This window comes from Marinobacter shunpengi (genome assembly GCF_045449715.1).
GTDB lineage: Bacteria > Pseudomonadota > Gammaproteobacteria > Pseudomonadales > Oleiphilaceae > Marinobacter.
Genome location: NZ_JBJJLA010000021.1, coordinates 56486 through 112808, shown reverse-complemented (window position 1 = coordinate 112808; position 56323 = coordinate 56486). Strand labels below are relative to the sequence as shown.

The window sequence follows — 56323 nt, the reverse complement described above, 5'->3', positions numbered from 1 at the left end:
CACTCACGGATCGTCACCCTGTCTGCCCCACTATTGTTTGCCCGGCTATTGGTTGTCCAACTACACGGGCCGTGGGGTGTTTTTATTATTGGCTATACCGGATATTTCCGATATCTGTGACGGCTGTTTTTTTGAACACAGCAAGACGCGATCCGGACGGATTCCTGAATCACGTCCGGAAGCTCCATGGCATTAAAGATGGAACCTGACTGGGTTGTCAAGTTTGGTTCCTGAAATACTGTTTATGCGACCTTTGGGGAAAGTCAGGCACCCAGTGACAGGTGCGTCGCCAGGAATTCCAGGGTACGTCCGTGGGCCAGTGCCGCGGCTTTCTGGTGGTAGGACGGTCGTCCCCAGCAGTTGAAGCCATGGTCGGCGCCGGGGTAGACATGGAACTGTGCCTGGTCGTTATGGGCAAGGGCCTGGCGGATGCTGTCCACGGCCTCGGTAGGAATCATTGGGTCCTCGGCGCCGAAGTGGAACAGGATGGGCTGGCGGACGTCGGTGGCCAGGCCCAGGTGATTGTGGGTACCGCCGCCATAGTAACTGACTGCGGCGTCCGGTTTGCCGGTGGCGGCGGCCCGGTAGGCCAGTTGGCCACCGAAGCAGAAGCCCATCACGCCCACCTTGCCGGTGACCTGCTCCAGGTTGCGCAGGTGCGCCACGGTGGCAGCCATGTCGGCGCCGTTCTTTTCGGCATCCGTTGCCTTGACCAGCGAGAACGCCTTTTCACTGCCCTGCTTGTCGTAGGGCAGGTCTACCCGTCTTTCCTGCCGCCAGAATACGTCCGGGGCCAGCACCACGAATCCGTCCAGGGCGTATTGCTCGGCCAGGGTGCGGATGTGGGCGTTCACGCCCCAGATTTCCTGTATCAGGACCAGGCCGGGGCCTTCGCCGGTGGGTGGCAGGGCCAGGTAGGCGTCGAAGGTGTCGCCATCGCTATTGGTGACGTTAATCCACTGTGTGCTCATCGGCTGCCTCCGTCGGGATGATCAGGTGACCGCCGGGAATGCACGGGCAGTCCCGGCGGTCGCGGGCGGTTTACTTGTAGATCCGGTTGAGCTTCTTCATGCCGCCGATCCAGCGGTCGTAGTTCTCCGCCTTGTTACGGAAGTAGCCCAGCACATTCTCATGGGGCAGCACCAGGAAGGTTTCTTCCTCGATGGCTTTCAGGCAGGCATCCGCCACCGGCTCCGGCTCCAGCATGCCGTCCATGCTGGCGACGCCTTCTTCGTGGCCCTTGGTCATGGCGGAGCGTACTGCCTGAGGGCACAGCACCGATACCTTGATGCCGTCATCGGCGTAGGTGAAGGCCAGCCACTCGGCCAGGGCCACGGCGGCGTGCTTGGTCACCGAATAGGGCGCGGAACCTACCTGGGACAGCAGCCCGGCGGCGGAAGCGGTGTTGAGGAAGTAGCCGTGGCCCCGTTCTTTCATGCGTGGTGCCAGGTGGCGGGCGGCGTAGACGTGGGCCATCACGTTGATATCCCAGATCTTCTGCCAGTCCTCGTTGGCGGCTTCCGGGCCGCCCTTGACCATGATGCCGGCGTTCGAGCAGAACAGGTCGATGGGGCCGTGTTCGTTTTCCACGTCCTCGATCAGGGAGCGGATCTCGTCCTCGGAGGCTACGTTGACCTGACGGGCGACGCCGTTGATTTCGGCGGCCGTGGCTTCGGCGCCCTGCTGATCCAGGTCGGCGCAGACCACGAGTTTGGCGCCGGCCTGGGCCAGGCGAATGGCGAGGGCCTTGCCAATGCCACCGGCGGCACCAGTGACGACGACGATACGATTCTGGATATCCATGTGCTTCTCCTTGTTGTTGGCCCGATAGGTGTGTCTGGAAGGGACGGCAGGTTTATCGGGGCAGGCTTTTTCGTTATGGGAGAAAGATCGTAACACTTCAGGACGTGCAATGGTTATACACCTGCGCCCGACGGATGGAGGGCGCAGGTTTCAGCAGCGGCGGGAAGAGGAGGGGGGCGCTATCCGGCCAGGGCGACGTCGTCCTTGGCCTCATTGGTGTGCCGGGATACCGGAGCCGCCGGCGCTGCAGGTCTGGCGGCTGCGTCGGCCCTGGCCATCTGCTGGTCGATATACAGCATCAGGTCACGGGCGGTGGAGACATTCTTCAGCGCCACCGTGGCACTGCCCCTTCCGTGCACGGTGACAGTGCCGTAACCGAGTAGGTAGCCCAGCCAGGACTGGTACAGAGACAGGCATTCGGCGTCCTTGAACTGGATCCGCGAGGTGTATCGGTGGAGAATCCCGGTGCGGTGCTCAATGCCGTTCTTCTCCACATCCACCCGGGTGGTCAGCAGCCAGGCGATGCGACCGGTCATAACCACGATGCCGAAGCCGATCACCAGCCACACGGCGATATCAATGACAATGGTCCACTCAAAAGGTGGCTGCCGGCTCATGACATGCTGGATCTTGGCCAGGGTCTGGCCGGGTGTTACGCCGAAATGGTTGAGCAGGTAGAGGCCCAGGGCGATGGGAATGAGGGGCGTCAGCAGAACGCTCCAGTGTCCGCGAATATTCATTGGCTTCTTCCTTGAGGCTGAAGTCTTTGTGTTATTGATGGCACAGCGTAGCGCGCCGGGGAGAAGGCCTCCCTGGCAACTCACAACCTGATTATTCTATACCCAAATGTTGCTACATTAAATATTGGCAGGGTTTGGCTGCGTAACCAATCGTAACCGTCAGTCCGGTCCTGTGAAGTGAACGAGAGTGAATTCGGGAAGTGACAGGCAAAAAAAAGCCGGACATCCAATGGAGTCCGGCAACAATCACTAAAACCATTCACAATGGCACAATGCATCTCGTGAGGCTTCATAGTGGCAGCTTTGTGTGACAGTAATATGTCAGGCCCCGGGAAAATTGACCCATCTCCGAGGACCCGTTCTGTTGGTCCCTGTTCTGATGGTCAATGGTGACCGGCCTCCAGGGCCAGGGTATGGAACGCCCTGGTATAGAGAGGCTGTTCCTCCGTATCCCGCGTACCCAGGTGGATATGCTTGTGGATACCCCGCCTGCCAAGCCTGACCGGGGCGATGGGTAGCTGCCCGGCATACTCCGCCACCAGCCACTGGGGCAGGGTGGCGACACCCCGGTTGGCGGCCACCATCTGCAGCATCATTTCCGTGGCTTCCACCGTCTTGTGCTGGCGCGGGCTGCACTCGGCCGGTAGCAGGAACTGCTGGTAGATATCCAGCCGCTCGGTGTCCACCGGGTAGGTGTACAGCACCTGGTCCGATAGCTGCGACGGTTCCACATGGTTGAGCCGCGACAGGGGATTGTCCCGGCTTACCACCAGCACCTGCTCATAGGGAAACACCGCCTCGAAGCCGATACCGGCCTTGCGGATCGGGTCCGGGGTGACCAGCATATCGATGTCGTGATTGAACAGGGCCGCAACGCCACCGAACTGGAATTCCTGCTTTACGTCCACATCCACCCCCGGCCACCGGGCCAGGAAGGGTTCCACCACCTTCAGCAGCCACTGGTAGCAGGGGTGGCACTCCATCCCGATGCGCAGGGTGCCCTTTTCCCCTGACGCATACTGCTCCAGCACCTCATCCATCCGTTCCAGTTGCGGCAGCACCCGCCGGGCCTCCCGCAACAGGTAGTGGCCGGCCTGGGTCAGTTGGAGGCGGCGACCGTCCCGGGTCCACAGGGGCGTGCCCACCTGGCGTTCCAGCTTCTTGATGGTGTGGCTCAGGGCCGACTGGGTCAGGTGCAGGCTGTCCGCGGCGGCGGTGAGGGAGCCCTGGCGTTCGATCTCCCGGAGGATGCGCAGGTGGATGCGTTCAATCATTGGTTAATCCATGAATTCTAGTCATTGATGGATGAAATCATACCATTATTCGTCATGGGTGTTTTTGGTTAGGCTGGCCACCAATCATCGGGAGGAACACGCATGGCACTGATACATAACCTTGGATTTCCGCGCATCGGCGCGAAACGTGAACTGAAATTCGCCCTTGAGGGCTACTGGAAAGGCCAGGCCTCGGCAGAGGATCTGCTGGATGTGGCCAGCCGGCTGCGTGCCACCAACTGGCGCCTGCAGAAAAACCTGGACCTGCTGCCGGTGGGGGACTTCTCCCTCTACGACCAGGTGCTGGACATGAGCTTTACCCTGGGCCATATCCCCGAGCGGGTGGCGGCGCTGGATGGCGCCCGACTGGATAACTATTTCCGCGTGGCCCGTGGTCGCTCCGCCCAGGATTGTGGCTGCGGCGTGCATGCCGGCGAGATGACCAAGTGGTTCGACACCAACTACCACTACATCGTACCGGAGGTGACGGCGGATACCGACTTCGCCCTGAACCCGGAGCGCCTGCTGGGGCAACTGGAAGAGGCCCGGGCGCAGGGCGTCAATGCCAAGCCGGTGATCATCGGCCCGGTGACCTACCTGTGGCTGAGTAAGGAAAAGGACGACTCCCACCGCCTGGACCTGTTGCCAAAACTGCTGCCGGTGTACAGCCAGTTGCTGGAAACGCTGGCGGAGGCCGGTGCCGAGTGGGTACAGATTGACGAACCGGTGCTGGTCACGGAACTGGACAGCGACTGGAAGCAGGCCCTGGAGAGCGCCTACCACATCCTCAAGGCCAACCGCCCCAAACTGCTGCTGGCCACCTACTTCGGTACCCTGAAGGAAAACCTGCACCAGGCCTGCAACCTGCCGGTGGCGGGGCTGCATGTGGATGCGGTACGTGGCCGGGAGGAGGTGGCCCAGGTGGTGGACTGGCTGCCCACCCACAAGGTGCTGTCGGTAGGCGCCATCAACGGTCGCAACATCTGGAAGACCGATCTGAACGCCACTCTCGACTGGCTGGAACCGATCGCGGAGAAGCTGGGCGACCGGCTGTGGATCGCGCCATCCTGCTCATTGCTGCATGTGCCGGTGGACCTGGACAGTGAGGTCAGCATGGATGGCGAGATCCGCGACTGGCTGGCCTTTGCTACCCAGAAGCTGGATGAACTGGTGGTGCTGGGCCAGGCCCTCAACCAGGGTCGTGAATCGGTGGCCGGGGCGCTGGCCGACAACCAGGCGTCCGTGGACCGTCGCAATCGCTCCACCCGGGTCCATAACCCGGCGGTGAAGGACGCGGTCAGCCGGATTACGCCGGAACTGGGGCAGCGCCGCAGCCCCTATGCGGAGCGTGCACGAAAGCAGTCCGAATACCTGAAACTGCCCCTGTACCCGACCACCACCATCGGCTCCTTCCCCCAGACCCAGGACATCCGCAGGGACCGCCTGGCCTTCAAAAAGGGTGAAATTGATGCCGTTGAGTATGAAGCCCGCATGAAGGCGGAGATTGAACGGGCCGTGCGGGAACAGGAAGCCCTGGGCCTGGACGTGCTGGTCCACGGCGAGGCCGAGCGCAACGACATGGTGGAGTACTTCGGCGAACAGCTGGAGGGCTATGTGTTCAGCCGGTTTGGCTGGGTACAGTCCTACGGCTCCCGCTGCGTGAAACCGCCGATCCTGTTTGGCGATATCAGCCGCCCGAAGGCCATGACCGTGGAATGGATCCGATACGCCCAGTCCCTCACCGACAAACCCATGAAAGGCATGCTGACCGGCCCGGTGACCATCCTCAACTGGTCCTTTGTCCGTGATGACCAGCCCCGTAGCGAGAGCTGCCGGCAACTGGCCCTGGCGATACGCCAGGAGGTGCTGGACCTGGAAGCCGCCGGCGTGAACATCATCCAGATCGACGAGGCCGCCCTGCGGGAGGGCCTGCCGCTGAGGTGTTCGGAGTGGGAAAACTACCTGGACTGGGCGGTGGGCGCCTTCCGGATCAGCGCCAACGGCGTGAAGGACGAAACCCAGATCCACACCCATATGTGCTATTCGGAGTTCAACGACATCATCGAATCCATTGCGAGGATGGATGCCGATGTCATCACCATCGAAACGTCCCGGTCCGATATGGAACTGCTGGATGTGTTCGAGCGGTTCGAGTACCCCAACGAGATTGGCCCTGGAGTCTATGACATCCACTCGCCGAACATCCCGGCGGAGGATTACATCATCACCCTGATGACCAGGGCCGCCGAGCGCATCCCCCGTGACCGGCTCTGGATCAACCCGGATTGTGGCCTGAAGACCCGCCAGTGGGAGGAAGTGGTGCCGGCCCTGACCAACGTGGTGTCGGCGGCCCGCAGACTGCGATCCGCTGCCCACTGATCCATTCTCCACGTCTGCCGCTGGTGGTTCCCGCCACCAGCGGCTTTTCCTGCCTGTCCCGCTCGCCCATCAGCCCGTTGTCTGGCATTCTGATCCGCGCGCCTGTGCACCAAACTGGAAACCATCACCCGAAATTGCCCCGGAATCATGCAAAAAGTGTGTGATGGCCTAATCTGACGGTTTGTGATTGTGCAGTATGCACAGCTCTTCGTGCGGCCGGGGGCATGCCAAACCTGTCTGGGGTGCTATGGCATAAACATTGCGAACCGCCGTGTACATGTTCACGACAGGAGATGGCAATGACCTCACAACCCTCACCCCAGGAGCAGGACTACCCGCTTAGCCCCGTTCCCCTGGACCAGCGCAAGAGCCTGTGGTCCATGGGCTTTGTCCTGCTTGGCTTTACCTTCTTTACCGCCACCATGTGGGCGGGCGGCAGCGTTGGTGTGGCTTTCGACTTTCCCACCATGCTGCTGGTACTCGGCGCCGGTAACCTGCTGCTGGGCATCTACGCAGCCATCCTTGGCTACATCGCCGCCCGCAGCGGTCTCAACACCGCACTGATGAGCCGCTTCACCTTTGGCGAAATCGGCAGCAAGCTGTCGGATGTGATCCTCGGGTTTACCCAGATTGGCTGGTACGCCTGGGGTACGGCGACCATGGCGATCCTGCTGGTGAAACTGACCGGCCTGCCGGAGGACTGGGCCAAGCCGCTGATGGTGGTGTTCGGGTTCGGCTTCTGTGTCACCGCCTTTATCGGCTACCGGGGTCTGGAATGGCTCTCGCGTTTTGCGGTACCCGCCATGATCGTACTGGTGGCGGTGAGCATGACTATCGCCGGGTCCGATGCAGGTGGTCTGGCCGGGCTGATGTCCATTACCCCGAGTGAGGACATGACCGTGGCCGCTGCCATCACCCTGGTGTTCGGCACCTTTGTCAGCGGCGGTACCCAGGCCACCAACTGGACCCGGTTTGCCCGCTCCGGCAAGACCGCCGTCATTGCCACGCTGTTGGCGTTCTTCCTGGGCAATGGCCTGATGACCCTGATCGGCGCGTTCGGTGCACTGGTTTACCAGCAGGCGGACATCGTCGACATCATGGTGGCCCAGGGGCTGGCCACACTGGGCATCCTGATGCTGTTCCTGAACCTGTGGACCACCCAGGACAACACCGTCTACAACTTTGCCGTGGCCGGCTGCAACCTGTTGCGCACCCGCCGCCGCAAGCTGGTCACTGTCGGTGGCGCGGCCATCGGTACCGTGCTGGCGGTGCTGGGCATGTACGAGTGGCTGATTCCCTTCCTGGTGTTGCTGGGCACCTTCATTCCGCCCATTGGCGGCGTTATCATGGCGAGCTACTTCGTGGGCTACAGGCGTGAGTACCCGTCACTGGATCAGGTATCCCTCCCGGCCTTCAACGTGCCTGGCCTGGCCGCCTATGCCATTGGTTCGGCGGCGGCTTACACCTCACCCTGGATTGCCCCCATCGTGGGGGTGGTGGTGGCAGCGGGCAGCTATGCCATCCTGCTGCTGGCCACCGACTCGGTCCGGCAGCGCCGCACCCAGACGTCCGGCGCTGCCTGAGCCATGCTCCGCTGCCAGGACATTCCGACACTGCCCGGTCTTGAGGCCATTCGGCTGCGGGGCGGGCAGGCCGGGGCGGAGAACGTCATTCGCTGGCCCTATGTGGCGGAGAACCGTTCCTTCCGTGACTGGGTGGATGGCGGCGAGCTGGTGTTCGTCACCGGTATCAGCCGCCATCGCAGCCCCGAGAATCTGGCGGAATGTCTCTACGAAGGCAGGCAGTGCGGCATCGCCGGCATGGTGGTACTCACCGGGGAGGCCTATATCGGTCAGTTCCCGGCGATACTGAGCCGGCTGGCGGACGAGTTGTCGATCCCGGTGTTCGAGCAGCCCTATTCCTTGCCCATGGTCCGGGTGACCGAAGCTGTCAGTCGGGCCATTGTCTCCCTGGAGCAACCGGCGTCAGCCGATACCCTGGCCGGTGCCATTGCCGCCCGGATCGGTAGCGACCAGCTGGACCTGCTTCTGGACCGCTACCTGCCAGCAACGGACAACGGCCTGCCCGGGGCCGGCGACCTGCTGGATGCCTGGCTGACCCACGGTGGTAACCAGCAGGCCATGGCCCAGACACTGGGTTGCCACCGCAACACCATACGCAACCGCATGCACGGGCTGACGGGCGGCCTGACCCATGCGGAATTCCGAACCTTACTGCTGGCCCATTTGCTGACGTGGCCGGACAGCTCCACAACATCCTGAACCGGAGAGGTTATGCAAGAACCCCTGAATGCCATCGTGAATGCCCGTCTGCCGGGCCGCGAGGGCCTGCACCAGATCGCCATCAACAACGATGTCTTTGGTGAAATCACCCCCCAGACCGCCTTGATGGAAGCCTCCGGCCAGGCGCTGGATGCCCGGGGCAACCTGTTGGTGGCGCCGTTTGTGGAACCCCATATCCACCTGGATGCCGCCATGACCGCGGGCGAGCCCCGCTGGAACCAGAGCGGCACCCTGTTCGAGGGCATCGAATGCTGGGCCGAGCGCAAGGCCATGCTCACCGAAGAAGACGTTATCAACCGGGCCGAGCAGACCCTGAAGCTGTTCGCCGACCATGGCATCCAGTACGTGCGCACCCACGTGGATGTCACCGACCCACAACTGACCGCCCTCAAGGCCATGCTGACGGTGCGCGAGCGCATGGCGGACCTGGTGGACCTGCAGATCGTCGCCTTCCCCCAGGAGGGTATCTGGTCGTTCCGCAACGGCCGGGAACTGATGGAGGAAGCCGTGCGGATGGGCGCCGATGTGGTGGGTGGCATCCCGCACTTCGAGCATACCCGGGACTATGGTGTGGAATCGGTACGCTGGCTGGTGGAGCTGGCCCACAGGCACGACCGCCTGGTGGATGTGCACTGCGATGAGATCGACGACCCCCAGTCCCGGTTCCTGGAGGTACTGGCCGCGGAAGCGCTACGGCTGGATTACGGCTCCCGCGTCACCGCCAGCCACACCTGCGCCATGGGTTCCTACGATGACGCCTATTGCAGCCGGCTGTTCCGGCTACTGAAAAAGTCGGGGCTGCGCTTCCTGTCCATGCCCACGGAAAGCCTGCACCTGCAGGGCCGGTTCGACACCTACCCGAAACGCCGGGGCATCACCCGGGTGCCGGAACTGCTGGATGCCGGTCTGACAGTCGCCTTTGGACAGGACTCGATCCGCGATCCCTGGTACCCGCTGGGCAACGGCAACCTGCTACGGACCCTGGATGTGGGGCTGCATGCCTGCCACATGCTGGGAATGGAGCGTATCGATCACTGCCTGGAAATGATCACCGACAACGGCGCGGCGGCGCTGGACCTGTCGCAATACGGCATTGAAAGTGGTCTGCCTGCCCGCTGCGTGGTATTGCAGGGGCAGTCGCCCTACGAGGTACTGGTGGGTCAGCAGCCGGTGCTGGCCTCGGTACGTGATGGTCGGGTGGTGGTGCTTCGCGGGGATAGTCAGGGCCAGGTGTGATAGTGACCTTTCACTTTGCCTGCGAACAAAAAAGCCCCGCATCATGGCGGGGCAAAGGAGGTCACCTCAATCGGTCGATGCTGAAAGGGCTTTCTAGAAGCGGGTGTTGATACCAATGGTCGCCGCGCTGGGGTTGCCGCCCCGGACGGTATTGACCACATCGCCATGGGCATAATCGGCGGTACGGTAACGGGCGTTCTCATCGTTGAAGGTCTTGCTGAAGCCGGTGTAGAGCTGGATCTGTCGGGTCAGGCCGTAAGCCAGGATGATGCTGCCCTGATCAGCGCCGTCGTTGCCCAGATCCGTCTCGTCGGCGTGCATCCACTGTAGCGTCGCGGACAGCCTGGGGAGCACATCATAGGTGGCAAAGGCGCCGTAGCCCTCCCGGTCCAGCGGCGTGTAATCGTCGGCCTTGATGTTCTCGTAGATGCCCCCGACCTCGGCTTTGCCAAACTCGTACTTGGCACCGGCCCGGTAACCTTCGATCCGGCTTCCCGCATAAAGGGAGGTGTAATTCACGTAGGCGGCGCCCATGTCGAAGCCGCCTTTCTTCCAGGAAACGCTGGCGCTGTACATGTCGTTGTCGTTGTCGTCCAGCACGCCCTCGGTGCCGGCAATCGGCGTGTCGTTGTTGGAGCCGTAGCTGCCACGGTTCTGGTCAAACCCATACTGCAGACGGAGTTTTACGCCCCCGATCCTGTGGTCCCACATGATCGAGTTGCCGCCACGAAGGTCCAGGCGACCACCGGCTGTAGAGCTGGCCCCGAGGATGGCGTGGGGGTCGGCGACGGTGGTGGTGAGCTTGGTGAACTGGAGCCCGGTGAGTTTGAAGGGCGTACTCAGAAGGCCGGCACGGAATCGGCCATAGGGTGTCTTGAAACCACCAAAGGTGTCCCGGTTGGCAAACGTGTCCCCTTCGCTGACGCCGGGGTTGAAGTTCTGCTCCACCTGGTACAGCAGTGCGTAGGGTGAGCCGCCCAGTTCAAAGTCATGGGCGCCGCGGAAGCCGATCACCGTGGTGTTGGCGGACAGCCCGAAATCACCGGAGGACAGGCCCCGCCCGGCATTCTCCATGGACCTGGATACGTCGGATTCGCCGTAGTCCACGGACAGGCGCAGGTTGCCGTAGATTTCCACGGGGCGCACCGCCTCAACAATCTCCGTTACCGCTGACTCGAATGATGCGTCGTCGGATGAGGGGGCTTCATTGGCCTGGTTGTTCCGTTGCGCCTCCAGTTCCTCGATCCGGGATTGTAGTTCCTGGGTCTGCTGCCTCAGTTGCTGGAGGTCATCGGGAGTCTGGGCATGGGCGTTGCCGAGTATCAATCCGCTGCACGCGAGGGTCAGCAGGCTCAGTGCGGGTCTGGTCACAGGTAGCTTCATGGTTACTCCGTTGTGCTTGTTGTTGATGTCGTGGCGTTCTTTTCCGGGCAAAAGATGCCCGACCGGGGCCAGGCCACGTCTGGCCCCGGGGTACTTGTTGTTGGGTTGGGAAGAGCGGGTTATTGCTTGCCGGTCAGCTCCTTAAGCATCCCCTTGGCAATGGTGTTGCGCTGGATCTCGCTGGTGCCGGTGACGATGCGGAACATGCGCAGGGCGCGGAAGATAAACTCCACCTTGCTACCTTTCATCAGGCCCACACCGCCATGGATCTGGAGCGCCCGGTCGGCGATCTGGAAGGCGCGCTCGGAGGCGAACAGCTTGCACATGGCGGAGGCCTCCCGGGTGTCCTCGCTCCGGTCGAGCCGTGAGGCAACATCCAGCATCATGCTGCGGGCCGCATGCAGTTCCGTGGCCATATCCGCCAGCATGTGCTGGATGGCCTGGAAGCTGGCAATGGGTGTGCCGAACTGCTCCCGGCCGCTGGCATAGGTGGCCGCTTCCATCAGGGCCTGTCTTGCCAGACCCAGCATGGTGGGACAGTGCAGCAGGCGGTTGACGTTGATGCGGGACATGCCCAGCAGGAAGCCGCGACCCAGCCCGCCGACAACGTGACTGGCCGGTACCCGCACGTTCTCAAGGATAATGTCGGCATGGCTGCGCTGGCCGGAGATCGGCAGGTAGTCGCTGTTGAGGGACACGCCCGGCATGCTGAAGTCCACCAGGAAGGCGGTCACGCCCTTGGCGCCCGCGTCCGGATCGGTGACCGCCATCAGGATGGCGAAATCCGAATAGGGCGCGCCGGAGATATAGCGTTTGTGGCCGTTGAGGATGTAGTCATCGCCATCCTTCACCGCCTGGGTGGCCAGCCGGCTGGCGTCGGAGCCCGCGTTGGGTTCGGTGAGGGCAAAGCAGCAGGTACGTTCGGCCCGGATCACCGGCAGGAAGTGGGACTCCAGTTGCGCTTCACTGGCAAACTGGAACAGGTGCCCCACCCGGGGCGGCCCCCCCAGTTCCCCCAGTACATGGCCGCCGAGTACGGCGCCCGCCGACACGATGTCTTCCTTCAGGAGACACTGGTCGTAGATGGTCAGGCCCCGGCCGCCGAGTTTCTCCGGTAGTTGCGCGCCATAAAGCCCCGCTTCGCGGGAGTCTTTCCAGATCTGGCGCAACAGATCCATGGGTACCTCGGATTCGTGGGTAATGCCATGTTCCCGTTCCAGGGGTTTCAGGTAGTCCTCGATAAACGCCAGGGCTTCGCGGCGTACCTGTTCGCCGTTTTCGCTTCCGGTAAACGTCATAAACATGGGATGCCTCCGTGATTAGCCGACCTGACGGTCCTGTTGCTGCCAGTACTTCTCCCGCACCATGCGGCGGGCGACCTTGCCGTTGGGGTTCTTGGGCAGCTCTTCGGTAAAGCGGATGATCCGGGGCTTCTTGAATCGGGCCAGGCGATCAGCGCAGAAGGTGCCCAGCTCGTCTTCCGAGACGGAAACCCCCGGTTTGGCGACCACCAGGGCCATGATGCTCTCGCCCCATTCCTTGTCGGGCACGCCCACCACGCAGCATTCGGAGACTGCCGGGTGGTCGAACAGCACGGACTCCACCTCTGCCGGGTACACGTTGAAGCCGCCGGAAATGATCATGTCCTTCTTGCGGTCGATAATGTAGAAGAAGCCTTCCTCGTCCACGGTGGCCACATCGCCGGTGTGGTACCAGCCATCCTTCAGCACTTCCTCCGTCAGGTCCGGCGCCCGCCAGTAGCCCTTCATGACGTCGGGTCCGCGTACCAGGATTTCCCCCGGCTCGCCTTTGGCCACCGGATTGCCGTCGTCGTCGGCGATGATCACGTCGGACTCACCGAACGCCCGGCCACAGGACGCCAGCAGTTCCGGCTTGTCGGCGAGGCCACGGACATGGTCCGAGGTGAGCAGGGTGGTGATGGTTGAGGTGGTCTCACCGGCGCCATAGCCCTGCATGAATATGGGGCCGAAGGCGTCCATGGCCTCGCGCAGGCGGGCCGGTGCCATGGGGGCGGCGCCGTAGGTGATGCGGTTGAGGCTCGACAGGTCGTACTTGCCGCCCTGGTAGGCGTCCAGCAGGCGGTAGATCATGGTGGGCACGGCAAAGAACCGGGTGATCTTCTCCCGCTCGATGGTCGCCAGTAGTGAGTCGATATCAAACCGGTCGATCAGGTAGTTGCAGCCGCCGTTGAACAGTACCGGCATGACCTGCATGCCACTGGCATGGGTGACCGGCCCCACGTGGGCGACTTTCTCAATCCCATTGCTGCGGGCTTCCGGCAGCATCAGGGATTTGCGCAACAGGGCCATGCGGTTGCCGAAGGTCTGTACTGCGGCCTTGAGGCGTCCGGAGGAGCCGGAGGTGTAATGGAGCACTGCCGGGGCGTCCGGGGCCAGCTCGATATCCGGAGAAACCGCCGAGCCTTTGGCCAGCAGACCCTCATAGTGCTCGTCGCCGGATTGACCGATAACGACGATGTGTTCGATGGCGGGCAGGGAGTCCTGCTGGTCGAGAATGGCTTCGGCATGCTCGGGGCCCACAATCAGGACACGGGCGTCGGCGTCCTCGAGCACATGGGTAGCTTCTTCCAGGGACAGGCGGGCGTTCAGGGGCGCCTTGACCAGACCGGCCTTGTAGAGGGCCACCTCGATCTCCACCAGTTCCTTGCGGTTGACGGAGTACATGGCAACCCGGTCACCGGGCTCGAGCCCGAGTCCCAGCAGGGCATTGGCCAGCCGGCTTGAGCGTTGGTCCAGCTCGGAATAGGTGATCGAGCCACGGGAATCGGCAACGGCAGGCGCGTCCGACCAATAGCGGGCGCTGCGACTGACAAATCGACCGAGATTCATTGTTGTCTCCTTGGTTTCGGCGTTTCACTGAGTCGTGCCCAGATGATGCCGATCGCAGGAGATCAAGAAAAATATTATTTTTGTTGATCAGATATCATAAAAAATGATTTAAAACCCCGGTTCGGACTCTAACCGCGAGTCAGAACCTCAATGGCCCGGGCATCGGTGGCAAAGATGTTATCGGGACCGATCAGCTGCTCCAGGCCTGATCGCGCCAGCGCCTCCCGCACTGGCAGTTTGGGGCCGGACAGGCAGAGTTGGATGCCCCGGGACTCCAGCATGGACCAGATATCCCGGAGGGTATCGAGGCCGGTGGCGTCGATCTGGTTCAGCGACGACGCGGAGATCAGCACCTGCCGCAGGTCCGGGTCGGCGCCCACCCGTTTACGGATATAGCGCTCCAGCATGGGGGCGGTCAGGTAGGTGAGGGAAGCGTCCATGCGCACTCCCAGAACGCCCTCGGCGATCGGTGGTAGCCGGTAGAGCCTGCGGTCCCGGAAGCTGCCGGTGTCGTGCACGCCCAGCTCGATGATTCGCGGCGCGGCATGGTGGTGGAGGAACGCCAGCAGCGAGGCCCCCAGCCCCGCCAGTATTCCCCAGTACAGGTTGGGCACTGTGGCCAGGGTGACCACCAGGGTCACCAGCGCCACGGCACCATCCTTGGGGTTGTCCCGGCACAGCCTGAGCAGTGAGCGGATATCAATCAGCCGCAACACCGGCACGATGATGATGGCGGCCAGCACCGCCGTGGGCAGGTGGTAGAGCATGCCGGTGAAGCCGAACAGGGCCACCATCACCACCAGTGAGGCGGCGATCGTGGACCAGGCGGTGCGGGCGCCGCTGTAGGCGTTCAGGGCCGTGCGGGAGAAGGACCCACTGACCGGGAAGGCACCGCTCAGCCCGCTGACCATCTTGGCCAGCCCCTGGCCGATCAGTTCCTGGTTCCGGTCCCAGGGTTCGCCGGTCATCCGGGACATGGTGCGGCAACTGGACATGGCTTCGGTAAAGCTGATCAGCGCAATGATGGCGGCCGGCACCAGCAGGGCCAGATGCTGGTCCATGGTCAGCGTGAAGGGAAGTGAGAGATCCGGCAGGCCGCCGCCGATATAGCCTATCACGGCGCCCCCCAGCGCATCGAACCCCGCCAACAGACTTACTGCGATACCGATCAGGCAGGCAATCATGACCGCAGGCAGCCGGGGTGACAGACGTTTGAACAGCTCAAGGAACACCATGGTGCCCAGGCCAAAGCCCGCGGTTGCCAGCAGTGCCGGGGTGTTGGACTGCCACTGGTGCTCAAGCCGGGCGATCCAGCCGCCATCGCCCGCCCCGAATCCCAGCAGGGCGGGAAGCTGGGACACGATAATGATGATGGCGGCGGCGTTGATAAACCCCTGCACCACGGGGTTCGACACCAGGTTGGCGATCACTCCCATCCGGAAGGCCCCCATGGCCAGTTGCATCAGCCCGGAATAGATCGCCAGCCACACCGCCATGGCCACCCACTGGGCGGATCCGGCTTCGGCCAGAGGCTGCAGAGCCGCGAAGGTCAGCAGGCTGGTCAGCGCCACTGGCCCTACTGCCAACAGGGACGACGAACCGAACAGGGCACCGACAATCCCCGGTAGCAGAGCGGCATAGAGCCCGGTAACCGGCGGCATGCCGGCAAGCTGGGCGTAGGCCAGGGCCTGGGGGATCAGCACCAGGCCCACGGTGATACCGGCAATGGCATCGGCCCGGAGCTGCTGTCGCGATGGCCTGCCCCAGCCCAGGAAAGGCAGCAGCCGGTTTAATCGCGCGAGGATCGGTGACGTCCAGTTCATGTCAGCTCCGGTGTCGTGGCGTCGGGTTGGGGGCGTGGCGATCATTTTCTGGTGAACGACCGGTTGACACCCGCCCAAAAAAATTACGAATATAGAAAACGATTTCGGAGATTGTAATCATGTCGGAGCCCAAAAACCAACTGCGAACCCTCTCCAGGGGGCTGGACGTTCTTGAGCGTATCGAGGCGGCCCGGGAACCGCTGTCACTGACGGAACTGGCCCGTGAAATGGGGGAGTCTACTCCCATTGTGTTCAGGATTCTGCAGACCCTGGAAGAGCGGAAATACGTCTATCGCCGGGACAGTGACAAGCGCTATAGCCTGGCGGGGCGCGCATCCACACGTGAAACCGTGCTGCGGCTGATGACGCTCCTGCGGGGCGTTGGGGGCAGTGGTTCCCGGGGGGCATCGCTGAGTGAGCTGGCCACGAAGACCGGCTTTGAACCGGCGGTGATCGAAGGACTGCTGGAGCCGCTGATGGAACGGGCCATTGTCGAGATCAATCGTCTCGGCATGGAGCGCTGGCGGATGTCGGCCAAGGTGCTGGAGTTTGTCCGTCCGCTGCTGGCGGAAAATGACCTGACCACCCAGTTGATTCCGGTGATGGAGCGCCTGGGGGTGGAAACCGGTGAAACCGTCTCGCTGTTCAAGCGCATTGGCGACGAACACGTGCTGACCGCCGTCCAGCCGAGCCGCAAGCCCATTCGCTACGTGATGGAGGTGGGTGAACGTTTTCCCCTGCACCTGGGCGCCGCTGGCAAGGCGGAGCTGGCCTTTGTGTCGTCCGAACAGCGGGCACGGGTTTTCCACCGCCTGGGCCAGAGTGATTCCGGTTTCGATGAGGATCGGATCCACCGGCTGGATGCCGAGCTGGATCAGGTTCGCAAACAGCGTTACGCCACCTCGGTCGGCGAGCGGGCCGAAGGCGCCGCCGCCGTGGCCTCGCCGGTGCGGGATGCCGCTGGCGCCGTCTGTGGTGTGCTGAGCGTGATGATGCCGTCGTTCCGGGTCAGTGAGGAAGAGCTGCACCGGATCGGCGATGTGCTGGTCCGCACCCTGCAATCCGTTTTCATTCCGGCCACCGGGGAGCAGTTCTGGCAAGGTTCCGCCCCGCTGGCTCAACAAGAACCCTCAGGAGAAGTACCATCGTGACCCGTCCAAGCCCTGCGGCAGACTCCGGTTTTGAATCCCGGGATGCCGAACCGGAAACCATCCGCAAGCACCAGGCCTGCCTGCAATCCATGCCCTTCGAAGACGACGCCGATTTCGAGGACGCCTGGCGGGGGCTGGTTGCCAGGCCCCACCTGGATGCCGTCGAACGGGACAATGGCAAGATCGCCTGGGATTTCCGTGCCTACGAGTTCCAGCAGACGGAGCAGGCACCGCTGACCGTTCATCCCAGCCTCTGGCGCCTGGCACGGCTCAACAACATTGCCGGTCTGTTCAGGGTCACCGACCGCATCTACCAGATTCGCGGCTTCGACCTGTCCAACATGAACATTATTGAGGGCGACACCGGGCTCATCGTTATGGACCCGCTGGTGTCGACGGAAGTGGCGAGTGCCGGGATGGACCTGTATTTCCAGCATCGCCCCCGCAAGCCGGTGGTGTCAGTGATCTACACCCACTGCCATGTGGACCATTTTGGTGGCGTGAAAGGCGTGGTGGATGAGGCCGATGTCAAAGCTGGCAAAGTGTCCATCCTGGCGCCGGACGGTTTCATGGAAGAGGCGGTGAGCGAGAATATCATGGCCGGACCGGCCATGGGCCGACGGGCGCAATACATGTATGGCGGACTGCTGCCCAAGGGCCCGAAGGGCCAGGTGGATGCTGGCCTGGGCAAGGCCACCTCCCGGGGAACCGTCACACTGATAGCCCCCACCGACCTGGTCAGCAAATCCATCGAAACCCGGGTGATCGACGGACTGGAAATGGAGCTCCAGCTGACGCCCGGAACCGAGGCACCGGCGGAGATGAACCTGTACTTCCCGTCGCTGCGGGCGCTGTGTGTGGCCGAGAATGCCTGCCGCTGCCAGCACAATATCCTCACCATCCGCGGGGCGCAGGTGAGGGATCCCAAGATCTGGTCCTACTACCTGGGGGAGACCCTGGCCCGCTATGGCGACCGCTCCGATGTGCTGTTCGCCCAGCACCACTGGCCCACCTGGGGGCAGGACAATATCCGCACCTTCCTGGAAGACCAGCGGGACATGTACGCGTTCCTCAACGACGAGACCCTGCGCCTGCTCAACCACGGCCTGACGCCGCTGGACATCGCCGACCACCTGCGCAAGCTGCCCGATCCGGTGGCGCAACGGTGGTACAGCCGGGACTACTACGGCTCTGTCAGCCATAACGTGCGGGCGGTCTACCAGCGCTACATGGGCTTCTATGACGCCAACCCCGCTAACCTGAATCCATTGCCCACCGTGGAGTCCGCCCGCCGTCATGTGGACTGGATGGGTGGTGCCGAACGGGTGCTGGAAAGGGCGCAGGCGTCGTTCGATAAAGGGGATTTCCGCTGGGTGGCGGAGATCGTCAACAAGGTGGTATTCGCCGACCCGGACAACCAGGCCGCCCGGCAATTGCAGGCGGATGCGCTGGAACAGCTCGGTTACCAGTGTGAGAATACCACCTGGCGTAATGCCTACCTGACCGGGGCCATGGAGCTCCGCAACGGCGTCCGTGAGACCCGCAGTGCAGGTGGTGTGCCCCATGACCTGATCAAGGCCATCACCCCGTCCCAGTTTTTCGATGTGCTGGCGGTGCGCCTGGATGCCGGCAAGGTGGCGGGCCAGGAGGTGGCCATCAACTGGCGTTTCTCCGATACCGGCACCTGCTACGCGCTGACGCTCCGCAATGGGGTGCTGACCCACCGGCAGGATGACCGGTTCGAGCAGCCGGATGTGGAAGTGACCACGATACAGACGTTGCTGCCGCTGATCGGCAGCAAACCCGGCGCGGTGCAGGAGGCCCTGCAGAGCGGGGATATCAGGGTGCAGGGTGATGGCAGCCGGCTGATGCTGCTGTTGTCGTCCCTGGATCGTTTCTCGGGGCGCTTCAATATTGTCACCCCGGCCAAGTTGCCCGAATGAGGGCGGCCCGGCGGGCCTGAACGGGTTCGCCGGGCGCCGTTAACGTGGATGCAAGCCATGAACTTCAAACATCTCCGGTCCCTGGTGACGGTATGGGAGGAGGGCAGTTTCTCCGCCGCCGCCGAGAAGCTGAACATCGTCCAGCCGGCCCTGAGCCAGCACATTCTGGCCCTTGAACAGGAGTTCGAGGCGGAACTGTTCAAGCGCAGCCGTCGGGGTGTGGAAATCACCCCCACCGGCAAGCGCCTGCTCAGTCACGCCCTGCTGATCCTGAAGAACGCGGAGATCGCCAGGAACGACATCAAGGCCTCCCTCAACAACGAGCCGGCGGGGGAGGTGTCCGTGGCCCTGCCCTTCACCATGGCCCATTACCTCGCCCCGCGACTGATCTTCGCCATCGAGCAGGCCTACCCCCGGGTGCACATCCAGATTGTCGAGGGCCTGAGTTCGGTGACGGGCAACGTGATCGATACCGGCACGGTCGAGATCGGTGTGGTGCCCAACGCGGCGGAACTGGAGAACGCCGAGGCTATCCCCGTGTTGCAGGAGTATTTCTGCCTGTTCGGGCAGCGTAGCCGGCCGGAGTGCTCCGACGATCCCATTGCGCTGGCGGAAGCGGTCCAGGCGCCGCTGGTGCTCGGTGACCGGCAGCTCAGCATGCGCCGCGTGCTCGACGATCAGGTGCTGGCTATCGGCGCGTCCCTGAACCTGCGCATGAGCCAGAACTCGCCCCGCACCCTGCGGGGGCTGATTGATTTCGGCATGGCCTGCACCATTTCCAACGTGATCCACGCGGGAGGTCGCCATGGTCTGTCCCGGGAGTACTTTGCCCGCCGGATCGTGGAACCGGAGGTCACCCGCACGGTGTCCCTGGCCTGGCCGAAGCACCGACCACTATCACGACCGGCGGAATGCGTCCGGGATGTGTTGTTGGGGATCATGCACGACGCAGTACGTATGGGGGATTGGGAAGGCGAGCTGATCGGCCCGGAGTCCTGAGAGTCTGGTATCACGAAATCAGATCACTGGCATTCTGAAATAGTATTTTATTTTATCCTGTTGCGCCGATATCGTTTGCCTGACTCCAACAATAAAGCAATCCAGAGGTATTTCGTCATGAATGTCCTGACCCTGGGCGGGCTGCCCGCCCGCTTCCTGATGGCCCTGACGGCCACCCTCGCACTGAGCCTGTTTCCGGCTTTATCCTCTGCGGAGGAATGGCCCACCAAGCCCCTGACACTGATGGTGGGCTTTGGCGCTGGCGGCGGTGCGGATACCCTGAGCCGCCTGGTCGCCAAAAAGATGGAAGAAGAGCTTGGCCAGCCGGTGGTGGTCCGCAATATGGCCGGTGGCGGCGGCGTGGTCATGGCCACCAGCCTGAAGAACGAAGACCCCGACGGGTATACCTTCGGGCTGGCGGCGAATTCCTCGTTTGACGCCATGCCCTGGTTTGGCGACCTTGCATACACCACCGCTGATTTTGACTACCTCACTACCGTCACCCAGCTGCAGAGCGCCCTGGTGGCCAGCGGTGACGCGCCGTTCTCCTCCTGGGACGAGATGATTGCCTATGGCAAGGAGAATGGCCTGACCTACGCCTCGATTTCTCCCATCACCCGGTTGTTCATTAACGAGGTGGCGAAAAAGGAAGATATCGATATCCGTATTATTCCCATGCGCGGTGGCCTGGAAATCATGAACAGCCTGATTGGCGGCCATGTGGATATCGCCTGGAGTGCGGGGGTACATCAGGCCTTCCTGAACGATGGCAAGATCCAGGTCATCGCCGCCCTCAACGAGGAGCGGCTGACGGCCTCACCGGAGGTGCCCACCATCCGGGAAATCGGCTACGACAACTCCTACACCTCCTACTTCATGTTTGCCGCGCCCAAGGGCATTCCGGAGCCGGTTTTCCGCAAACTGACCACGGCCCTGCAGGCGGCTGCGTCATCAGAGGAAGTGGCCGAGCTTGCCGAGAAACGCATGGGCTTCCCCAATGTGGTCCTTGAGCCGGAGGAACTTGAAGGTTTCATCCAGGCTAATGCCGACAAATACCGGAAACAGTTCCAGTAGACCTGCTGGAACCCGCTCATCAGCATTCACGGGGTTCAATCGCCATGACAGTGCGCAACGTTGATCTGTGGGCCGGTGTGGTGATCACCCTGGCGGGCCTGATCGCCACCTTCTACCTGATACCGGTCCATGTGTCCGGGGGCTTTGGTTTCGGCCTGTCCCCGCGCTTTTTCCCCTACATCTGTTCCGTGGCCATCACGGTGCTGGGGGCGATCCTGGTGCTGTCCCGTGTCCTTGGGAAGGGCGATGCCAGCTCGCGGTCTCCCCTGAGCCTGAAATCCTCAGGCCGCCTGCTCCTGCTGACGGTCCTGTTGGGTGGCGGGCTGCTGGCGATGACGGTCTGGGGTTACCTGCCGGGATCCATGCTGATGATGGCTGCCTTCATGATCGCCATGGGAGAGCGACGGCCACACTGGATCATTCCAACCGCCGTGTGCTGGCCGCTGTTCCTGTGGCTGCTGTTCGAAAAACTCCTTGAGACACCGCTGCCGGGTTAATCCATTATGATTAATGACATTCTGCTGGGGCTGTCCGACGCGCTGACAGTCACGAACTTCCTGTACATTGCCGCCGGTGTCCTGATTGGGCAGATATTTGCAGCAGCACCGGGAGTGGGAGCGCTCACCGCGGTCACCATCGCTATTCCCTTTACCTTCTACCTGAGCCCGGTGACGGCCATCGGTTTCCTGGTGGGGATCAACAAGGGCGGTACCCTCGGCGGTGCCGTCTCCTCCATCCTGATGAACACGCCGGGTTCGCCCGAGGCCACCGCCACGGCCTTTGACGGTTACCCCATGGCGAAAAAGGGCAGGGCGCTGAAGGCCTTGCGAACCGCCCACGTTTCCTCGGTAACCGGGGACGCCCTCAGTGACATGGTCCTGTTCCTGGTGGCGGCGCCCCTGTCGATCGTGGCCCTACAGATGGGACCGGCTGAAATGGCTGCGGTTATCCTGGTGGCGCTGGTGGTGGTTGGTGGTCTTGTCGGTGACTCCATCGTCAAGGGGCTGATTGCGGCCTTCCTGGGGGTGTTGTTCAGCCTGGTGGGAACCGATCCGGAAACCGCCGGCGGCCGTCTGACTTTCGGTGTCCCGGAACTGATGGATGGCCTGTCCATCAGCGCTGTTGGCATCGGGGTGCTGGCGCTGGGGGAGATCTTCCGACAGATGGTATTCCACCGGGATGATGTTCACGGTGACACCCAGGTGGCGGGCCTGGGCAGTCGGGAGGCCAATCGATTTGGCTGGCAGGACTATCGTCATGTGGCGCCCACCATCCTGCGGTCCTCGGCCATCGGCACCATCATCGGGGCGATTCCGGGACTGGGGTCCTCAGCAGCCGCCTTTCTGGGCTATGCCTCCGCGAAACGGGCCGCCAAGGATCCGGAGTCCTTCGGCAAGGGCGATATCCGGGGCGTGGCGGCAACCGAGGCGGCCAATACCGCCGTAGTCGGTGCCAACTTCATCCCGCTGCTGTCCCTGGGTATTCCGGGGAACGTGGCGGCGGCCCTTATCCTCGGCGCCTTCATCATCCACGGCATCTCACCGGGCCCACAGTTATTCTCCGAGCAGCCCAGGCTGGTGTATGCGCTGTTTGGCGCCATGATGGTGGGTACCTTCTGGAACCTGGTCATCGGCCTGTTCAGCATGAAGCTGTTCTCGAAGGTGGTGCAGCTGCCCCTGGTGCTGGTACTGCCCTGCGTGGTGCTGTTGTGTGTCACCGGCATCCTGGTGGCCACCAACCTGTTCAGCGCCTGGCTGCTGGTGGGCTTCGCGGTCCTGGGCTTTCTGATGCGTATCCTGGACTTCTCGTTCGTGACCTTCATCATCGGCTTCGTGCTGGGGCCGATGTTCGAACTGAACGTACGCCAGACGGTGCTGCTGGCCGACGGCAACGTCACCTTCCTGCTGGGCCGGCCGATTGCCTGCGGCTTTATCCTGCTGGCCCTCTTTATTGCCTGGCGTCTGGCCAGGCGCAGGCAATCCGGGGCCAGTCAGCTATCGGTTTAGGGTACGGTGGCATACTAGCTTTCGCCACTGCCGTTCATTTCCACGGATTGCGCGTGAATCATGGGGGGATCGGAAGATTCGGGGGCCTGCATGAGCGCCATACGTTTCCGCACCAGGGCATCGAATGCCTCAATGGCGTCGTCGGGCACCTGGGCAGCGGTGGGAATATCGGCGGTCATCGGATCGACCGGGCGCCCGTCGACGCGGAACTCGAAATGCAGGTGGGGCCCCGTGGAGCGCCCGGTGTTCCCGGACCGCGCGATCTCCTGGCCACGCTTGATCCGTTGCCCCTTGTTGACCAGTACCCGGCTCAGGTGCAGGTAGCGTGTGGATAGCGACCCATTGTGACGGATATCGACGTACTTGCCGGCGTAGGGATGGTCGCCGACGCGGGTGACCACGCCGTCACCGGTGCTTAGGACCGTCGTGCCGACCGGCGTGGCAAGATCGACCCCGTTGTGGGGCGATACCCTGCCCGTAATGGGGTGCAGGCGGCCGGGATCGAACGGGGAGCTCACCCGGTAGTGCCTGGACGTGGGCCAGCGCCGGAAGGCCGGCAGGATGCTTTCGCCCCTGTCATCGTAGTAGTTTCCGTCGGTATAGAGGAAGGCATTGGTCTCGTGTCCACCGGCTGACAGCGTGACCGCCTCGATGCGGTAACGTCCGGTTCTCTGATCTCCGGTCATTTCATTGGCGATCAGCACCGAGAACGGATCGCCCTTCCGGATTTCCCGCCGGAAGTCGATCTTCTTCTTCAGCAACCGGCCAAGTTCGTCCACCTGTCGTTCACTCATTCCCGCTTCCATGCCGGAGTAGTAGAAGCTCCGCTGAATGGTTCCCGACCGTACCTCATGTGACCAGTAGGTCTCGGCTTCGATCTGCCGGTGGGCAAATTCCCCGTCCGGTTGACGGTCAAAGACCACCTCCCGGGCCGGGTCCAGGTGCAGCGTCAGTTTCTCCAGGTTCTCGTTTTCATCAAACTCGAACGTCAACTCTTTGCCGGGATGAAGGGTCTCAAGCGACAGGAACTCCGCATCGGCCACCAGCAGCTTGTGCAGGTCACTGGCCGGTATCTCCCTGTCATCAAAGATGTCGCTCAGGGTGTCGCCGTCCCGGATGCGGTAGGTTTCGATGGGGTCGGGCTCGGGTACCTTCACCAGGGGGATGATTGGCAGAGCTTCTTCCGGGGCTTCCTGGGTTGTGGCAGGGGGCGGGTCGGAAATCTCCGCCTGCTTGCCGAACAGGGCGGCTGCGTGCTCCGGCAGTCCGGATACACCAACCCCCAGGATCAGTACGCCCAGTAGGAGAAGGATCTTCTGATGTGCTGAAAGAGAGAGTTTTTTTGCCATGCTTTTAATGCTGTCGTGGTGTACTTGCTGCCGTTTCCATTACCCTGCGTGGACGAAACCGCAGGAGACCGGATATCCCGAAGAGTATCGCGGCGGTGCAGACGATGGTCGGCCCGGTCGGGCTGTCCAGGGCGTAGGAAGCACGCAGGCCGACCGAAGCCGCCGTGCATCCTATCACAGCCGCCAGGGTGGCCATGACTTCCGGGGTGCGGCTGAAGGGGCGGGCGGTCGCCGCCGGCAGTATCAGCATGGAGGCAATCAGCAGCACGCCCACCACCTTGATTGCCACGGCGACCACAATAGCCAGGGACAGGGTCAGGATCAATTGTTCGCGTTTCGGCGAGATACCGCTGGCGTGGGCCAGATCCGGGTTCAGGGTGGCGGTCAGCAGCGCGGACCAGCGCATCCCGATCAGTGCCAGCACCAGCCCGGCTCCGCCCCAGATTACCGCCAGGTCGACCTTGCCCACCGACAGGATATCCCCGAACAGATAGGCCATGAGATCTATCCGGATGCCGGAAAGAAAGGATACCGCCACCAGCCCGAAGGCGAGGGCGGAATGAGCCATGACACCCAGCAACGTATCCATGGCGTAGCCACGGCCGCTCAGCAGGGTCACGATCAGTGCCATCAACAGGGACACCACCAGCACGCCGGCGAAAATGGGCGTGGACAGGGTCAGCGACAGGGCCACACCCAGCACCGCCGCGTGGGCCGTGGCGTCACCGAAGTAGGCCATTCGCCGCCACACGATAAAGCAGCCGAGTGGTGCGGCGGCAATGGCAACGCCGATGCCGGCCAGGGTCGCCCTGACCATGAAGTCATCGAGCATTCAGGGCTTCCTTGTACTCCGGGGTGATGGGATAGACCGGCGCCCTGGCCGCGGGCTCTTGCGGCTCGTCGATGCCGAACAGTGACCGGTATTCAGGCATGGCGGCGACTTCCTCAGGGGCCCCCTGGCACACAATGGTTCTATTCAGGCAGATCACCCGGCTGGCCGATTGCATGACCAGTTTCAGTTCGTGGCTGACCAGCACGATCGTGCAATCCATCTCCTGCCGAATCCATTCGATCTGACGATAGAAATCCCGGGTGCCCCCGTAGTCGAGGCCTTGCGAGGCTTCATCCAGCAGTAACAGGTCCGGCTTTTCCAGTATGGCCCTGGCAAGCAGCACCCGCTGGAACTGGCCACCGGACAGCTCCTGCAGTTGCCTGGCGCCCAGCGCTGGAACGCCCGCCCGTTCCAGCGCCCGCTCAAGGTCCCGGCGGTGGTGGCGAACCGGCAGCCGGAGGAAGCGGTGGACGGTCATCGGCATGGTTTCATCGATGTGGAGCCGTTGCGGCACGTAGCTGACGACAAGCCCGTCGCGGCGGGAGATGACGCCGGCGGAGGGCGGCAGCGCGCCAATCAGGGTGCGCAGGAGCGTTGTCTTGCCGGAACCGTTCGGGCCCAGCAAGGCAAGGATCTCGCCCCGCCGGATATCCAGGTCGATATCCCGCAGCAGGGCAGGCCCGCCAAAGCCAATCGCCATGTTCCTGGTGGTGATCAGTGTCATTGTCGTCTACCTGGCACGTTTAATATGTTATAACATAACATTAACGGACAACCAAACGAAGAGGCAAGACGAGAATGAGGAAGACCCAATGGTTTACCCGCGCGCTGGTGGCCCTGTCGCTCCCGTTGAGCGCAGAGGCAGAGGTACCGAAGGTGGCGGTGGACATCACGCCGCTGCACTCACTGGTGGCCCAGGTGATGGCGGGCGCCGGCGAACCGAACCTGCTTGTCCGGCCGGGGGCATCCCCGCACGGGTATTCCCTGAGTCCTTCGGAGGCCGAGGCGCTTCAGGAAGCGGACCTGGTGTTCTGGATTGGCGACGACCTGACACCCTGGATGGAGAAATCCCTGGAAAACCTCGCCTCGAACGCGCAGGTCATCGAAATGCTGGATATCTCCGGCACCACCACCTACCCGTTCCGCGAAGGAGCCACCTTCGAGGGGCACGACCACGGCCATGCTGGTGAAGCCGATGGCAAAGAAAACCATCATAAGGAGGATCACCACAACCACGGGCACGATCACCACCATGAGGGTGTCGACCCCCATGCCTGGCTGGACCCGGCCAACGCCCGGCGGTGGCTGGATGTCATAGCAAAGGCCCTCTCGGAAGAAGATCCGCAAAACGCAGCGCTGTACGCCGGCAATGCCAATGAGGGGAAAAGAATCATCGACGACATCTCCCTCCGCGTGGAAGCGACGGTGGATGAGATGGGTGACCGGGAGTTCATCGTGTTCCACGATGCCTACCAGTACTTCGAAAAACGATTCGGCATCGCGGCGGCGGGCGCCATTTCCATTGGCGATGCCTCCGATCCGGGCCCGGCACGCATCCGGGAGATCCGTGAACGGGTGGCGGAGCTCAACGTTCAATGTGTCTTCACCGAACCCCAGTACAACCCGGATATGGTCAGAACCGTGTTTGAGGGTACTGGTGTCAACACGTCTGCGGTGATGGACCCGTTGGGGGCGGATCTGACGCCAGGTCCCACACTCTATCCGGAGTTGATCAGGGGGCTTGCCGGGTCCCTGCGGTCCTGCTTCGGACTGGAAGGCTGAAGGTTTTCTCCGGCATCCTGCAGCCGGTCACTCAGAGAGGCCGGACACCGACCCGGTTTCTCATGTGGCACGGGGTCCGCGTCGTGCGCCAGTTTGGTGCTGTTTTCCTGACGTGATACTGGCAACATAAATAAAGTCTTTTTAAATCAATGCTATAGAATTCCTGAACACTTGGCCAGTTTTTTGCTCGCCCATGAAGGTGTGATTCATTCACCCAATAAAACGACGACAATCAAACCGTTCAGGAGATGTATCCATGAGCCTTAAACGCAGCCTGGCGCTTGCTGCCGCCATTACCCTGTCTGCCCCCGCCATGGCACAGGACCCCATGAAAGTGGGCTTTGTCTATGTGGGTCCCATTGGTGACCACGGCTGGAGCTACCAGCACGACCTGGGGCGTCTTGCCGTTGAAGAGCATTTCGGTGACAAGGTAGACACCACCTACGTGGAGAATGTCAGCGAGGGAGCCGATGCCGAACGCACCATCCGCCGTCTGGCCCAGGCGGGCAACGACGTGATCTTTACCACCTCCTTCGGTTTCATGAACCCCACCGCGAGGGTGGCGGAGCAGTTTCCGGACGTGACCTTCCTGCATGCCACCGGCTATAAACAGGCCGAGAATCTGGGCACCTACCTGTCAGTAACCTATGAAGGCCGTTACGTGACCGGTACTGCGGCGGGCCTGGTTACCGAAACCGATACCCTGGGCTATATCGCGTCCTTCCCGATTCCGGAAGTGATCCGTGACATCAACGCCGTTTACCTGGGCGCCAAGGAAGTGAACCCGGACATCGAACTCAAAGTGGTCTGGGCCAACACCTGGTTCGATCCGGCCAAGGAAGCCGACGCCGCCAACGCACTGATGGACCAGGGTGCCGACGTGATCGTCCAGCACACCGACAGCCCGGCACCGCTGCTCGCAGCCGAAAAGCGGGATAACTGGGGGGTGGGCCAGGCGTCCGACATGCGCAAGTTCGGTGGCGACGCCCACCTGCTGTCCGTGGTCAATGACTGGGCGCCTTACTACATCGACACTATTCAGTCCGTTATGGATGGTACCTGGGAACCGAAGGACTACTGGGGCGGTATTTCCGAGGATGTCATTCAGATTGTCGGCATCAGCGACCGTCTGACCGACGAGCAGCGGGCGAAGGTGGACGAGGTGATTGCCGCCATCGACAGTGGCGAATTCCACCCGTTCACCGGCCCCCTCAAGGACCAGTCCGGCAAGCTGCGCGTACCGGAAGGTGAGCGCATGACCCACGAGGAACTGGCCAGCATGGACTGGTACGTGGAAGGCATGACCGCCAACCTGCCGGAGTAAGTCTCTCCGGTTCTGATCGACCATGATAAAAGCCGGCGGGTGATCTCACCTGCCGGCTTTTTCGTGCTCAGGCGTCGGCCAGTAATTCGGCAACGCTCTCCCGTACCTGGCGGGTCAGCTCGGCCTCATCCAGGTCGCCCATCCGACCATCCTTCACGATCTGCCGTCCCTGTACAAAGCTGTCCCGCACCGTCACCGGTTCACCACACATCAGCGGTGCCATCAGTGGTGAATGGACGCCGGCGAAACGGGGCTGGTCGATGTCGTACAGCACCAGGTCCGCCGCCTTGCCAACGGCCAGGGTTCCGGTATCGCCAAGGCCCAGCAGGTCCGCGCCGCCACGGCTACCCCAGTCCAGCACCTGTTCCAGGGTGGTGACGTCCGGGCCATGCACGGCACGGTGGATCAGCCAGGTGAGGTTGAGTTCCTGCAGCATGGAGCCGGACTCGGCGGAGGCCGAGCCATCCACAGCCAGTGAGACAGGCACCCCGGCTTTCTGCATATAGATGACGGGCGCGATACCGCTACCCAGCCGGCAGTTGGACGTGGGGCAGTGGGCAATGCCGGTGCCGCAGGCGGCAAGACGCTCAATAGCGTGCAGATCGCTGTGCACCAGATGGGCATACCAGACGTCCGGCCCCAGCCAGTCGCAGGATTCCGCGTAGTCGATGGCGCTCAGACCATACTTCTCCCGGGCCTGGATCTCATCGAACTCCACCTCCAGCAGGTGCGAGTGCATCTTCAGGCCATGCTCCCGGGCCCATTGTGCCTGCGCCTTCAGGCCGTCGGGTGTGCTGGAATGGATCAGGCTGGTGGGGGCCACCACCAGTTTCTTCATGGCGTCGGGGCCATCCTGATGATGCTTGCGGCGGGTGGCATCCAGGCGGTCGATCACCTGCTCAATGGTCTCCGGCTCGATACGGTGCTCGATCATGCCCTCGTGGGAGCCGGTTTCCGTGGCACTGCCGCGACACAGCACCAGTCGTATCCCCAGCTCATCGGCAGCCTGCCAGACCGCTTCCTCCAGCTCCGGGCTGGTGGTGGCGTGGTACAGGTAGTGGTGGTCGGCGCAGGTGGTGGCACCGGAACGGATCAGTTCGTACAGGCCCAGGCGGGCGGCGTGGTACATCAGTTCCGGCGTCACCTTGGGCCAGAAGCGGTAGGGCACGCTGCTGAGCCATTCGCCGAGGCCCTGGTTCAGACCTGCCGGCACGCCCTTCATGATGGACTGGGCCAGGTGGTGATGGGTGTTCACCAGCCCCGGCCAGATAACACAACCGGAGGCGTCGATAACGGTTTCCGGCTGCTCTGGTGTGGAGGTCAGGTCCCGGCCCAACTCGGCAATGCGGCCATCGCGGATACGGATGTCCCGGGCACCGGGGGCCTCATCGGAATGTACCGCGACGGCATTCTGGATCAGATAGTTCACTGGTTGCTCCTTTGCGAACGAAAGAGCAATGTCCCGAAGCCTTACCGGGATCCGGCAGGCCTCTGACCGCTTCTACTCTCTGTGTATCGTATGACACTGGCTGTGTATGGAATGACACTGGGTAGATAGCGCAATGCAAGATCGCTTCCATTATTTGACCAACTGGTCAGATCAATGATTTTCCCGCCCGATGGGTTTCAACGTGGCACCTTCATAGTGCATGTGTGACAGATTATGCACCGTCATGGTTCCGGGGCAGGGCGGATGCATACCGGCACCGTGGTCAAGTGACTGATTGTTGGATGGGTTTTCCCGGGGAGGCGGTGGCATGGATGCTGCTTCCCACTGTTCAGCGGGTCATGGCCAGGTGGCTGACCTGCCCAGTCTGAGTAGAAGCAGTCAGTCGCCAGCCTTCCGGTTGTCGTCGGGTCATTGCTCAGTCGTCGACCGGAGATGCGAGAACGGTAGGCGGCGACAGCAGGACCCACTGCGTTTGCGCCTGCCCCTCGTCTCCTCCGGTGCGTTTATCCCAATCAGACGATAGCCCCGGGAGGCACCGATGACCAACACTGCAGAAAAGTACGCGCTGAAAGAGCTCAACCTGGAAACCACCTTCGGTGGCATGGGCAGGGAGATCGACCGGGACGTGCCCGTGATCGACCTGACCGACTTCGACCAGCGCCGGGAGGAGATCACCGACCAGCTCTGGGACGCCGCCACGGAAGTGGGTTTCTTCCAGCTGTCCAACCACGGCCTGGAACTGTCCCTGATCAAACAGGCTTTCGGCTTGTCAGAGAAGTTCTTCGCCCTGCCGGAATCCGAGAAACAGCGCTTCCTCCTGAAGAAGGGCCTGAATGCCGGCTGGGAGTACAAGTCCCAGGTGCGCCCGTCCACCGGCACGGCGGACGACAAGGAGTCCTACCAGATCACCCTGCCGCACATGGACGACCTCTGGCCGAACCAGACCGTGGTGCCGGAGTTCCATCGGGTGATGCTGGACTTCGAACACCGGGCCTGGCAACTGGGCATGAAGGTATTGTCGTGCTTCGCCGACCGCCTGGGTTTTGAACGGGATTTCTTCACCCGTGCCCACGACCGCACCCGCGAGGACTACCAGAGCACCCTGCGGCTGCTGCACTACCTGCCGCTGCCGGAGGATCACCAGCCGGACGAATCCATCTGGCGGGCCGGTGCCCACACCGACTTCGACTGCCTGACCATGGTGTTCCAGCAGGAAGGCCAGGGCGGCCTTCAGGTCAGCCCCGGCAAGGACGCGGAAGGCAAAGGTGATAACCGTGAGTGGTTCAGCGTCACCCCGAAGGAAGACCGCATCACCTGCAACATCGGCGACATGCTGATGCGCTGGAGCGACGACCGTCTCAAGTCCACCCTGCACCGGGTGCGTATGCCCAGGCCGGGTGAGTACAACGGCCCCCGCTACAGCCTGGCGTTTTTCTGCCAGGCCAACAAGGAAGAGATCATCCAGGGCCGGGAGCAGAAATACCCGCCCATCTCCGCCCGGGACTACCTGCTGCAGCGGATCCAGGCGAACTTTGATGCCGCCGAAAAGGCGGCGGCTGCCAGGGAGTAATACCTCCTGTCCCGGGGCTTCTGCCGGAAGCCCCGGGTTCCAACGCAATCAGCCAGGACCTTCAGGTCGTCTACGGTTCACTATACATCCCATACGTGTCACGGGGTTGAGCGGTCTGTCTTGCTGGCCCTGTTGCTTTCCATTAACTTGATGCCATTAATACAACAGAAGAAAAACGTCGCGGATCAGGATTCACGCATTGGAAGCTCTTCTTATCGTTGTAGTTGCCGGCATCATGCTTTTGGTGCCGGTGGGATCATTGCTGGGGTTTCTCGCCTTTCGTGCCAGCGGTCGGCAGACCTCCCGGATAGCGGAACTTGATAAGGAGTTGGCGCAGCTACGCCATGAACTTGCCTACCTGAAAGCGGAGCCCCCGATCGACGATCCAGAAGAAGAGCCGTCCCTCGATCTGGACCTGGAACCGGTTCCGGAACCGATGAGCCGCCAGCCTGATCCGATTCCCCGGCCTGTCACCTCATCCGAACCCGAGGAACCTCCCCGGGACGACTCACCAAAGGTGCCAGAACCCACACCGGTGGTGTCCTTGGAAAACCGCCTACTGGCTGCCCTGAAAGAGAACTGGATGGTCTGGCTGGGGGCCCTCAGTGTCAGCCTTGCCGGCATCTTCATGGTTAGCCACTCCATCACGTCGGGATTGATCGGCCCTGTCCAGCAGTTCCTGCTGGCGCTGTTGGTGGGCCTGGCCCTGCATGCCGGAGCGGAGTTCCTGCGCCGCCGCCATATGGGCACGGACCAGGTGTTTGCGGCGCTCGCGGGCGGGGGCAGCGTTACGTTGTATGCGGCCCTGCTGGCAGGGGTTCACCTTTTCGAATTGCTTGGACCGGCGACCGCCCTGGTAGCCCTGGCGGTGGTTTCGCTCATCACCATGCTGCTGGCTCTGGTGCATGGGCCGCTGTTGGCGGTGATGGGGCTCAGTGGTGCCTATGTGGTACCGATTCTGGTCGGAGGCGAGGACGGTGGCGGAGCCTTCCTGCTCGGCTACAGCTTTGTGATCACCCTCAGTTCCCTGTTGCTGATGCGCTATGTGTTCCGTCTCTGGCTGTGGTACGCCACTGTGTCAGGCGCTCTGCTGTGGTGGCTGCTGGTGATTGGCTTTTTCTCCAGCGATCTGTCAGCGGCCTGCTACCTCTCGGCGTTGTTTGTCCTGTTCTCGATACTGCCGGGTGCCCCCCGGGTTCCGGTTCGCCAATGTGCCATCGCGCTGATGATGCTGTTGCTTGCCTGGGCGGCGTCGATCACGTTGCAGCCGCTGGCGGATCCAACGTTCGCCGGATGGCTGATACTGATCCCCATTGCGGTGGTGACGCCCATGAGCCGGGGCCTGCTCTGGTTCCTGCCCTGGGCGGCGGTGTTGGCCACGTTTGCCGGCTGGCTGGGGTACGCAGGACGCGGTCACTCACTCGAGGTGCTGACACCCCTGGACACGGCTCACCACGGTGCCTTCCTGGCCTACCTGGGCATGGTGGCCGTGGCGACGACCCTGCCGGCCTTCTGGCGGTGGCAGCAGCAGGTGGACCTCCGGCGCTGGGCCTCGCTGGTGCTGGTATCACCGGTTGTGTGGCTGGTGCTGGGATGGCTGCTGACCAACGGCGGGGCGCCATCCGTCCCCTGGGCGATCTTCACGTTGCTGGCCGGGGGCGTCTACGGCGGGCTGGCCTGGTTTATGGACCGGAACGAGCGGTATCGGGCCGGCCTCGTCTGGGCATTGCTGGCCGCCCATGCCTGCTACTCCCTGGCGGTGGTCATGTGGTTGCAGGAGGCGTCGCTGACCCTGGCGCTGGCGGCGCAGTTCGTCAGCCTCGTGCTGCTCGCCAGACGTTACCAGGCCCCGGAGCTGTACCTGTTGCTGAAAGCCATATTGGCGGTTGTGGTGGCACGCCTGACCTTCAATCCCTGGCTGGACAACTATGAGGCCAGCGTTCACTGGACACTCCTGACCTATGGCGGCGTCGCCCTCAGCAGTGCCATCGCCACGTGGCTGACGTCCCGGGATAGTCGTATCCGGCTGTGGCTGGAGGGTGCGACCCTGCATTTCGTGGTGTTGTTCCTGGGCGCGGTTCTGCGTTACTGGCTGTACGACGGAGAGATCTTTATTCAAAGTTACGGGCTCACCGAGGCGGCCATCAATACCGCCCTGTGGGGCGCCCTGAGCGTGGTGTACGTGGTCCGGGCGCAGGCCAGTGTCTCCATGGCCTGGTTCTACCGACTGCTGGCGCGGATTCTACTGGTGCTGGCGGGACTGAGCTACCTGACGGTGATCACGGTGAACAACCCCTGGTGGCAAATGGACCTTATCGGCGATACACCGGTCTTCAACCTGCTGTTGCTGGCCTACGGCGCGCCGGTGCTGTTGGCCCTGGCGCATGCCCGTTTCTCCGATCTTGTGCCAAAACTCTGGGCGCAGTGCGGGGCCGCCGCCGCGTTCCTGCTGTTCACGGCCCTGGAAATCCGGCAACTGTGGCAGGGAAGCGAGATCGCGTATTGGTACGGCGTGTCCGAAGGCGAGCTATACACCTACTCCATCGTGGGCATGGGGTACGCCATCGCGGCGATCCTCTGGTCGATCCGCCGCAACAGCGAGTGGCTTCACAAGGGTGGCATGGCGCTGCTTGGTGTGGTGATCGCCAAGATCTTCCTGGTGGATATGTCGGGTTTGCAGGGGCTGTGGCGTGTTGCTGCCTTTATGGGGCTGGGGCTGGCGTTGCTGGGTCTGGCATGGATGTATCGGCGGACGCGTAAAACCGAGGGGCCGGCAGCGGCGGGCGAATAGTCCGTCTCAAGCACCACTCTCAATCGCCACACTCGACCGCATCACCGCCTTGTCCCGGCCCGGCGGCGCCCCGAACAGCTTGCGATAATCCCGGCTGAACTGTGAGGGGCTTTCATAGCCGACCTGGTAGCCAACGCTCGCCACTTCCTGCTCGCTTAACAGCAACCGCCGGGCCTCCTGCAGGCGCACCAGCTTCTGGAACTGCACCGGCGTTAACCGGGTGATGCTCTTGAAATGCCGGTGGAAAGACGCCGGACTCATGCTCGCCATCGCCGCCAGTTCGGCCACCCGGAAGGGCTGTTGGTAGTTCGCCTGCATCCAGGCCGTTACCCGGCCAATGCGGGCGGTGTCGCTGTCCTTCAGGCCGATCTGCTGCAGGGCCGGCCCCAGCGGCGAGCGCAGGACACGCCAGCAGATTTCCCGACGTACCAGGGGCTCCAGCACCTCGCGATCATCCGGCTGGTCGAGTAGCTGGAGCAGGCGAGTGACAGGATCGTACAGCTCATCCGGCATTGCGGCCGTCACCATCGCCGGCTGTCTGGGGCCCCGGTATGCCATCTCCGGATGGGTCACCAGCAGCTCGGAAATCATGGCCGGATCAATCGCCAGACTCAGTGCCAGATACGGCCTGTCGGGGGCTGCCTCTACAATGCGGGAGTTGACCGGCACATTCACGGACGCCAGCAGGCACTCACCCCGTCGGTAATGAAACGTCGATTCCCCAACCGCCGTTACCTTGGCCCCCTGCAGGACAATGCAGAACGAGGTCTGGTAAAGGGCCCGGATGGTGCCGCTGGGTTCCAGCGCGCGGGTCAGGCGAAGACCGTCGATGGCATTCTCCTGGCCATGGGTCAGCCATTGCTGCGCAACCAGATCACGGAGCTGGTTCAGGGCAGGATTGTCCGGTTGCATCGGAACGACATTGGGCTGGGCGGTCATGGCGGTCTCCTGTTCTGATTGGATCATAGGTTTTCCGTTGCTACAGGTCAGCACGCCCTTCAGCAGGTTGAGAGGATTGTGCAATCCCCTGAGAGTTTTCGCCAGCCCGGTTCTGAAGGCATCACCTAGTATGGATCAACGGTCCTGCTACGGCAGCTTGTTCCACAACCATGAGGTGATCGACGATGACGACAACGCCCAACCTGCCCCAATCCTCCAATGAGTCGCCCCTGCGCCTGCGCACCTTGGGCGACTCGGGCCTGTTTGTATCGGAACTGTGCCTGGGCACCATGACCTTCGGCGGCGGTGACGACATGTGGGGGCTGATCGGCCAGCTCCAGCAGGAACAGGCCGATGAACTGGTGAAGACCGCCCTGGAGGCGGGAATCAACTTTATCGATACCGCCAACGTCTATGGTGGTGGTGCCAGTGAGCGCATCGTAGGCCAGTCCCTGAAGAATCTGGATGTCCGCCGCGAAGACGTGGTGCTGGCCACCAAGGTGCTCGGCCCCATGGGCGAGGGCCCCAATGCCCGCGGCGCCTCCCGTGGCCATATCATGAGCGAACTGAAGGCCAGCCTGCAGCGCCTGCAAACCGACTATATCGACCTGTACCAGATCCACGGTTTCGACCCGGCCACGCCGATCGAGGAAACCCTGGAGGCACTGAACACCCTGGTGCAACACGGCCATGTCCGCTACGTCGGCCTGTCCAACTGGGCCGCCTGGCAGGTGATGAAGGCCGTGGGCATTACCCGGGCCCGCCACCTGTGCCCGATCCTCTCATTACAGGCCTACTACACCCTGGTGGGTCGGGACCTGGAGCGGGAGGTGATCCCCATGCTGGAATCCGAGAACATCGGCCTGATGGTCTGGAGCCCGCTGGCGGGTGGTTACCTGTCCGGCAAGTATGAAGGACCGGATGTGTCGGAAGAAAACCGCCGCGCCAGGTTCGATTTCCCACCTGTTGACCGGGAGCGGGGCAGTGCAGTGATCACCACCATGCGGGAGATCGCCGCCGGCAAGCAGGTGGACGGCCAGCCGGTCAGCGTGGCGCAAATCGCCCTGGCCTGGCTGCTGCACCAGAACGCCGTCACCAGTGTCATCATCGGCGCCAAGCGGGCTGACCAGTTGCAGGATAATATCCGGGCCGCACAGGTTCGCTTCTCGGAAGACGAACTGACGGCCCTGGATGAGGTCAGCCGCCTGCCGGCGGAGTACCCCGGCTGGATGCTGGAGCGCCAGGGGGCGTATCGGGCGCATATGAAGGGCTGATTTAGGCGTGCCCTGACGCTACAGTCAGCGAGAGGGCACGCCGGCTACCCGATCCCCGGCATAGCGATGTACCCTGGCAGTGCCTTGATACGGTCGATCCACGCCCGGATCGCCGGGTAGGGTTCAAGGGACACCCCCCCTTCCCAGCCAACGGCGATGTAGGGGAACACGGCGCAGTCGGCGATGGTCGGACGGCCCAGGGCCAGCCAGGCGTGTTCACTCAGGTGCTGGTCGATCAGGGGCAGAATCTGGTCACTGACCTCCAGTGCGCGGGCCTTGTCCCGTGGGTAGCCAAACTTGTCCACCAGCCGGGCGATGTTCGGGCCGTTGTGGATTTCATTGGCGGCGGTGGACAGCCATTGCATGATCTCGCCCTGATGGGCGGCCGCATCCGGCCACCACTGATGGCCGCCATACCGTCGCGCCAGGTACACCAGGATCGCCTGGGAATCCCGCAGCACCAGGTTTTCATCGGTCAGCACCGGCACCTGGCCCCAGGGGTTCAGGTCAATAAACGGTGAGCGCTTGTGAGCGCCGCCGGGCACATCCACCGCTTCCCGTTCCAGTTCGATGCCCGCCAGTGCGGCAAACAGGCGGATCTTGTAGCAGTTACCGGAGAGCTCCAGGTCGTACAGTGTCATGGTCGGTTCCTCCTCAGGATGTGGGTGTGTCGTTGTCGGTCGCCGGTTCAGGCAGTAGCTGGTTAAACTCCAGCACGTTCCTGTCCGGGTCGCGGATAAACAGGGTGATGCGACGTGGGCCAAGGCGATGGATTTCTTCGGTGATGGGAATGCCGGCCTGATCAAGCCAGTCCTTCAGGGCGTAGAGGTCGTCCACCACAAAGGCGGGGTGGGTGACACCGGGCAGCTTGATCGGCTCGTCCAGAAGGACATTCCTGCCGTGGGGCAATCGCGTGGCATTGAAGATCAGGTTGATACGCACGCCGTCGGCCGTTTCCATTTCGTTGGCCTCGTACTGGCCGAAATGACGCACCTCCTCAAACCCGAGCTGCTCGTAGAAGGCCACCGCCTCCTGGCGATCGCTCACTCGAATACCGACGTGGTCATATTGACGAATGCGCTGAGGTTGTTTCATGGCTGACTCCGAGTGGGTGATGTTGTGGGGCCAGTAAACGCCTCCACACGGATTCAATAAATGCCGTGGACCTGCTAGGTTTATTCAGGTTTTTGCACAAATCCCCGGTGAGCGCCTGTGGAAGGTATCTGACGATGGACAAACTCAAGGCCATGAGCACCTTTGTCGCGATTGTCGACGAGGGCAGTCTGTCCGCCGCTGCCGACAGGCTGGACCGATCCCCGGCCGCCGTGGTGCGGACCCTTGCCACACTGGAAAAGCACCTTGGCGTTCGCCTGCTGAACCGCAGCACCCGTCGCATTGCGTTGACGGACGAAGGCCATGAATACCTGCGACACAGCCGGCAGATACTGGCGGATATCGAGGCGATGGAGATCCGGCTCGACAGCTGCCGCGCCAACCCGGCGGGCAAGCTGAGGATTACTGCCCCGGATACCTTCGGGCGCCTGCACCTGGCGCCGTTGCTGAACCAGTGGCTCAAGCAGAATCCCGGCATGAGTGCCGAACTGAGCCTGGACGATCATATTGTGGATATGATTGAGGAGGGCTTTGACCTGGCGCTGCGTATCGGCCATCTGGCCGATTCCTCCCTGGTGGCACGGGTGGTTGGCAGCACGCCGATCGTGATCTGTGCGAGCCCGGCCCTGATGGAGCAGCTGGGGGAGCCCACCCACCCCAGGCAGTTGTCGGACTGGCCGATCGTATGCTTCGACCCCGCTGGCGAGGTGTGGCGATTCCAGGTCGATGGCGAACCCTGGGAGCAGCGCGTCCACCCCGTTGTCAGTGTCAACAGGATCGAGGCAGGGCTCGACGCCGCCCGGGACGGCCTCGGCCTGTGCCGGGTGCTGGGTTACCAGGCGCAGAAAGACCTTGAAGATGGCACGCTGGTACCCGTCCTGGCGGACTACATCGTATCGGAACTGCCGGTGCAGTTTGTCTTCCCCCACAGCCGACTGCTGTCACCGAGGGTACGGCACTTCCTGGACTCGGTGGTGGAACCATTGCAGCAACGCATCGGGGCCATACCCCGATCCGGTGGAGTGACATAACGTGCTAGTCCTTGACCAACGCAGCGCCCAGCGAATTGTCGACCGCACCATGCCGGCCATCGGCCACTCGGTGAATGTCATGAGTCCGGATGGCCTGATCATCGCGTCCGGTGACCCGCACCGGGTGGGTAGCCTGCACGAGGCCGCGCGGCTGGTGGCCGAGGGTGGCGAACCCCTGATCATTGGCGAGCAGGATTGCGACAACTATCCGGGCGCCCGGCCCGGCGTCAACCTGCCCGTCAGGGTGGAGGGCAGGCTGGCGGCGGTGGTGGGTATCTCCGGTCCACCGGAGGAGGTGTCCCGCTATGCGGATCTGGTCCGGATAACCGCCGAACTGATGCTGGAGCAGGTCGCCCTGCTTGAGGCTGGCCAGCATCGCCGGCGTCACATCGAGGAAACCCTGCTGGCGGCCTGCAGTGGCAAGCCGGTCCCGGCGGTGTGGTTCGAGCAGCAGGGGCTCAGGGCTGACAGCCTGCGGGTGGGGGTGATTGTTGAGGCCCATGGCGAACCCGCAGTTGAGAAGGTGCTGACCCCGCTGGTGTCCTTCCTGGAGCGGAAAGGCAAGCCGGTACTGGCGGTCCGGCAGTCCACTTCACGCCTGCTGGTGTTCCTGGAGATTGAATCGGGCCGCCCTGATACGGACCGTATCCGCCGTATGCTCAACCTGACAGCCCGCGACGACGTGGCCCTGGCGGTGGGGCAGACGTTTACCACCGATTTTGAGCTTGGTTACCAGTCGGTCCAGGCTACCCGGGAGGTCGGGCGGCGCAAGACCCCACAGGCCCTGGACCTGCGCTACACGGACCTGCGCATGGCGGCGCTCTGGCACAGCCTGTCACCGGGATGGCAGCAGCAGGATCTACGGACCCTGATCACAGCCGTCCGGGACGAGAGACAGGGCGAGGGCTACCTGAAGACCCTGTCACGGTTTATCGAGTGCAACGGCGAGGTGCAGCGTTGCGCCGATCAGCTCCATATCCATCCCAATACGGTTCGGTATCGCCTGCGCAAGATCCATGGCCTGACCGGATTGTCCCCGTTTTCCCTGCCCGATCTGTTGCTACTGCACCTCGCGCTGGAAACCCATCCGACCAGTTTTGTAGAAAATGACAAAAAGCCCTGGTAAGCCCTGGGTATTTTTTGTTCAAACCGCTAAAGACCTGTTGCCGGTTAGCTTCTAGACTGTCGCGTCTTGTACCCGGATTCCGACAAGAACGACTAACGGAGTGTAAAGATGCATCTGGTCCTGATCCTTGTGGCACTGATTGCCTTCATTGTATTCGCCACCAGCAAACTGAAACTCAACCCCTTCATTACGCTGCTGCTGGCCTCCTTCATTGCGGCCTTCGCCTTCGGCCTTCCCATTGATTCCATTGAAAGCACGATCCGTTCGGGCTTCGGCGGTATCCTCGGCTATATCGGCCTGGTCATTGTGCTCGGCACCATTATTGGTGTGATCCTGGAGCGCACCGGCGCCGCCATCGTCATGGCCGAGAGCATCGTGAAGGTGCTGGGACCACGGTTCCCGACGCTGACCATGTCGATGGTGGGGTTCATCGTTTCCATCCCCGTGTTCTGTGACTCCGGCTTTGTCATCCTGAACAGCCTGAAGCGCTCCATGGCCCGCACCCTGTCGGTGTCCCCGGTTGCCATGACCGTGGCCCTGTCCACGGGCCTGTTCGCCACCCATACCCTGGTACCGCCCACCCCGGGCCCGATTGCAGCCGCAGGCAACCTTGGCCTTGAGGACAACCTGGGCCTGGTGATCGGCGTTGGCTTTGTGTTCGCCCTGATCGCGGCGGGCGCGGGCCTGTTCTGGGCATCCCGTTGCCGTAACCTGGAAAGCCGGGAACTGGAGCTGGCGGAAGAGGCCTTTGAGGAAGCCAAGGAACATTACGGCGAACTGCCATCCGCCTGGGCCGCGTTCGCTCCGATCTTTGTGCCCATCGTGCTGATCTGCCTGGGTTCCGTGGCCAGCTACCCCACCGAGCCGCTGGGCACGGGTGCGCTTTACGAAACCCTCAACTTCCTGGGCAAGCCGCTGAACGCCCTGATGGTCGGCCTGGGCTTTGCCGTCCTGCTGTTGCAGGGCAAGGGCAAGCTTGAGGAGTTTGCCCGCCACACCCAGAAAGGCCTGGAAGTGTCCGCGCCGATCATCCTCATCACCGGTGCCGGTGGTGCCTTCGGCAGTGTGCTGTCCGAGACCCCGCTGGGCGACTACCTGGGGGACACTCTGTCCACGCTCGGCCTGAGTGTCATCATGCCATTCCTGGTGGCGGCGGCACTGAAGTCCGCCCAGGGTTCCTCAACCGTGGCGCTGGTCACCACCTCGGCCCTGGTGGCGCCACTGATGGGGCAGCTTGGCCTGGACTCCGAGTTTGGCCGGGTGCTGGCGGTGATGGCCATTGGTGCCGGTGCCATGACGATCTCCCACGCCAACGACAGCTACTTCTGGGTGGTCTCCCAGTTCAGCAAGATGGATGTGGCCACGGCGTATCGTTCCCATACCGCCGCCACCCTGTTCATGGGGATTGTCACCATCGTGGCGGTCTGGGCGGTTTCCCTGGTAGTGCTGTAACATGCGAGTGGTCATTGCCCCGGATTCGTTCAAGGAATGCCTCAGCGCCAGGGAAGTGGCGGCGGCCATTGCCGAGGGCTGGCAACAGGCCGCTCCCGGGGACGACCTTTCCCTGGTGCCCCTGGCGGACGGTGGCGAGGGCACCACGGTGGCCCTGGTGGAGTCCCAGGCTGGCAGGCTGATACCGGTCGACGTCACCGGCCCGCTGGGGTCGAAAGTCCGTGCGCAATTCGGGCTGGTGGATGACGGTCGCACCGCCATTGTGGAAGTGGCCGAGGGCAGTGGGTTACACCATGTTGCCGCCGTGCAGCGGGACGCCATGCAGGCCACCAGCCGTGGCACCGGCGACGTGATCAGGGCGGCACTCGCCCATGGTCCGGACAAACTCGTGCTGTGCCTGGGGGGCAGTGCCACCACCGATGGCGGCGCCGGAATCCTGCAGGCGTTGGGTGCCCGGCTGCTGGATTCGTCGGGCCGGGACATACCGCCCGGTGGCGCCGGCCTGCGGTTGCTGGACACCCTGGACCTGTCGCCTGCACTGGGGGCGCTTGCCGGCGTCCAACTGGTGGTGGCCTGTGACGTCAGCAATCCGCTGCTGGGCCCGGAGGGTGCCGCCGCCGTCTTCGGGCCACAGAAGGGGGCACTGCCGGAAGACGTCCGCCAACTGGACAGCGCCCTGGCGCACTTCTCCCGCCTTGCCGCCGAGCAGGGTCATGATATCCACTCCTTCCCCGGTAGCGGCGCTGCTGGCGGTATCGGCGGCATGGTCGCCGGTATGCTGGGGGCGACCCTGAAATCCGGTATCGAGCTGGTGATGGAGACGGTGGGTCTGGCCGGGCAGGTTGCCACTGCCGATCTGGTGATTACCGCCGAAGGCGCCATCGATGCCCAGAGTGCCGCCGGCAAGACCCCGGCCGGGGTATCGTCGCTGGCCCGGAAAAGCGGCGTGCCGGTGATCGGGCTATGTGGCCGGCTGGGCCGTGACCTGCAGGCCATGCACGAGCTGGGCCTGACCGCCGCCTACTCCATCGTGCCGGGGCCGGCCACCCTTGAAGAAGCAATGCACGAGGCCGAAGCCAACCTGAAGCAGACGGCGGGGCAACTGGCCCGGACCGTCCATGGTCTTTCCCGGGGCTGAGTCCGCCTGATTCACGGGCAATCCGGTGGGCCCCGCGGATCTGGCCGCGGCGGTTAGGCATCCGGAAGAGGCAGGCTATGGCTCGAACCGGCTGACCTCGATACCGGAGCCGACCGGCAGCATCACACTGGTGATTCCCGGCTTATGCCTGATGGCCTCGGCATAGGCCTTCACCTCAGTGTTCGCGGGTCGAATCATGTTGTCGGCCACAATGATGGCACCCGGGTTGAGCTTCGGGTAGAAGCGTTCCAGGCAGGGAACGTACAGATCCTTCCAGAGATCGACGAAGACGAAATCCAGGCCATCCGGCAGCGCGTCGATCATCTCCAGGGCGTCCCCGACCCGGAAATCGATGGACCCGGCGAGCCCCGCCTTGGCGGCCATCTCCTGGGCGAAGGCTGACTTGTAGTCATGCTTCTCCATGGTGATCAGGCGCCCGCCCCGGGCCCGTGCGGCCTCCGCCAGCCAGATACCCGAGTACCCGAACGACGTGCCCAGCTCCAGGATGCGGGGTGCCTCCAGGCTTTTCACCAGGATGTTCAGCAACTGTCCGGTTTCCGGTCCTATCGCCCGCATTCGCATGTCCTGCCCGCCGTCCCGGCCACCCGGGGCTTCGGTTCGCGGCTGGCTGGCTTCCTCCCGGGCGATTTCCTGGTAGTGGTCAAGTACGTCCTGAATGCGCTGGTCCATCGGCAGTTCTCCCGTCACTGGTGTTAACCACCTTTCTGCCGGTTACCCATGACGAGTCGCACTTGCTGGAGGGGGCGGATACAAAGGTGGTCTGTTTACATGGAGGTGGACGCCGCCTGCCAGCGGTCGCCTGAAAGTATGGCATCGGAAACGATAAAGAGCCCCCGCTGACCTGTAAAGCAACCCCGACGGGACGCTCCGTTCCGGTTTTTGGTACACGCGCCCGGTATGTCCAATCCGGGTGTTCCACTCAATCCCGAATAGCGGCCTCGCGACGCACGGCTTTCCGAGCGGCCACCGGCGGAAGCCCAAACAGACGAGCATATTCCCGGCTGAACTGGGAAACGCTCTGGTATCCCACGTCAAACGCCGCCCGGCTCGCCGATTTGCCATGCTCCAGCATCTGCCGCCGTGCTTCGATCAGGCGTAGTTGCTTCTGGAACTGTAGCGGAGTGACCGACGTGACGGTGCGAAAGTGCTTGTGAAAAGCGGATCGGCCCATGCCTGCCTCGGAAGCCAGGCGCTCAATGGATACAGGATCGGCATAGCACTGGCGCAACAGGGATATGGCACGGCCAATGCGGCGAACCTGGCTGTCCGGCAGGCCTAGCTCGCCAATCGCCCGCCCATGCCTGCCCTGCAGCAACCAATAGTGAATCTCCCGCACCAGTTGAGGCTGTAAGACTGCCAGATCCCCGGGACGATCCAGTAACTTGACCAGGCGAAGTACGGCATCCCTTAAGTCGGTGTCGGTGTGATTGCCACTGCGCTCCGCCGGCCCGCCGGTTGTGGCTATTGCCGTATTCAGGTCGGCGATGACCGCCGGTTCCAGTTCCAGGGCAACCGCGAGATAGGGCCTGGCAATGGAGGCTTCGCTGATTCGGCTCACCGTTGGCGCATTCGTGGCGACGATCATGGAATCATCGGACTTATACGTGTGATCCTGGCCGGCGATCGATACTCGCTTGGCTCCCTGGAGTACCAGGCACACCAACGGCTTCACAACCGTATGCTCCAGCCCGGTCGGCGTGGTGGCCTGTACCAGGTGCAGTCCCGGAACAGGTGTCTCGGCGATACCTGTCGCGTCGGCGTGGCTTTGGGTATAGCGGTGAACCGCATCGAGCAGAAGCGTTGTCATACCTGATTCTGGTCGCAAACCAGCCATGGCGTAAAGCGATAATGGATAATCAGGCAAAACATAACGAGCTTCAGGCACCCTCCATCAAGGACCGGATACTAGAGTGGAGACCTCACTCAAAGGAGGTAAGCCATGAACGACAATCGAGACTCAAAGAGGTTTTGCCACACCGGCCACCCGGGCCCGCTTCCCAACCCGGTGCCCGTCCATCCGGTACGCCCCCACCAGGGCGTCCAGGTTCTGGGGGAGCAGGGTGACGAAGGCCGTAAAGCCTTCTACATCCACATCGAAGCCCTACCCGGCATGGAGGCGGAGGTTGTCAGGATGCTGGAGGACATTCTCCATTGCGTGGAGGACGAGCCCGCCACCGGCCCCTGGTACGCCGTGCGCTACTCGCAAACGACCTTCGGAATTTTCGAGGTCTTCCCGGACCTGTCCGGCCGACAGGCCCATGTGGAGGGCGGCGGGGGCGACATCTTCCGGGACGTGGAGCGGATGAATGCCATACTCGCGTATCCGGCCCAGGTTTATCGGGTGGATGTATTATTGGGCAAGGAGGTGTTCGCGCGGTGAATCCGGACCGGGAATGGCCCCCAGATAGTGCGAATCAGGTGCCTTCCGGTTTGCCGCAAGTCTCATCTTCTGGGGGTATTCGACACCCATTTCGCCTCTAACGCCCATCGGCTGATCACGAAAAGGCCGCCGAGCAAGGCACCGTAGACGTGGGCTGATACCAGAACCGGGCTGTGGATGAACGCTTCGAGTTCCGGACTGGCTCCCTGGAGGAGCTCAATGGTTAGTTTGGCTACCACAACCAGCAGGGTAAGCGCCGACAGCATCGGGCTCCCACGCCAGGACAGTAGCGCGCCGGCGATTAGCAATCCGTGGAGCACGCCGGAGAATCCCACATACCATTCAATGCCTGGGTGAAAAACGAGAAGGCAAAGCGACAGTACCGGTGCAACAAGACCGACGATCAGATAGCCGGTGACTCCCGCCAGCGCGTTCCTGAAAAGCAACCAGACAACCCCCAGCGACAATAGGTTCAGGACGAGGTGCGTGGTACTCAGGTGTACCCAATGCGCCGTAAACAGTCGCCAGAACTGCCCCGCCTGAACCTCTGAGCGTCTGTACATTAATCCATCGGCAGCGTTGTGGCCCCATAGCCAGACCAGCACCAGTGTCACACCCAGCATGATGGGAAGGCTGGCCTTTCGGGGGAGTGCCTTGATGGTGTCGGGCAGTCGGGTCATGTCCGTACATCCGATACGGGGCAGGTGCGATGTGCAAAAAGCTGCGCTGCCAATGGGGATAAGCTGCCCCAACCCGGGTTTTGACTCAAGGATTGTAATGTCGGGGCAATCGAAACGTGGAGAATTAGTTAACTTAATGTCATATTATGGTGCTCTCTGTGCATATATTGACCGCGTCCATGCAGTAGGTGCTATGAGTTGGGATTCCAGCGCCGTGCACCTACACTCGAAAAGGAAAAGTTCATGAAAATTCGCCATCTGCTATCTTCAGCTATCATCGCGTGTTTGCCCGTGATTGCCTCAGCCGATCAGGTGTTCGTCGATGATGTGATTGTCCAGGGATCACTGTGTGCCGGCCTGGATTGTATCGTAGATGAAGTCTTCGATTTCGATACCCTGGTTCTTAAATCCGCTTCCCCGCAAATCGTATTTGAGGACACCAGCAGCAGCGGCAGTTTTCCGAATCAGGACTGGCGAGTTGGCGTTACCGACGGTGGGTCCGCTCAGGCGGCTTCATTTTTCATCAAAAACACGACGTACGACCTGAACAGCCTGGTAATTTCCCCGGAGGGTGACGTTGCCCTGGGCGCAGGGGCTCAGGTGGTTGAGGATGCGGTGTCAGTTGGTGACCTTGGCAGTGAGCGGAGGGTGACCCATGTTGCTGATGCGGTTGACGATAGCGACGCTGTGACGCTGGCACAGTTCAATGCCTTCAAGGCGACGGCCACTGCGTCTGTGTCGACGGAAGTGGATGCCCTGGACACCCGTGTCTCTCAGTTGGAGACCCGCCTATCGGACCTGGTGGATCGTCTTGAGGCCGTTGCGGCCAAAATCGATTGATCCCGGTACCCCAGCGAAGGAATCCAGCTCATGAAATTGCTTCAACTTGGCGGTCTCGCACTCGGCGCCCTGATGGCCCTGCCTTCAGCGGGCGACCAGCTTTTACCGGATGACACGATTGTGCAGAGCAATGTCTGTGTCGGCTTTGACTGCGTGAACGGAGAGAGCTTCTCGTCCGGTCCACTCAAGCTCAAGGAAAACAACCTCCGCCTCCGGCTGTACGATACCTCAGCGGTTGCGGCTGAGACAGTACGTCAGACTTTCCCCAATGCCTATGTGGAAGGTGACGTTGGTGAGTCTTGGCGGCTGGAAGCCAACCAGTCAGCCAATGGTGGTCGCAACGACTTCTATATCACCCAGGTGAGCATTGACCCCTATACCGTGCTGAGCGACGGCACTGCCCCGGACTATGATTGCTCCGACCCTCTCGTGGTGCCCAGACCAATCGTTGGCACCATACCGGAGGGAATGCCCACGGAGGATTCCAGTAACTGCCAGACGACTTCCACCCATGTCCAGCGTGATGCCCTGGTGTTCACAGGAACTGATGGGGGTGGGGTGGCCGTCGGGTCCGGAACCGACCCCGTCGACGGGCTGGTGGCGTTGGGCAGCGCCGATACCCGACAACGTCTCGTTCACGTAGCCCGTGCCCTGGCCGAATCCGATGTGCTGATCAAAGTCCAGTTGGACGAGGGCCTGTTGCACGACCAGCACAGGCGACTGAATGATATTGAGGCACTGCTGACCATGGCGGAGGAGCAGATCGTTCTGCTGGAAGCCTCGGTTGAGGTGGAGGAAGACCAACAGGCCAGTTCAAGCGGCGGCAGTGGTGCCATGGGCTGGCTGATGGTACTGCTTCCCATGCTGGCAATCGCGGTGGGACGTCGAAGCAAGGTGCCCACCGGCTCCTGATCTGTTGTAAGGGGCCGGTCAGAGAAATGAGTCGGCCCCGCTTTCCTCGCGTTTCCCGTTTCGCTAACCGTTGTCCGGAATCTCCGGCTCAATGAGTCTGGCAAGCTGCTCAAGCGACTCCTGCCAGCCCAGGTAGCACATCTCCACCGGAATGGTCGCAGGAATCCCTTCCTGGACAATACGAATATCCGTGCCACAGGACACCGCTTCGAGATCAATCGTAACCGTCATCTCTCCGGGCAGATTAGCGTCATCAAAGCGGTCCTTGTGGCGAATACGCTGGTTCGGCACCAGCTCAACGTACTCCACGGTGAAGGAATGCTGGCTGCCGGTACCGAAGTTCGTGAATGACATCCGGTAACCACCACCCGTGCGGGCATCCACCGTGTCATGGATCTTTCCGGTGAACCCGTACGGAGGAAGCCAGCGTTCCAGGGCGCTTTGATCCGTAAACGCCTTGTAAACCCGCTCGGCCGGGGCTCTCAGAACCCGGTGCAAGTGAACCGTGCCTGTGTCTTCATTGGACATGTTGGTCTCCCTGGTATCTCGTTGGTTAGTCAGCAGACAGTTGGGATTTAGCCAGCTTCCGCCGGGAAGTTCCGGAACCTGTCTGCTTCTGCCGGTAGTCGGATGAGGCTTCCCGAAATCGACACCGATGGGATCTTCTTGTCGGCTGAAAGGACGGGGCTACCTCAATGGCCCGGGTTCAGGGCAACATTGATGCCTCCCTGGAGGCCAGGAGTCTACTTGGAAGGCAGAGCGGTTGTGCCGGACCTATGCAGGCTTGAGACTCACTTTCTGCTGCCATAACAACGCCCTTGGCCCCGTACCGGAATTAATGATCGTGGTGGTACCTACGACTTTCTGTACTGAACAGTGTTATGGGGTAACTCGACGTCGCCAGTAGCCGGGTTTTCTTGAGTGGTGGGCAAAAGCAACGACCATGATGACCCGGTCTTTTTCGATGGTTATGAGCGAGAAAGGGAATCTATGAAGTATAAGCTAAGCTGCCTGGCTCCGGCTTCTGCAGCTTTATAGGATACTGGGACTAGAGGGGGATTTGGTTCTTCGAGCAGTCTGATCGCTTGTTCAAAAGCATCAGTCAGGCGCCTTCCGAGCCCGACCTCTTCCTGCTCATACCAGAAAACCGCTTCTTCGAATTCGGTGGCAGCTTCCCTGCTGACTCTTACTCGCAAAGGTATCAGCCTCCGATTCGAGATCTGGCTCGAGACAGCACTTCCCTGGGATCAAGCAACTCTGCTTCCCCTGACTCAATTTTTTGGATTCTACGACAGATCTCACGGTCCCAGGCCTCTGCAACACTGTCGTCTGCAGGACCATCCAGACTGGCCACCAGATCTCTGGCCAGGGCCGCGCGCTCTTTCTCAGAGAGGGTCAGGGCAGCATTTCTTACGGTTTCGAGCTCTACCGCAGTCATTTCACACTCCGTGGAGACAGGTCTCTCTGAATCATGCAGGATGTTTTATCCCATAACAAGTGACTGTGGTCTCAGCCGTTCACTCCCTCTGAACCAGCGCCCGATGTTCAAGGCAAAAAGAAAAACCACCCGGCCACCGCCGGCTCGCCTACAACCAACGCATCGGATAGCGATGCCCGGAAACCAGTCGGTGGTAAACCACCCCGAACGCCACGATCAGCACGGCCCCGGCTGCCGCCGGCATCAGCAGGAAATCCCAGTGCTCTCCCGCCAGCATCACCACTAGAGGGTTGGCACCCGCTGGCGGGTGGGTGGTGTTGGTCAGCAGCATCAGGCCGACCGCCAGTCCCACGGCCAGTCCCATCGACCAGGGTGTAACACCCAGCAAGGCAGCCACGGACAAGCCAATGGCCGTGGTTAACAGGTGACCCACGATAATGTTCCTGGGCTGCGCCAACGGGCTCTCGGGCAACCCGAACAGGATCACCATGGTTGCGCCGAAGGGCGCCATTAACCAGACGGACGATTGAAGGGCGGTGCCCAGGCTACTCAGGGCGGTGATGCACAGCATTGCCCCCAGGCCGGCTATCAACGGGATGAGGTAACGTGAAGAGGTCAGGCGTTGCTGCATTTGAAAACTCCATAGTAGACAGATTGGTCTCCTTAAAGTAGACAAGGTTGTCTACTGATGTCAACATGCATACAACTTGGTGCGATGCGGGGATAGTCATGGATAAACGGGAACGGCTGGTGAGTACGGCCTTTACACTGTTCTACACACGGGGCATCCACGCCGTGGGCATTAACCTGGTGCTGGCGGAATCCGGCATCGCCAAGAAAACCCTTTACCACCACTTCCCCGGGAAGGAGAACCTGGTGGAGGCGGCCGTCCGCTACCGCGACGGCAGTTACCGGGCCTGGCTTGAGTCGAGGCTGGACCGGGTTGCTGTCGGTAAACCCGCTTTGCTGGAACTGTTCAGCGCCCTGGACGACTGGTTCCACAGCCGGGTGCCGGAGATCGAACCCTTCCATGGCTGCTTCTTCATCAATGCCAGTGCGGAATTCGGCGATCGGGACAACCCGATCCACCGGGCCTGTGCGGAGCATAAGGCCGGCATCACGGCATTGATTCGAAAGCATGTGGAGGCGTTGACCCTCCCGGAAGGAAGAGCAGAAGAGATCACGCGCCTGGTTGTCCTGCTGAAGGAAGGGGCTATCTCAATGGCCCATGTTCAGGGCAACCTTGATGCGGCCCTGGAGGCCAGGGGGCTGCTGGAGGGCATTCTGTGAGAAGACGACTGATAGCAACCGCGTTGCTTATGTCGCCGCTGTGCTTTGGCGGCAGCGTGGAAAGTGAGCTGGTCAGCGCAGCGATTGATCGAACGGACGAGAGGGTGATCTAATGTTTGAAGGAGCAGCTACCGACTCGGCCCCCAAGACCGACTCGGCCCCCAAGAAAGAGGACGTCTCATGACTACGGAAAGTCAAAACCCCATTATCATCTATGAAAACGCCGACCAGGCCGTCGAGGTGAGGCTGGACATGGATCAGGAGACGGTCTGGCTGACACAGCGCCAACTGGCTGACGTATTTGATACGTCCACGGACAACATCGGCCTGCACCTCAAGAATATCTATGCTGACGACGAGCTGAATGAGAGTGCAACTACCGAGGAATCCTCGGTAGTTCGGCAGGAAGGCCAACGGCGGGTGCGGCGGGAGATGATTACCCAGTGTCTCCGCATTTCCCTTTTCGCTAGTCGTTGTCCGGAATCTCTGGTTCAACCAGCCTGGCCAACTGCTCGAGTGATTCCTGCCAGCCCAGGTAGCACATTTCCACGGGTATCAGGGCCGGAATCCCTTCCTGGACGATACGAATATCCGTGCCACAGGACACCGCTTCGAGATCAATCGTAACCATCATTTCACCGGCCAGATTGGCGTCGTCGAAACGGTCCTTGTGGCGAATACGTTGATTCGGCACGAGCTCAACATACTCCACGGTGAAGGAATGCTGGCTTCCGGTACCGAAGTTTGTGAACGACATCCGGTAACCGCCACCCGTGCGGGCGTCCACCGTGCCGTGGATCTTTCCGGTAAACCCGTACGGCGGCAGCCAGCGCTCCAGGGCGCTTTGATCCGTAAACGCCTTATAAACCCGCTCGGTCGGGGCTCTCAGTACCCGGTGCAAGTGCACGGTACCTGTTTCGTCATTGGACATACTAGTCTCCCTGGTATCTCGTTGGTTAGTCAGCAGACCGTTGAAAACCGACCGGCGTCCGCCAGGACATTTCGGAACTAGTCTGCTCCTGCCGGGTAGTCGGATGAGGCTTCCCGAAATCGACACAGGTGGGCTCTTCTGTTCTGTTGAAGGAAAGGGCAATCTCAATGGCCCATGTTCAGGGCAACCTTGATGCGGCCCCTGGAGGCCAGGGGACTGCTGGAGGGCATTTTGTGAAAAGACTACTGATAGCAACCGCGTTGCTTATATCGCCGCTGTGTTTCGGCGACAGCGTGGAAAGTGAGCTGGTCAGCGCAGCGATTGATCGAACGAACGAGAGGGTGATTTATGACGGCGCCTACTTCTCCATTCCTTACCCTAATGGCGATGTGCCGTCACATATTGGTGTCTGTACTGACGTTGTAATCCGGTCTTACCGTGCTATCGGCACGGATCTCCAGCGGCTGGTTCATGAGGATATGGAGAGCAACTTTGACGCTTATCCTTCAAACCGGATCTGGGGGATGACCGGAACCGACAGAAACATTGACCATCGTCGTGTGCCAAACCTGAGGGTGTTCTTCTCCAGAAAGGGGCAGTCCCTGGCGGTATCCGACAGCCCGGCTGACTATCGGCCCGGCGACATGGTCACCTGGAGTCTGCCCGGAAACCAGCCCCACATTGGCATCGTTACGGACCAGTATTCAGACACCACGGGAAATCCCCTGATTGTTCACAACATAGGTCTGGGGCCACGTCTCGACGATATGTTGTTTGCCTACGACATAACGGGGCATTACAGATATGTTCCGGAGTCTGGTACTGAGAGCGATTGATCTTTCAGAGGGGCGAAGGCCAAAGGGACGCGAAACGTACAGAAAATAATTCCTGTCCCGGTTTCCTTCTTGAAGCTTTTCGGCGTGATAGTCACGCTGGCCATTCCAGTCCCTGGGCCGGCCAGCGATCTCCCCCTGCCGTAGCTGATCAATGCCCATGGCGAATCCTATGTGAATCTCCAACTGTGTTCGAACACCTATCCTGAATACCGGAATTGCCCCAGGTAGCCAAGCAATTCCTGGATGCCTCCCAGAAACCTCCACCACTGGTGACGCCCAACCGGGCACCACGGATAGCTTCCGGTTCCAAGCGGCGTCTCTACGCCTTATCCGGCGCGTAAAATCGTTCTGCCTCGGTTACTTCGGTAAGCGATAAATTAGCCGGAACTGGAAAGATGGTCGTCGCGACCATGATCCGGGGAGAATGTTCGGGACGTTCCGAAAACCTATTTATATCAATTAATTGTATATTGTTGGAAAGTTCGTGATAGGTGTCATAGTGATCACTTTTCAGGGAGCTTTTTTTTACAGGAATCACGGGAAGCCATTGACTGGAGGGACTTTTCTGCCTAGTTTATGAAGAAAATATTCAGAAAATATGAGTCGCCGAATAAATGGTCTTGGTGACTCATATATAAATGTTAGGTATTGCTATGACTGGTCCCTCAAGAAGACAATTTTTGGATTTTAAAATGTGGAAACGTAGAACCTTTCATGAATGTGCCACCGAACTCGAACAGATAAGTTCGAAATTCCGGAGAGCCCATTTGGGCTTGGGTTATGATTCAGAATCTGCAAAGCAAGCGGCGCTAAACAGCTCGTCAGTCGAGGGTGTGGAAATACTACGGATATTGGCCTTAGCGATTCGGTCGGAGCAAGATCAGGGTAATATTCCAAGTAACACTACATCAGTTGGAGCCCTAAATCGTAATTTTGAAGAAGACAAGTGTGCTGAATTTTGCGAGAGTTACGCGCCGCCTCCAAGTGCAATCGACGGATTTCAACCGCTTCCTCTGAGAGAAGCTTTGAATAAGATAGCCCATGCTGATGGTCCGAAAAGCGGCTACTTTGCAGATTCTGAAAACCATGATCTTATTTTGTTCGGAAAGCTGAGTAACAAATGGTGGGCCGCTGTAATTTCTATACCAGGCTTATGTCGCGTCGTGAAAGAACTCCCAGACGCTCCAGTTCCAACAGCATAAGTCGTGCATTCGTACCTAACAATCACAGTCACGGCGACGTCTGCTACATTGCGGCTTCGCCTTCATTCCGCAACCGCGCGTGCTGTTGGCGTTATACGAATTTATGAATGATCAGCGAGCTCTAGACATAGTCGATCGGATATCTGAAGTTGTGACACAGCTTCACTATGTCTGGTCCTTATACCGAGAAGTTTATGCTGGAACTCCGGAGCAGACGGCGCTCTTGAACCGAAATGGCTCAACTTTTTTCTTCTATACACAGCAGTTGATGCTCGACCATATTGCTCTAGTTTTTTCCAAACTCACGGACCCAGACAGGCAAGGTAGGTTTGAAAATTTGAGCCTTAAACAGATCCACAGCTATGTGAATGGGGCGGAAAATAACGAGCTAATTCAGGAATTGAAAGCAAAGTTTGAAGAAATCTCTCAAGCCTGTGAGACATTTCGGACTAGAAGGCACAAAAAGATTGCACATGCTGACCTCGCGCATGAGCTCAGGATCAGCCCAGAACCATTGCCTGGTTTTTCAGGGGATGATGTTGAAAACGCCCTCTCGTTGCTGCGTCAATATATGAATCTTGTAGAAAAGCATTTTTTCGATCGGACGGTCCTTTATCAGGCAACCAGTGGCTCTCTACTAACCGGAGGACGAGCAGTTATTGCGGCCCTGGAGCGTTCAGAATCCAACGACGTATAAACCAGTAGTTGCAGTACGTTCCGGCCCTGTCGGGCCTCCACCGGACAGCTTTGTCGCCGCTTCGCTCTGCCAAGGCTGCCGCTGAACAACGGCGTATAAATCAAGGAGGTAAATTGCGAGAGTTCCGATTTAGCTTAATGGTCTTCACAGCTCTGCTTGTTGTCGTTGGGGGCGTGTACTTCTTGATCATGCTGAATGGTGGTCAGGTTAGCCTTAGCACCAGTAATCAGGATTGGGCCAGTTTTGGAGCATACTTCGGAGGCGTTCTCGCGCCTGCGGCATCCTTGCTCGCAGGCTATCTTGTATACAAAAGCTTCAAGTCCAACACATATCAACAAAAGCTAATGGTGATTCGAGAAGCTTTGGGCAGGCTGGACCAACAGCTAGAAAACAATTTAAAAACGCCGTTCAACAGCGATTGCTTCGGTGAGGAATACCGTGGATTGCCATTAAGAAGCATAGTTTATGCGGTTTCGAACGGAGAGCTGGAATCAAATGAAAGATTCAACAGCGCGGTGCTCTCGTTACTACATAATATATCCATACTCGCTCATTCTATACTTACCTATCTAAAGTTGCTCGAACGGTTTCCCACGGAAGAAACAGATACGAATTGGCTTAGAAACCTGGAGCACCATTACTGGATCGAGAGGTATTCGCCGATCTGTAGAAGAATGAAAAACATAGTTGGAAAAAATTTGATGCAACAGAAAATCAAAGAACACCAGTTGGAGAGCTTTCGTGTCATTTTTAACGGCGGCTATGACTTATAACTAGTCACGAAAGGCGGATGCGTGAGACGCGCCGCTTCGTTTTAGCATTTATTGGTCCTCAGGAAAAGGTTGACGATTCATGCGATTGTATAAGTTTAGAGGGCCCTCTCAGATTGAGTTCACCCTCGACATCATGTTTAACGACCGCCTTTACTGTGCAGATTGGACAACGCTCAATGACCCAATGGAAGGTCAATTCGTTTACTCCCATAGGTCTACCGACGAAGTAGATCGTTCGGCGCGTTTAGATGATATTCGAATGGAGAAAAAGAAGATCCGTATCTGTTCGCTTTCGAGCACCTATGACAGCCATTTGCTTTGGGCCCACTATGCAGACGGTTTTTCCGGTGTAGCTATTGAGGTCGATATTCCCGACAACCATCCAAGCTTGATGAAGATGGAGTATGGGGGCGTATTCGCCAATGTGAATTTTCAGGATGGTGATGTACCCCGTGAAACTGCGCGGCGCATATTTTCTTCAAAATATATCGATTGGTCATATGAAAAAGAATTTCGGATCTTGCACGGAGAGCATTTTTTTGAACTACCTAATACCGTAAGACGGATCATAGTTGGTCATCGAATGAGTCCATCTCTCTTTGAGGCACTCAGGATAATTTGTGAGCGGAAAGATATTGAGATTAACCGAACGGGAATTGGTGATGAGGGAATAGATGTGGACTCGGTACCGGCTCTTGGAGAACCGTGGTAAAGACCAATAACAATTCGCGGAAGGCGGGCGCCCCTAACGGCCCGCCGCTCCGCTTTAGAAATTGGGAGAGTTCAGTATGGACCTACAAGATGCTGCCAGAGCTCGGTTGAAAGAGGTGTATCAGAATCTCTCGATTATGAGTGCCAGGCCGGCTCTCTGGTTTTTGAATGCTTTCCCTACCAACGTTCGCACTGCATCTCGAAAAAATGGTGATAAGTATTGGTTTGATGTTACACCAGAACTCTATGAGAAAAGACAGGTGGAGTTCTTTATCTACGTTTGTGGTGACCCGAATACGATGTATGTGTTTCCGCGTTTAAATCTGGAGCACTTCGTTCGTCATGCAAGCCTTGGTGGACAGAAACAAGTGCCAAATTTCACCATCTACACGGATAGGGACGAGCTAGAACCTGCAGGCCATGCGAATTCTTCGTTTAATATTTCAGGATTCAGGGATGCATTCTTTTTAATCCCAGGAAACTTGGAGTAGTCCAATAAACTTTCTAGCCAGTGACTGTGGCACGCAATCGAAATTGCGCCAAAGCTGTAGCCACCAGACGGGCAAGACACTCGCTAACCCGCCCGGCACCCCCAAACTCACCGCTCACTCAACCAAGCCCCCAATAACTCCCTCTCCTCCTCAGTCATCCCGGTACTATTCCCCAACGGCATGTAATGCGTATCCACCGCCGCCTGCCTTACCTTGCCATTATGGTCGGCCAGCAGTGACAGGTCATCTAGCCGTATCCCTGCCGGTGCGGACTGGAAGCCGGGTTGGGTGGGTGTTTCGGCGTGGCAGGCTACGCAGTGGGTTTCCACGATCTGCGTTACGGTCTCGTCGCTGACGGCGGCGCTGTCCGTGCTGGCGGAGGTGGTGGGTGTGGGCGCGATTATCCAGATCAGCGTCACCGTCATGATCGCCGAGGCCAGCAGGATCGATGGCCGGTGGATGTCCCGGTGCTTCAGGTTGAAGTAGTGGCGGGTGAAGGCGGTGATAAAGCCGATGGCCGCCAGGATGGCCCAGCCGTATTCGTGGCTGTACAGCATCGGGTAGTGGTTGCTGATCATGATGAAGATGATCGGCAGGGTCAGGTAGTTGTTGTGGGTGGAGCGCAGCTTGGCCTGCTCGGCGAGCTTTGCTACCCGGGCGTCCGGTTCCCTGCCCTCGTTGAGGGCGTTCACCAGCGCCCACTGGGACGGCACGATGCCCAGGAACACGTTGCCCACCATGATGGTGCCGATCACCGCCCCCACGTGGATAAAGGCGCCGCGGCCGGAGAACACCTGGAACAGGCCCCAGTTCACGACCAGCAGGATGGCGAACAGCACCAGGCCGAAGGCCTTGCCGTTGTCGGCCAGGGGGCTGCGGATCAGGGCTTCGTAGAGCGCCGTTACCCCGGCCAGGGTGCCCAGGCCGATGGCGATGCCGGCGCCCATGCTGATGTCGGCTTTTGCC

General features: G+C 60.8%; 53 protein-coding genes (2 of these 53 cut by a window edge). 29 read left to right on the top strand and 24 right to left on the bottom strand.

Annotation, left to right across the window (positions count from 1 at the left end):
* The 5 genes from ACJO3T_RS15235 to ACJO3T_RS15215 all read right to left on the bottom strand — a co-directional run.
* On the bottom strand, positions 1–7 hold the start of the coding sequence (locus tag ACJO3T_RS15235) for an ABC transporter ATP-binding protein (protein ID WP_504362695.1). It extends 767 nt beyond the left edge of the window; the window shows 7 of its 774 coding nt (coding positions 1–7); its start codon is at positions 5–7; its stop codon lies off the left edge, out of view.
* Positions 8–263: 256 nt separating this feature from the next.
* Positions 264–971 carry a dienelactone hydrolase family protein gene (locus tag ACJO3T_RS15230; protein ID WP_406965613.1) on the bottom strand — a complete coding sequence of 236 codons (708 nt, stop codon included), beginning with the start codon at positions 969–971 and terminating at the stop codon, positions 264–266.
* Positions 972–1041: 70 nt separating this feature from the next.
* Entirely contained in the window at positions 1042–1803 is a 762-nt protein-coding gene (locus tag ACJO3T_RS15225; RefSeq protein ID WP_406965615.1) for an SDR family oxidoreductase, read from the bottom strand.
* Between the two features lie 179 nt (positions 1804–1982).
* On the bottom strand, positions 1983–2543 hold the full coding sequence (locus ACJO3T_RS15220) for a PH domain-containing protein (RefSeq protein WP_406965617.1): 561 nt from the start codon (positions 2541–2543) through the stop codon (positions 1983–1985).
* Between the two features lie 383 nt (positions 2544–2926).
* The gene (locus ACJO3T_RS15215; RefSeq protein WP_406965618.1) at positions 2927–3817 is read right to left on the bottom strand and encodes a LysR family transcriptional regulator; all 891 of its coding nucleotides are present in this window, start codon (positions 3815–3817) and stop codon (positions 2927–2929) included.
* 102 nt (positions 3818–3919) lie between these two features.
* On the opposite strand from ACJO3T_RS15215, the gene metE reads away from it, so the two are divergent.
* The 4 genes from metE to codA all read left to right on the top strand — a co-directional run bounded on the left by metE (position 3920) and on the right by codA (position 9735).
* Positions 3920–6196, top strand: coding sequence for a 5-methyltetrahydropteroyltriglutamate--homocysteine S-methyltransferase (metE, locus tag ACJO3T_RS15210; RefSeq protein WP_406979013.1), 2277 nt, complete (start codon positions 3920–3922; stop codon positions 6194–6196).
* 299 nt (positions 6197–6495) lie between these two features.
* Complete coding sequence (codB, locus tag ACJO3T_RS15205) at positions 6496–7779, top strand: cytosine permease (protein ID WP_406965621.1); 1284 nt, start codon at positions 6496–6498, stop codon at positions 7777–7779.
* Between the two features lie 3 nt (positions 7780–7782).
* Positions 7783–8478, top strand: coding sequence for a PucR family transcriptional regulator (locus ACJO3T_RS15200; protein WP_406979012.1), 696 nt, complete (start codon positions 7783–7785; stop codon positions 8476–8478).
* 12 nt (positions 8479–8490) lie between these two features.
* Positions 8491–9735 (top strand): cytosine deaminase, encoded by a 1245-nt coding sequence (gene codA / locus ACJO3T_RS15195; protein WP_406979011.1) that lies wholly within the window; start codon positions 8491–8493, stop codon positions 9733–9735.
* A gap of 93 nt (positions 9736–9828) precedes the next feature.
* On the opposite strand, the gene ACJO3T_RS15190 is transcribed toward codA, so the two are convergent.
* From ACJO3T_RS15190 to ACJO3T_RS15175, 4 genes are all read right to left on the bottom strand, one after another.
* Complete coding sequence (locus tag ACJO3T_RS15190; RefSeq protein WP_406965624.1) at positions 9829–11118, bottom strand: porin; 1290 nt, start codon at positions 11116–11118, stop codon at positions 9829–9831.
* A 119-nt stretch (positions 11119–11237) separates the two neighbouring features.
* Complete coding sequence (locus ACJO3T_RS15185; protein ID WP_406979010.1) at positions 11238–12422, bottom strand: acyl-CoA dehydrogenase family protein; 1185 nt, start codon at positions 12420–12422, stop codon at positions 11238–11240.
* A gap of 15 nt (positions 12423–12437) precedes the next feature.
* A complete protein-coding gene (locus ACJO3T_RS15180; RefSeq protein ID WP_406979008.1) occupies positions 12438–13988 on the bottom strand; it encodes an AMP-binding protein in 1551 nt (516 codons plus the stop codon).
* A gap of 128 nt (positions 13989–14116) precedes the next feature.
* Positions 14117–15811 (bottom strand): SulP family inorganic anion transporter, encoded by a 1695-nt coding sequence (locus ACJO3T_RS15175; protein ID WP_406979007.1) that lies wholly within the window; start codon positions 15809–15811, stop codon positions 14117–14119.
* A 119-nt stretch (positions 15812–15930) separates the two neighbouring features.
* On the opposite strand from ACJO3T_RS15175, the gene ACJO3T_RS15170 reads away from it, so the two are divergent.
* From ACJO3T_RS15170 to ACJO3T_RS15145, 6 genes are all read left to right on the top strand, one after another.
* The gene (locus ACJO3T_RS15170; RefSeq protein WP_406979005.1) at positions 15931–16962 is read left to right on the top strand and encodes an IclR family transcriptional regulator; all 1032 of its coding nucleotides are present in this window, start codon (positions 15931–15933) and stop codon (positions 16960–16962) included.
* Entirely contained in the window at positions 16959–18905 is a 1947-nt protein-coding gene (locus tag ACJO3T_RS15165; protein WP_406979004.1) for an alkyl/aryl-sulfatase, read from the top strand. The genes ACJO3T_RS15170 and ACJO3T_RS15165 overlap by 4 nt, the downstream gene beginning before the upstream one ends.
* Positions 18906–18962: 57 nt before the next feature.
* Positions 18963–19904, top strand: coding sequence for a LysR family transcriptional regulator (locus tag ACJO3T_RS15160; RefSeq protein WP_406965632.1), 942 nt, complete (start codon positions 18963–18965; stop codon positions 19902–19904).
* Positions 19905–20021: 117 nt separating this feature from the next.
* Positions 20022–20978 (top strand): Bug family tripartite tricarboxylate transporter substrate binding protein, encoded by a 957-nt coding sequence (locus ACJO3T_RS15155; RefSeq protein ID WP_406965634.1) that lies wholly within the window; start codon positions 20022–20024, stop codon positions 20976–20978.
* Positions 20979–21022: 44 nt separating this feature from the next.
* Positions 21023–21475: a tripartite tricarboxylate transporter TctB family protein gene (locus tag ACJO3T_RS15150; RefSeq protein WP_406965636.1), complete on the top strand. Its 453-nt coding sequence runs from the start codon at positions 21023–21025 to the stop codon at positions 21473–21475.
* Positions 21476–21481: 6 nt separating this feature from the next.
* A complete protein-coding gene (locus ACJO3T_RS15145; protein ID WP_406965637.1) occupies positions 21482–22984 on the top strand; it encodes a tripartite tricarboxylate transporter permease in 1503 nt (500 codons plus the stop codon).
* 14 nt (positions 22985–22998) lie between these two features.
* Here ACJO3T_RS15145 and ACJO3T_RS15140 read toward each other — a convergent pair whose 3' ends face one another.
* Genes ACJO3T_RS15140 through ACJO3T_RS15130 form a run of 3 tightly spaced genes read right to left on the bottom strand, consistent with a single transcriptional unit; the run spans position 22999 to position 25889 of the window.
* A complete protein-coding gene (locus tag ACJO3T_RS15140) occupies positions 22999–24333 on the bottom strand; it encodes a peptidoglycan DD-metalloendopeptidase family protein (protein WP_406965638.1) in 1335 nt (444 codons plus the stop codon).
* 4 nt (positions 24334–24337) lie between these two features.
* A complete protein-coding gene (locus ACJO3T_RS15135; protein ID WP_406965639.1) occupies positions 24338–25165 on the bottom strand; it encodes a metal ABC transporter permease in 828 nt (275 codons plus the stop codon).
* The gene (locus tag ACJO3T_RS15130; RefSeq protein ID WP_406979003.1) at positions 25155–25889 is read right to left on the bottom strand and encodes a metal ABC transporter ATP-binding protein; all 735 of its coding nucleotides are present in this window, start codon (positions 25887–25889) and stop codon (positions 25155–25157) included. The genes ACJO3T_RS15135 and ACJO3T_RS15130 overlap by 11 nt, the downstream gene beginning before the upstream one ends.
* Positions 25890–25963: 74 nt before the next feature.
* Between ACJO3T_RS15130 and ACJO3T_RS15125 the strand changes: the two genes are divergently transcribed.
* The gene (locus ACJO3T_RS15125; RefSeq protein WP_406979002.1) at positions 25964–26947 is read left to right on the top strand and encodes a zinc ABC transporter substrate-binding protein; all 984 of its coding nucleotides are present in this window, start codon (positions 25964–25966) and stop codon (positions 26945–26947) included.
* 256 nt (positions 26948–27203) lie between these two features.
* On the top strand, positions 27204–28271 hold the full coding sequence (locus ACJO3T_RS15120; protein ID WP_406965642.1) for a BMP family ABC transporter substrate-binding protein: 1068 nt from the start codon (positions 27204–27206) through the stop codon (positions 28269–28271).
* A 67-nt stretch (positions 28272–28338) separates the two neighbouring features.
* Here the strand turns inward: ACJO3T_RS15120 and ACJO3T_RS15115 are convergent, their stop codons facing one another.
* The gene (locus ACJO3T_RS15115; RefSeq protein WP_406979001.1) at positions 28339–29700 is read right to left on the bottom strand and encodes an amidohydrolase family protein; all 1362 of its coding nucleotides are present in this window, start codon (positions 29698–29700) and stop codon (positions 28339–28341) included.
* 559 nt (positions 29701–30259) lie between these two features.
* Between ACJO3T_RS15115 and ACJO3T_RS15110 the strand changes: the two genes are divergently transcribed.
* Both ACJO3T_RS15110 and ACJO3T_RS15105 read left to right on the top strand, forming a co-directional pair.
* The gene (locus ACJO3T_RS15110; RefSeq protein ID WP_406979000.1) at positions 30260–31291 is read left to right on the top strand and encodes an isopenicillin N synthase family dioxygenase; all 1032 of its coding nucleotides are present in this window, start codon (positions 30260–30262) and stop codon (positions 31289–31291) included.
* Positions 31292–31490: 199 nt separating this feature from the next.
* Positions 31491–34082: a DUF2339 domain-containing protein gene (locus ACJO3T_RS15105; protein ID WP_406978999.1), complete on the top strand. Its 2592-nt coding sequence runs from the start codon at positions 31491–31493 to the stop codon at positions 34080–34082.
* A 6-nt stretch (positions 34083–34088) separates the two neighbouring features.
* Here ACJO3T_RS15105 and ACJO3T_RS15100 read toward each other — a convergent pair whose 3' ends face one another.
* Positions 34089–35048, bottom strand: coding sequence for an AraC family transcriptional regulator (locus ACJO3T_RS15100; RefSeq protein ID WP_406978998.1), 960 nt, complete (start codon positions 35046–35048; stop codon positions 34089–34091).
* A 158-nt stretch (positions 35049–35206) separates the two neighbouring features.
* Here ACJO3T_RS15100 and ACJO3T_RS15095 point away from each other — a divergent pair, with 158 nt between their 5' ends.
* Positions 35207–36295: an aldo/keto reductase gene (locus ACJO3T_RS15095; RefSeq protein WP_406978997.1), complete on the top strand. Its 1089-nt coding sequence runs from the start codon at positions 35207–35209 to the stop codon at positions 36293–36295.
* Positions 36296–36339: 44 nt separating this feature from the next.
* Here the strand turns inward: ACJO3T_RS15095 and ACJO3T_RS15090 are convergent, their stop codons facing one another.
* Both ACJO3T_RS15090 and ACJO3T_RS15085 read right to left on the bottom strand, forming a co-directional pair.
* The gene (locus tag ACJO3T_RS15090; RefSeq protein WP_406978995.1) at positions 36340–36936 is read right to left on the bottom strand and encodes a glutathione S-transferase family protein; all 597 of its coding nucleotides are present in this window, start codon (positions 36934–36936) and stop codon (positions 36340–36342) included.
* A gap of 13 nt (positions 36937–36949) precedes the next feature.
* Positions 36950–37390 (bottom strand): VOC family protein, encoded by a 441-nt coding sequence (locus tag ACJO3T_RS15085; RefSeq protein WP_406978994.1) that lies wholly within the window; start codon positions 37388–37390, stop codon positions 36950–36952.
* A gap of 134 nt (positions 37391–37524) precedes the next feature.
* On the opposite strand from ACJO3T_RS15085, the gene ACJO3T_RS15080 reads away from it, so the two are divergent.
* From ACJO3T_RS15080 to ACJO3T_RS15065, 4 genes are all read left to right on the top strand, one after another.
* Positions 37525–38439 (top strand): LysR family transcriptional regulator, encoded by a 915-nt coding sequence (locus ACJO3T_RS15080; protein WP_406965653.1) that lies wholly within the window; start codon positions 37525–37527, stop codon positions 38437–38439.
* 1 nt (position 38440) lies between these two features.
* A complete protein-coding gene (locus ACJO3T_RS15075; RefSeq protein ID WP_406965654.1) occupies positions 38441–39565 on the top strand; it encodes a sugar diacid recognition domain-containing protein in 1125 nt (374 codons plus the stop codon).
* A 108-nt stretch (positions 39566–39673) separates the two neighbouring features.
* Positions 39674–41017 (top strand): GntP family permease, encoded by a 1344-nt coding sequence (locus tag ACJO3T_RS15070; protein WP_406978993.1) that lies wholly within the window; start codon positions 39674–39676, stop codon positions 41015–41017.
* 1 nt (position 41018) lies between these two features.
* Positions 41019–42155, top strand: a complete 1137-nt coding sequence (locus ACJO3T_RS15065; protein ID WP_406978992.1) for a glycerate kinase — start codon at positions 41019–41021, stop codon at positions 42153–42155.
* A gap of 75 nt (positions 42156–42230) precedes the next feature.
* Here the strand turns inward: ACJO3T_RS15065 and ACJO3T_RS15060 are convergent, their stop codons facing one another.
* Positions 42231–42845 carry an O-methyltransferase gene (locus ACJO3T_RS15060; protein WP_406965658.1) on the bottom strand — a complete coding sequence of 205 codons (615 nt, stop codon included), beginning with the start codon at positions 42843–42845 and terminating at the stop codon, positions 42231–42233.
* 250 nt (positions 42846–43095) lie between these two features.
* Positions 43096–43983, bottom strand: coding sequence for an AraC family transcriptional regulator (locus ACJO3T_RS15055; RefSeq protein ID WP_406978991.1), 888 nt, complete (start codon positions 43981–43983; stop codon positions 43096–43098).
* Between the two features lie 132 nt (positions 43984–44115).
* Between ACJO3T_RS15055 and ACJO3T_RS15050 the strand changes: the two genes are divergently transcribed.
* Positions 44116–44556, top strand: a complete 441-nt coding sequence (locus ACJO3T_RS15050) for an NIPSNAP family protein (RefSeq protein ID WP_406978990.1) — start codon at positions 44116–44118, stop codon at positions 44554–44556.
* A 62-nt stretch (positions 44557–44618) separates the two neighbouring features.
* On the opposite strand, the gene rrtA is transcribed toward ACJO3T_RS15050, so the two are convergent.
* Positions 44619–45236, bottom strand: a complete 618-nt coding sequence (gene rrtA, locus ACJO3T_RS15045; protein ID WP_406978988.1) for a rhombosortase — start codon at positions 45234–45236, stop codon at positions 44619–44621.
* 243 nt (positions 45237–45479) lie between these two features.
* On the opposite strand from rrtA, the gene ACJO3T_RS15040 reads away from it, so the two are divergent.
* On the top strand, positions 45480–46076 hold the full coding sequence (locus tag ACJO3T_RS15040) for a hypothetical protein (RefSeq protein ID WP_406978987.1): 597 nt from the start codon (positions 45480–45482) through the stop codon (positions 46074–46076).
* 30 nt (positions 46077–46106) lie between these two features.
* Positions 46107–46988, top strand: coding sequence for a hypothetical protein (locus tag ACJO3T_RS15035; RefSeq protein WP_406978986.1), 882 nt, complete (start codon positions 46107–46109; stop codon positions 46986–46988).
* Between the two features lie 63 nt (positions 46989–47051).
* Here the strand turns inward: ACJO3T_RS15035 and ACJO3T_RS15030 are convergent, their stop codons facing one another.
* The 3 genes from ACJO3T_RS15030 to ACJO3T_RS15020 all read right to left on the bottom strand — a co-directional run bounded on the left by ACJO3T_RS15030 (position 47052) and on the right by ACJO3T_RS15020 (position 49057).
* On the bottom strand, positions 47052–47516 hold the full coding sequence (locus tag ACJO3T_RS15030; protein WP_406978985.1) for an SRPBCC family protein: 465 nt from the start codon (positions 47514–47516) through the stop codon (positions 47052–47054).
* A 673-nt stretch (positions 47517–48189) separates the two neighbouring features.
* Entirely contained in the window at positions 48190–48426 is a 237-nt protein-coding gene (locus tag ACJO3T_RS15025) for an addiction module protein (RefSeq protein WP_406965663.1), read from the bottom strand.
* 148 nt (positions 48427–48574) lie between these two features.
* Positions 48575–49057, bottom strand: a complete 483-nt coding sequence (locus ACJO3T_RS15020; RefSeq protein WP_406978984.1) for an HPP family protein — start codon at positions 49055–49057, stop codon at positions 48575–48577.
* 98 nt (positions 49058–49155) lie between these two features.
* Between ACJO3T_RS15020 and ACJO3T_RS15015 the strand changes: the two genes are divergently transcribed.
* Positions 49156–49716, top strand: coding sequence for a TetR/AcrR family transcriptional regulator (locus ACJO3T_RS15015; RefSeq protein WP_406978983.1), 561 nt, complete (start codon positions 49156–49158; stop codon positions 49714–49716).
* 466 nt (positions 49717–50182) lie between these two features.
* On the opposite strand, the gene ACJO3T_RS15010 is transcribed toward ACJO3T_RS15015, so the two are convergent.
* Entirely contained in the window at positions 50183–50647 is a 465-nt protein-coding gene (locus ACJO3T_RS15010; protein WP_406978982.1) for an SRPBCC family protein, read from the bottom strand.
* 233 nt (positions 50648–50880) lie between these two features.
* Between ACJO3T_RS15010 and ACJO3T_RS15005 the strand changes: the two genes are divergently transcribed.
* The 6 genes from ACJO3T_RS15005 (at position 50881) to ACJO3T_RS14980 (ending at position 55357) form a co-directional block, all read left to right on the top strand.
* Entirely contained in the window at positions 50881–51483 is a 603-nt protein-coding gene (locus tag ACJO3T_RS15005) for a DUF1287 domain-containing protein (RefSeq protein WP_406978981.1), read from the top strand.
* 653 nt (positions 51484–52136) lie between these two features.
* The gene (locus ACJO3T_RS15000) at positions 52137–52685 is read left to right on the top strand and encodes a hypothetical protein (protein ID WP_406978980.1); all 549 of its coding nucleotides are present in this window, start codon (positions 52137–52139) and stop codon (positions 52683–52685) included.
* A 103-nt stretch (positions 52686–52788) separates the two neighbouring features.
* Positions 52789–53382: an AbiU2 domain-containing protein gene (locus tag ACJO3T_RS14995; RefSeq protein WP_406978979.1), complete on the top strand. Its 594-nt coding sequence runs from the start codon at positions 52789–52791 to the stop codon at positions 53380–53382.
* A 50-nt stretch (positions 53383–53432) separates the two neighbouring features.
* Entirely contained in the window at positions 53433–54155 is a 723-nt protein-coding gene (locus ACJO3T_RS14990) for a hypothetical protein (protein ID WP_406978978.1), read from the top strand.
* Positions 54156–54414: 259 nt separating this feature from the next.
* On the top strand, positions 54415–54867 hold the full coding sequence (locus tag ACJO3T_RS14985; RefSeq protein WP_406978977.1) for a DUF2971 domain-containing protein: 453 nt from the start codon (positions 54415–54417) through the stop codon (positions 54865–54867).
* Positions 54868–54943: 76 nt separating this feature from the next.
* Positions 54944–55357, top strand: coding sequence for a hypothetical protein (locus tag ACJO3T_RS14980; protein ID WP_406978976.1), 414 nt, complete (start codon positions 54944–54946; stop codon positions 55355–55357).
* A gap of 107 nt (positions 55358–55464) precedes the next feature.
* Here ACJO3T_RS14980 and ACJO3T_RS14975 read toward each other — a convergent pair whose 3' ends face one another.
* On the bottom strand, positions 55465–56323 hold the 3' portion of the coding sequence (locus ACJO3T_RS14975) for a urate hydroxylase PuuD (protein ID WP_406978975.1). 335 nt of this gene lie beyond the right edge of the window; 859 of the gene's 1194 nt are visible here — the last part of the coding sequence; its start codon lies off the right edge, out of view — the gene reads right to left on this strand; it ends in the stop codon at positions 55465–55467.

What these genes read in the sequence shown, in the direction of transcription:
- ACJO3T_RS15090 (WP_406978995.1), bottom strand. Translation starts at nt 36,936, where the DNA reads ATGACACTGTACGACCTGGAGCTCTCCGGTAACTGCTACAAGATCCGC.
- ACJO3T_RS15155 (WP_406965634.1), top strand. Translation starts at nt 20,022, where the DNA reads ATGAATGTCCTGACCCTGGGCGGGCTGCCCGCCCGCTTCCTGATGGCC.
- ACJO3T_RS15220 (WP_406965617.1), bottom strand. Translation starts at nt 2,543, where the DNA reads ATGAATATTCGCGGACACTGGAGCGTTCTGCTGACGCCCCTCATTCCC.
- ACJO3T_RS15135 (WP_406965639.1), bottom strand. Translation starts at nt 25,165, where the DNA reads ATGCTCGATGACTTCATGGTCAGGGCGACCCTGGCCGGCATCGGCGTT.
- ACJO3T_RS15200 (WP_406979012.1), top strand. Translation starts at nt 7,783, where the DNA reads ATGCTCCGCTGCCAGGACATTCCGACACTGCCCGGTCTTGAGGCCATT.
- ACJO3T_RS15080 (WP_406965653.1), top strand. Translation starts at nt 37,525, where the DNA reads ATGGACAAACTCAAGGCCATGAGCACCTTTGTCGCGATTGTCGACGAG.
- ACJO3T_RS15145 (WP_406965637.1), top strand. Translation starts at nt 21,482, where the DNA reads ATGATTAATGACATTCTGCTGGGGCTGTCCGACGCGCTGACAGTCACG.
- ACJO3T_RS15025 (WP_406965663.1), bottom strand. Translation starts at nt 48,426, where the DNA reads ATGACTGCGGTAGAGCTCGAAACCGTAAGAAATGCTGCCCTGACCCTC.
- codA (WP_406979011.1), top strand. Translation starts at nt 8,491, where the DNA reads ATGCAAGAACCCCTGAATGCCATCGTGAATGCCCGTCTGCCGGGCCGC.
- ACJO3T_RS15125 (WP_406979002.1), top strand. Translation starts at nt 25,964, where the DNA reads ATGAGGAAGACCCAATGGTTTACCCGCGCGCTGGTGGCCCTGTCGCTC.
- ACJO3T_RS15085 (WP_406978994.1), bottom strand. Translation starts at nt 37,390, where the DNA reads ATGAAACAACCTCAGCGCATTCGTCAATATGACCACGTCGGTATTCGA.
- ACJO3T_RS15215 (WP_406965618.1), bottom strand. Translation starts at nt 3,817, where the DNA reads ATGATTGAACGCATCCACCTGCGCATCCTCCGGGAGATCGAACGCCAG.
- ACJO3T_RS14980 (WP_406978976.1), top strand. Translation starts at nt 54,944, where the DNA reads ATGGACCTACAAGATGCTGCCAGAGCTCGGTTGAAAGAGGTGTATCAG.
- ACJO3T_RS15140 (WP_406965638.1), bottom strand. Translation starts at nt 24,333, where the DNA reads ATGGCAAAAAAACTCTCTCTTTCAGCACATCAGAAGATCCTTCTCCTA.
- ACJO3T_RS15070 (WP_406978993.1), top strand. Translation starts at nt 39,674, where the DNA reads ATGCATCTGGTCCTGATCCTTGTGGCACTGATTGCCTTCATTGTATTC.
- ACJO3T_RS15120 (WP_406965642.1), top strand. Translation starts at nt 27,204, where the DNA reads ATGAGCCTTAAACGCAGCCTGGCGCTTGCTGCCGCCATTACCCTGTCT.
- ACJO3T_RS15130 (WP_406979003.1), bottom strand. Translation starts at nt 25,889, where the DNA reads ATGACACTGATCACCACCAGGAACATGGCGATTGGCTTTGGCGGGCCT.
- ACJO3T_RS15065 (WP_406978992.1), top strand. Translation starts at nt 41,019, where the DNA reads ATGCGAGTGGTCATTGCCCCGGATTCGTTCAAGGAATGCCTCAGCGCC.
- ACJO3T_RS15170 (WP_406979005.1), top strand. Translation starts at nt 15,931, where the DNA reads ATGTCGGAGCCCAAAAACCAACTGCGAACCCTCTCCAGGGGGCTGGAC.
- ACJO3T_RS15035 (WP_406978986.1), top strand. Translation starts at nt 46,107, where the DNA reads ATGAAATTGCTTCAACTTGGCGGTCTCGCACTCGGCGCCCTGATGGCC.
- metE (WP_406979013.1), top strand. Translation starts at nt 3,920, where the DNA reads ATGGCACTGATACATAACCTTGGATTTCCGCGCATCGGCGCGAAACGT.
- ACJO3T_RS15225 (WP_406965615.1), bottom strand. Translation starts at nt 1,803, where the DNA reads ATGGATATCCAGAATCGTATCGTCGTCGTCACTGGTGCCGCCGGTGGC.
- ACJO3T_RS15015 (WP_406978983.1), top strand. Translation starts at nt 49,156, where the DNA reads ATGGATAAACGGGAACGGCTGGTGAGTACGGCCTTTACACTGTTCTAC.
- ACJO3T_RS15040 (WP_406978987.1), top strand. Translation starts at nt 45,480, where the DNA reads ATGAAAATTCGCCATCTGCTATCTTCAGCTATCATCGCGTGTTTGCCC.
- ACJO3T_RS15095 (WP_406978997.1), top strand. Translation starts at nt 35,207, where the DNA reads ATGACGACAACGCCCAACCTGCCCCAATCCTCCAATGAGTCGCCCCTG.
- ACJO3T_RS15010 (WP_406978982.1), bottom strand. Translation starts at nt 50,647, where the DNA reads ATGTCCAATGACGAAACAGGTACCGTGCACTTGCACCGGGTACTGAGA.
- ACJO3T_RS15150 (WP_406965636.1), top strand. Translation starts at nt 21,023, where the DNA reads ATGACAGTGCGCAACGTTGATCTGTGGGCCGGTGTGGTGATCACCCTG.
- ACJO3T_RS15020 (WP_406978984.1), bottom strand. Translation starts at nt 49,057, where the DNA reads ATGCAGCAACGCCTGACCTCTTCACGTTACCTCATCCCGTTGATAGCC.
- codB (WP_406965621.1), top strand. Translation starts at nt 6,496, where the DNA reads ATGACCTCACAACCCTCACCCCAGGAGCAGGACTACCCGCTTAGCCCC.
- ACJO3T_RS15000 (WP_406978980.1), top strand. Translation starts at nt 52,137, where the DNA reads ATGACTGGTCCCTCAAGAAGACAATTTTTGGATTTTAAAATGTGGAAA.
- ACJO3T_RS15110 (WP_406979000.1), top strand. Translation starts at nt 30,260, where the DNA reads ATGACCAACACTGCAGAAAAGTACGCGCTGAAAGAGCTCAACCTGGAA.
- ACJO3T_RS15180 (WP_406979008.1), bottom strand. Translation starts at nt 13,988, where the DNA reads ATGAATCTCGGTCGATTTGTCAGTCGCAGCGCCCGCTATTGGTCGGAC.
- ACJO3T_RS15030 (WP_406978985.1), bottom strand. Translation starts at nt 47,516, where the DNA reads ATGTCCAATGAAGACACAGGCACGGTTCACTTGCACCGGGTTCTGAGA.
- ACJO3T_RS15185 (WP_406979010.1), bottom strand. Translation starts at nt 12,422, where the DNA reads ATGTTTATGACGTTTACCGGAAGCGAAAACGGCGAACAGGTACGCCGC.
- ACJO3T_RS14995 (WP_406978979.1), top strand. Translation starts at nt 52,789, where the DNA reads ATGAATGATCAGCGAGCTCTAGACATAGTCGATCGGATATCTGAAGTT.
- ACJO3T_RS15050 (WP_406978990.1), top strand. Translation starts at nt 44,116, where the DNA reads ATGAACGACAATCGAGACTCAAAGAGGTTTTGCCACACCGGCCACCCG.
- ACJO3T_RS15160 (WP_406965632.1), top strand. Translation starts at nt 18,963, where the DNA reads ATGAACTTCAAACATCTCCGGTCCCTGGTGACGGTATGGGAGGAGGGC.
- ACJO3T_RS14985 (WP_406978977.1), top strand. Translation starts at nt 54,415, where the DNA reads ATGGAGAAAAAGAAGATCCGTATCTGTTCGCTTTCGAGCACCTATGAC.
- ACJO3T_RS15100 (WP_406978998.1), bottom strand. Translation starts at nt 35,048, where the DNA reads ATGATCCAATCAGAACAGGAGACCGCCATGACCGCCCAGCCCAATGTC.
- ACJO3T_RS15060 (WP_406965658.1), bottom strand. Translation starts at nt 42,845, where the DNA reads ATGGACCAGCGCATTCAGGACGTACTTGACCACTACCAGGAAATCGCC.
- ACJO3T_RS15230 (WP_406965613.1), bottom strand. Translation starts at nt 971, where the DNA reads ATGAGCACACAGTGGATTAACGTCACCAATAGCGATGGCGACACCTTC.
- rrtA (WP_406978988.1), bottom strand. Translation starts at nt 45,236, where the DNA reads ATGACCCGACTGCCCGACACCATCAAGGCACTCCCCCGAAAGGCCAGC.
- ACJO3T_RS15190 (WP_406965624.1), bottom strand. Translation starts at nt 11,118, where the DNA reads ATGAAGCTACCTGTGACCAGACCCGCACTGAGCCTGCTGACCCTCGCG.
- ACJO3T_RS15175 (WP_406979007.1), bottom strand. Translation starts at nt 15,811, where the DNA reads ATGAACTGGACGTCACCGATCCTCGCGCGATTAAACCGGCTGCTGCCT.
- ACJO3T_RS15055 (WP_406978991.1), bottom strand. Translation starts at nt 43,983, where the DNA reads ATGACAACGCTTCTGCTCGATGCGGTTCACCGCTATACCCAAAGCCAC.